General features: G+C 70.2%; 49 protein-coding genes (1 of these 49 running past the window's edge). 21 read left to right on the top strand and 28 right to left on the bottom strand.

Going from position 1 to position 56,486, the window contains the following annotated elements; genetic code table 11:
* The 4 genes from TsocGM_RS13860 to TsocGM_RS13840 all read right to left on the bottom strand — a co-directional run.
* On the bottom strand, positions 1–701 hold the 5' portion of the coding sequence (locus TsocGM_RS13860) for a multiheme c-type cytochrome (RefSeq protein WP_126726065.1). 685 nt of this gene lie to the left of the window's left edge; 701 of the gene's 1,386 nt are visible here — the first part of the coding sequence; the start codon lies at positions 699–701; its stop codon lies beyond the left edge, outside the window.
* Positions 702–952: 251 nt separating this feature from the next.
* Positions 953–2,545, bottom strand: coding sequence for a prenyltransferase/squalene oxidase repeat-containing protein (locus tag TsocGM_RS13855; protein ID WP_126726064.1), 1,593 nt, complete (start codon positions 2,543–2,545; stop codon positions 953–955).
* 206 nt (positions 2,546–2,751) lie between these two features.
* A complete protein-coding gene (locus TsocGM_RS27065) occupies positions 2,752–3,042 on the bottom strand; it encodes a tetratricopeptide repeat protein (RefSeq protein ID WP_261341644.1) in 291 nt (96 codons plus the stop codon).
* A gap of 584 nt (positions 3,043–3,626) precedes the next feature.
* Positions 3,627–6,308 carry a M16 family metallopeptidase gene (locus tag TsocGM_RS13840; protein ID WP_126726062.1) on the bottom strand — a complete coding sequence of 894 codons (2,682 nt, stop codon included), beginning with the start codon at positions 6,306–6,308 and terminating at the stop codon, positions 3,627–3,629.
* 360 nt (positions 6,309–6,668) lie between these two features.
* On the opposite strand from TsocGM_RS13840, the gene TsocGM_RS13835 reads away from it, so the two are divergent.
* The 3 genes from TsocGM_RS13835 to TsocGM_RS13825 all read left to right on the top strand — a co-directional run bounded on the left by TsocGM_RS13835 (position 6,669) and on the right by TsocGM_RS13825 (position 9,670).
* Complete coding sequence (locus tag TsocGM_RS13835; RefSeq protein ID WP_126726061.1) at positions 6,669–7,835, top strand: PP2C family protein-serine/threonine phosphatase; 1,167 nt, start codon at positions 6,669–6,671, stop codon at positions 7,833–7,835.
* 70 nt (positions 7,836–7,905) lie between these two features.
* A complete protein-coding gene (locus TsocGM_RS13830; RefSeq protein ID WP_126726060.1) occupies positions 7,906–9,087 on the top strand; it encodes a trans-sulfuration enzyme family protein in 1,182 nt (393 codons plus the stop codon).
* A gap of 76 nt (positions 9,088–9,163) precedes the next feature.
* On the top strand, positions 9,164–9,670 hold the full coding sequence (locus tag TsocGM_RS13825) for a hypothetical protein (protein ID WP_126726059.1): 507 nt from the start codon (positions 9,164–9,166) through the stop codon (positions 9,668–9,670).
* Between the two features lie 146 nt (positions 9,671–9,816).
* Here the strand turns inward: TsocGM_RS13825 and TsocGM_RS13820 are convergent, their stop codons facing one another.
* The 3 genes from TsocGM_RS13820 to TsocGM_RS13810 all read right to left on the bottom strand — a co-directional run bounded on the left by TsocGM_RS13820 (position 9,817) and on the right by TsocGM_RS13810 (position 12,957).
* The gene (locus TsocGM_RS13820) at positions 9,817–10,254 is read right to left on the bottom strand and encodes a CBS domain-containing protein (RefSeq protein WP_158633552.1); all 438 of its coding nucleotides are present in this window, start codon (positions 10,252–10,254) and stop codon (positions 9,817–9,819) included.
* Between the two features lie 433 nt (positions 10,255–10,687).
* Complete coding sequence (fhcD, locus tag TsocGM_RS13815) at positions 10,688–11,611, bottom strand: formylmethanofuran--tetrahydromethanopterin N-formyltransferase (protein ID WP_126726091.1); 924 nt, start codon at positions 11,609–11,611, stop codon at positions 10,688–10,690.
* Positions 11,612–11,649: 38 nt separating this feature from the next.
* Positions 11,650–12,957: a molybdopterin-binding domain-containing protein gene (locus TsocGM_RS13810; RefSeq protein WP_126726057.1), complete on the bottom strand. Its 1,308-nt coding sequence runs from the start codon at positions 12,955–12,957 to the stop codon at positions 11,650–11,652.
* Between the two features lie 263 nt (positions 12,958–13,220).
* Between TsocGM_RS13810 and TsocGM_RS13805 the strand changes: the two genes are divergently transcribed.
* The 4 genes from TsocGM_RS13805 to TsocGM_RS13790 are packed head-to-tail and all read left to right on the top strand — an operon-like array spanning position 13,221 to position 16,559.
* Positions 13,221–13,790 carry a glutathione peroxidase gene (locus TsocGM_RS13805; RefSeq protein WP_126726056.1) on the top strand — a complete coding sequence of 190 codons (570 nt, stop codon included), beginning with the start codon at positions 13,221–13,223 and terminating at the stop codon, positions 13,788–13,790.
* The gene (locus TsocGM_RS13800; RefSeq protein WP_126726055.1) at positions 13,756–14,460 is read left to right on the top strand and encodes a DNA-3-methyladenine glycosylase family protein; all 705 of its coding nucleotides are present in this window, start codon (positions 13,756–13,758) and stop codon (positions 14,458–14,460) included. The genes TsocGM_RS13805 and TsocGM_RS13800 overlap by 35 nt, the downstream gene beginning before the upstream one ends.
* A 43-nt stretch (positions 14,461–14,503) precedes the next feature.
* Positions 14,504–14,989, top strand: coding sequence for a hypothetical protein (locus tag TsocGM_RS13795; protein ID WP_126726054.1), 486 nt, complete (start codon positions 14,504–14,506; stop codon positions 14,987–14,989).
* 7 nt (positions 14,990–14,996) lie between these two features.
* Complete coding sequence (locus tag TsocGM_RS13790; RefSeq protein WP_126726053.1) at positions 14,997–16,559, top strand: N-acyl-D-amino-acid deacylase family protein; 1,563 nt, start codon at positions 14,997–14,999, stop codon at positions 16,557–16,559.
* Positions 16,560–16,757: 198 nt separating this feature from the next.
* Here TsocGM_RS13790 and TsocGM_RS13785 read toward each other — a convergent pair whose 3' ends face one another.
* Together TsocGM_RS13785 and TsocGM_RS13780 are read right to left on the bottom strand one after the other, a co-directional pair.
* Positions 16,758–17,612, bottom strand: a complete 855-nt coding sequence (locus TsocGM_RS13785) for an HAD-IIA family hydrolase (RefSeq protein ID WP_126726052.1) — start codon at positions 17,610–17,612, stop codon at positions 16,758–16,760.
* 408 nt (positions 17,613–18,020) lie between these two features.
* A complete protein-coding gene (locus TsocGM_RS13780) occupies positions 18,021–18,365 on the bottom strand; it encodes an AGE family epimerase/isomerase (RefSeq protein WP_158633551.1) in 345 nt (114 codons plus the stop codon).
* Between the two features lie 31 nt (positions 18,366–18,396).
* On the opposite strand from TsocGM_RS13780, the gene TsocGM_RS13775 reads away from it, so the two are divergent.
* Positions 18,397–18,774, top strand: coding sequence for an STAS domain-containing protein (locus tag TsocGM_RS13775; protein ID WP_158633550.1), 378 nt, complete (start codon positions 18,397–18,399; stop codon positions 18,772–18,774).
* Positions 18,775–19,060: 286 nt separating this feature from the next.
* Here TsocGM_RS13775 and TsocGM_RS13765 read toward each other — a convergent pair whose 3' ends face one another.
* Entirely contained in the window at positions 19,061–19,459 is a 399-nt protein-coding gene (locus TsocGM_RS13765; protein ID WP_126726049.1) for a GatB/YqeY domain-containing protein, read from the bottom strand.
* Positions 19,460–19,657: 198 nt separating this feature from the next.
* Between TsocGM_RS13765 and TsocGM_RS13760 the strand changes: the two genes are divergently transcribed.
* Entirely contained in the window at positions 19,658–20,161 is a 504-nt protein-coding gene (locus TsocGM_RS13760; protein WP_126726048.1) for a ribosome-recycling factor, read from the top strand.
* A 128-nt stretch (positions 20,162–20,289) separates the two neighbouring features.
* Positions 20,290–22,173, top strand: a complete 1,884-nt coding sequence (locus TsocGM_RS13755; protein WP_158633549.1) for a M61 family metallopeptidase — start codon at positions 20,290–20,292, stop codon at positions 22,171–22,173.
* Positions 22,174–22,475: 302 nt separating this feature from the next.
* Here the strand turns inward: TsocGM_RS13755 and TsocGM_RS13750 are convergent, their stop codons facing one another.
* From TsocGM_RS13750 to TsocGM_RS13725, 6 genes are all read right to left on the bottom strand, one after another.
* A complete protein-coding gene (locus TsocGM_RS13750) occupies positions 22,476–23,192 on the bottom strand; it encodes a 3-keto-disaccharide hydrolase (protein ID WP_126726090.1) in 717 nt (238 codons plus the stop codon).
* 433 nt (positions 23,193–23,625) lie between these two features.
* The gene (yidD, locus tag TsocGM_RS13745; RefSeq protein WP_126726046.1) at positions 23,626–23,868 is read right to left on the bottom strand and encodes a membrane protein insertion efficiency factor YidD; all 243 of its coding nucleotides are present in this window, start codon (positions 23,866–23,868) and stop codon (positions 23,626–23,628) included.
* Positions 23,865–24,275, bottom strand: a complete 411-nt coding sequence (rnpA, locus tag TsocGM_RS13740) for a ribonuclease P protein component (RefSeq protein WP_126726045.1) — start codon at positions 24,273–24,275, stop codon at positions 23,865–23,867. The genes yidD and rnpA overlap by 4 nt, the downstream gene beginning before the upstream one ends.
* A complete protein-coding gene (locus TsocGM_RS13735; RefSeq protein ID WP_126726044.1) occupies positions 24,272–24,517 on the bottom strand; it encodes a hypothetical protein in 246 nt (81 codons plus the stop codon). Before TsocGM_RS13735 ends, rnpA begins: the two co-directional genes overlap by 4 nt.
* On the bottom strand, positions 24,514–24,831 hold the full coding sequence (locus TsocGM_RS13730) for a MerR family transcriptional regulator (protein WP_158633548.1): 318 nt from the start codon (positions 24,829–24,831) through the stop codon (positions 24,514–24,516). The genes TsocGM_RS13735 and TsocGM_RS13730 overlap by 4 nt, the downstream gene beginning before the upstream one ends.
* Before the next feature lie 73 nt (positions 24,832–24,904).
* Positions 24,905–25,921, bottom strand: a complete 1,017-nt coding sequence (locus TsocGM_RS13725; RefSeq protein WP_126726042.1) for a DnaJ C-terminal domain-containing protein — start codon at positions 25,919–25,921, stop codon at positions 24,905–24,907.
* Positions 25,922–26,129: 208 nt separating this feature from the next.
* Between TsocGM_RS13725 and TsocGM_RS13720 the strand changes: the two genes are divergently transcribed.
* Both TsocGM_RS13720 and TsocGM_RS13715 read left to right on the top strand, forming a co-directional pair.
* Entirely contained in the window at positions 26,130–26,582 is a 453-nt protein-coding gene (locus tag TsocGM_RS13720) for a hypothetical protein (protein WP_126726041.1), read from the top strand.
* A gap of 86 nt (positions 26,583–26,668) precedes the next feature.
* Positions 26,669–27,763: an Mrp/NBP35 family ATP-binding protein gene (locus tag TsocGM_RS13715; RefSeq protein ID WP_126726040.1), complete on the top strand. Its 1,095-nt coding sequence runs from the start codon at positions 26,669–26,671 to the stop codon at positions 27,761–27,763.
* A gap of 93 nt (positions 27,764–27,856) precedes the next feature.
* On the opposite strand, the gene TsocGM_RS26515 is transcribed toward TsocGM_RS13715, so the two are convergent.
* From TsocGM_RS26515 to TsocGM_RS13700, 3 genes are all read right to left on the bottom strand, one after another.
* Positions 27,857–28,555, bottom strand: a complete 699-nt coding sequence (locus TsocGM_RS26515; protein ID WP_199756785.1) for a DUF433 domain-containing protein — start codon at positions 28,553–28,555, stop codon at positions 27,857–27,859.
* Positions 28,556–29,187: 632 nt separating this feature from the next.
* Positions 29,188–30,243, bottom strand: a complete 1,056-nt coding sequence (locus TsocGM_RS13705) for a DUF1559 domain-containing protein (RefSeq protein ID WP_126726039.1) — start codon at positions 30,241–30,243, stop codon at positions 29,188–29,190.
* A gap of 182 nt (positions 30,244–30,425) precedes the next feature.
* Entirely contained in the window at positions 30,426–30,605 is a 180-nt protein-coding gene (locus TsocGM_RS13700) for a hypothetical protein (RefSeq protein ID WP_126726038.1), read from the bottom strand.
* Between the two features lie 566 nt (positions 30,606–31,171).
* Here TsocGM_RS13700 and TsocGM_RS13695 point away from each other — a divergent pair.
* Complete coding sequence (locus tag TsocGM_RS13695; protein ID WP_126726037.1) at positions 31,172–32,512, top strand: 6-phosphofructokinase; 1,341 nt, start codon at positions 31,172–31,174, stop codon at positions 32,510–32,512.
* Between the two features lie 53 nt (positions 32,513–32,565).
* Here the strand turns inward: TsocGM_RS13695 and TsocGM_RS13690 are convergent, their stop codons facing one another.
* From TsocGM_RS13690 to TsocGM_RS13670, 5 genes are all read right to left on the bottom strand, one after another.
* Positions 32,566–33,558, bottom strand: coding sequence for a tetratricopeptide repeat protein (locus TsocGM_RS13690; protein ID WP_158633547.1), 993 nt, complete (start codon positions 33,556–33,558; stop codon positions 32,566–32,568).
* 277 nt (positions 33,559–33,835) lie between these two features.
* Positions 33,836–34,303, bottom strand: coding sequence for a hypothetical protein (locus tag TsocGM_RS13685; protein ID WP_126726035.1), 468 nt, complete (start codon positions 34,301–34,303; stop codon positions 33,836–33,838).
* Positions 34,304–34,752: 449 nt separating this feature from the next.
* Entirely contained in the window at positions 34,753–36,051 is a 1,299-nt protein-coding gene (gene hemA, locus TsocGM_RS13680) for a glutamyl-tRNA reductase (protein ID WP_126726034.1), read from the bottom strand.
* Positions 36,048–36,911 carry a cytochrome C assembly family protein gene (locus TsocGM_RS13675; RefSeq protein ID WP_126726033.1) on the bottom strand — a complete coding sequence of 288 codons (864 nt, stop codon included), beginning with the start codon at positions 36,909–36,911 and terminating at the stop codon, positions 36,048–36,050. The genes hemA and TsocGM_RS13675 overlap by 4 nt, the downstream gene beginning before the upstream one ends.
* Positions 36,912–37,130: 219 nt before the next feature.
* Positions 37,131–38,258: a WD40 repeat domain-containing protein gene (locus TsocGM_RS13670; protein WP_158633546.1), complete on the bottom strand. Its 1,128-nt coding sequence runs from the start codon at positions 38,256–38,258 to the stop codon at positions 37,131–37,133.
* Between the two features lie 469 nt (positions 38,259–38,727).
* On the opposite strand from TsocGM_RS13670, the gene TsocGM_RS13665 reads away from it, so the two are divergent.
* The 5 genes from TsocGM_RS13665 to TsocGM_RS13645 all read left to right on the top strand — a co-directional run bounded on the left by TsocGM_RS13665 (position 38,728) and on the right by TsocGM_RS13645 (position 43,871).
* Positions 38,728–39,171 (top strand): hypothetical protein, encoded by a 444-nt coding sequence (locus tag TsocGM_RS13665; protein ID WP_126726031.1) that lies wholly within the window; start codon positions 38,728–38,730, stop codon positions 39,169–39,171.
* A gap of 472 nt (positions 39,172–39,643) precedes the next feature.
* On the top strand, positions 39,644–40,609 hold the full coding sequence (locus tag TsocGM_RS13660) for a DUF1559 domain-containing protein (RefSeq protein ID WP_126726030.1): 966 nt from the start codon (positions 39,644–39,646) through the stop codon (positions 40,607–40,609).
* 16 nt (positions 40,610–40,625) lie between these two features.
* A complete protein-coding gene (locus tag TsocGM_RS13655) occupies positions 40,626–41,009 on the top strand; it encodes a hypothetical protein (protein ID WP_126726029.1) in 384 nt (127 codons plus the stop codon).
* Positions 41,010–41,047: 38 nt separating this feature from the next.
* Complete coding sequence (locus TsocGM_RS13650) at positions 41,048–42,385, top strand: carboxymuconolactone decarboxylase family protein (protein WP_126726028.1); 1,338 nt, start codon at positions 41,048–41,050, stop codon at positions 42,383–42,385.
* Positions 42,386–42,503: 118 nt separating this feature from the next.
* The gene (locus TsocGM_RS13645; RefSeq protein ID WP_158633545.1) at positions 42,504–43,871 is read left to right on the top strand and encodes a deiodinase family protein; all 1,368 of its coding nucleotides are present in this window, start codon (positions 42,504–42,506) and stop codon (positions 43,869–43,871) included.
* Positions 43,872–44,090: 219 nt separating this feature from the next.
* Here the strand turns inward: TsocGM_RS13645 and TsocGM_RS13640 are convergent, their stop codons facing one another.
* Positions 44,091–45,230, bottom strand: a complete 1,140-nt coding sequence (locus tag TsocGM_RS13640; RefSeq protein WP_126726024.1) for a hypothetical protein — start codon at positions 45,228–45,230, stop codon at positions 44,091–44,093.
* Positions 45,231–45,559: 329 nt separating this feature from the next.
* On the bottom strand, positions 45,560–50,422 hold the full coding sequence (locus TsocGM_RS13635) for a S8 family serine peptidase (RefSeq protein ID WP_199756784.1): 4,863 nt from the start codon (positions 50,420–50,422) through the stop codon (positions 45,560–45,562).
* A gap of 411 nt (positions 50,423–50,833) precedes the next feature.
* Between TsocGM_RS13635 and TsocGM_RS13630 the strand changes: the two genes are divergently transcribed.
* Positions 50,834–51,637: an inositol monophosphatase family protein gene (locus TsocGM_RS13630; RefSeq protein WP_126726020.1), complete on the top strand. Its 804-nt coding sequence runs from the start codon at positions 50,834–50,836 to the stop codon at positions 51,635–51,637.
* A gap of 74 nt (positions 51,638–51,711) precedes the next feature.
* On the opposite strand, the gene TsocGM_RS13625 is transcribed toward TsocGM_RS13630, so the two are convergent.
* A complete protein-coding gene (locus tag TsocGM_RS13625) occupies positions 51,712–52,971 on the bottom strand; it encodes a hypothetical protein (protein ID WP_126726018.1) in 1,260 nt (419 codons plus the stop codon).
* A gap of 437 nt (positions 52,972–53,408) precedes the next feature.
* Positions 53,409–54,308, bottom strand: coding sequence for a sigma-70 family RNA polymerase sigma factor (locus tag TsocGM_RS13620; protein ID WP_126726016.1), 900 nt, complete (start codon positions 54,306–54,308; stop codon positions 53,409–53,411).
* Positions 54,309–54,873: 565 nt separating this feature from the next.
* On the opposite strand from TsocGM_RS13620, the gene TsocGM_RS13615 reads away from it, so the two are divergent.
* Both TsocGM_RS13615 and TsocGM_RS13610 read left to right on the top strand, forming a co-directional pair.
* A complete protein-coding gene (locus tag TsocGM_RS13615; RefSeq protein ID WP_126726014.1) occupies positions 54,874–55,464 on the top strand; it encodes an RNA polymerase sigma factor in 591 nt (196 codons plus the stop codon).
* A partial coding sequence (locus TsocGM_RS13610; RefSeq protein WP_148114877.1) for a protein kinase domain-containing protein occupies positions 55,455–56,486 on the top strand: 1,032 nt, incomplete at its 3' end. The genes TsocGM_RS13615 and TsocGM_RS13610, both read left to right, overlap by 10 nt.

Here is a 56,486-nt window from a genome sequence, read left to right as displayed (position 1 = left end):
GTCAGGTCCCAACCGAGTCCTCCGACATAGTGCGAAAGCCGAAACTCGAGACGGCGGCCCTCGTCGTCGACCCCCACCGGCGTGATCGCGTGCTGGCCGGAACCGATGAGCCGGTCGACCACCGCTCGGAAGCGGGAGCCGGAGGCCGTCGCCTCGACGACCAGATTGTTCCCCTCCGTCCGGATCTGGTGGACGACGTCGGAGTGCTCGGGGTCGGCAATCGGGCCGTCGGGCAGCGGGACCGCCTGGGCGATCTCCCCGGCCAGGTAGGTCCGGGCATGGTGGCTCTGGCGCTGCTGGGCCGCGATCTCCCGGTGGCAGCCGGCACACCGGGAGGCTCCCACGAACGGGGCGGGCTCGACCCGCATCGGGTCGTCGTCGAACCCCAGGGCGATCGCCCGGTCCCGGAAGTCGAGGGCGGCCGGGGAGTCGCCGGCCTGGAGGGCCGCCCGGCTGAGCAGCCACCAGGACTCGGCGTCCTGCCGGCCGGCCGATTCGAGCACCGATCGGGCCCGATCCCCCTGGCCGGCTTCCAGCAGGGCTCGGGCCTCGGCGATCGGATCGGGGGCGGGGCTCGGCGGGGGGGCGTCTCGCAGGCTCATCCAGGCCCATCCCCCCAGGATCACCGCCAACAGCAGCACCACCCACAAGAACGGCCAGGGGCCTCGTCGCCCGGCCTCGTCGCCCGCGTGGAGCATCATCGTTCCCAGTCTCTGTTCGGTCTCGGGTGATTCGGAGAAGGGAGGAGGACCCCAGGGGCATCCTCCCCGACGGGGGGAGGGAATCGGGTCATCGGTGTTGGGAAGGGCCGGACGCCTGGGAGGGCGGAGAACAAGAATCGGGCACCGAGCCACCGATCGACCGTTCGACCATCTGTTCCCGGTTGTCGGGCCGGCATCCGGTCCCGGCGGCCGGGCCTGCCCGGCTCGAGGGAAACCGGGGAGCGACTGCCCTAGTCGTCGGAACCCGGAGCGTCGGTGCCCAGAGGGCTAGAGTCGCGCTCCTGGTAGAGCGGCAGGTAGCGGTAATAGACCTCCAGGGTCAGCAGCGAGAGGCAGGTCGTGTAGTGTCGGCCGGCGGAGCGTCCCCACTGGTCGGGCTGCGGGGCGTTCGGGTCCCAGCTTCCTCGGTCGCACCCGTCTCCCTTGACCTGGTTGGCGACCAGGCCGTCCCGGATCCGGGCGTTCCAGGTTTGCCAGGGCTTGCCGCCGAGGTTGTGGAGCATCTGGGTGGCGTAATACCAGTAATATACGTTTCGATCGCCGGAGGTCATCAGGTCGCGGTAAACCTGGGCGGCTCCCTCCCGCAACGGGCGGGAGCCGGGCTTCCAGCCAAGGTACTGTCGGCAGAGCAGCGCCTCGGCGGTCATCACCGGGCTGGCTTTGCGGCCGGGGCGGTAGGAGTAGGTCGCACCGATCGGGTCGGCCGAGGCGGCGTCAAGATACCCCCGGCAGCCTTCCACGACCGGATCGGGCACCGGGATGCCGGACAGGGCGGCGCTGCGCAGCGCGAGCATCTGCCAGCCGAAGACGGAGGTGTCCCCGGAGTCGCCGGGCTGGTAGCGCCAGCCGCCGTCGAGCTGGTTCTGGGCGAGGATGATGAAGCGGATCGCCCGCTCGGCCGGCTCGCGGAGCAAGGGATCCCGGGAGACGCCGTAAGCCTCGCAGAGGGCCATCGCGCCGATGGCGTGGCTGTACATCCGGGTGTTGTCGCCGCCTCCGACGAACAGCTCGCCGCTGGGTTGCTGGATCCCCTTCAGCCAGGTCAGACCGCGGTCGATGCTGGCCTGGTACCTGCCTGGCTCGGTATGGGAATGGCCGGCGCCGAGCATCGGCAACAGGGCCAGGCCAGTGGCTGCCGAGTCCGACCCGATCGTCTCGCCGCCGGGGCACAGCCCCTGGGTACAGTGCGGCCTCGGGTCGAGCGTCCAGTTGCCGGCCGGTCCCTGGTGCCGGACCAGCCAGTCGAGCCCGAGCTCGACGGCCTGCTCCGACTCGAGCGTCCCCCCCTCTCGCCGCAGCAGGGCCGCCTTCATCGCCGCGCTTCGGCCGGAGAACGGGGCGAGCCGGGACGCTCCCCCCAGCCGGGTCGCCGAGGTGGCCACCCCCGGGACGAAGTGGTCGGGACGCTCGATGGTCAGCTCGATCGGAGACCGGGACAGCTCCGGGGCGAACCGGGCGGCCAGCTCCGGAACGTTCACCAGGCTTGGGTCGGCGTCGATCGCCAGTGACGGGGTTTCCTGGTCGATCGCGGTGAAGGGATCGCCGGCACGGTCCAGGCGATCGAGGCTGGTCAGGTCGTCGACGAGCTGATCGGCCAGGGTCGCGGCGAAGGCCGATTCTCCCGAACGACCGTCGTCGGCCGGGGGGATCAGAACGGCGACCACGGCGATGAGAATCAAGAGGACGGCGTGAGCCAGCAGGCTCCCTGCCCAGGGCGTGACCTCGTCGACCCAAGCCGGCGGCCGGCGGTCGAACCGGATCAGGCCCCGCTTCAGGGCGATCCAGGCCCGACGCCACAGCTTCGGTCGCTTCGATCTCGGCATGGATGCGTTCGTTCGCGGCGGTGAGTCGGCCGGAAGGGGCCCGGATCGGGCGGATCGGAGTGGGAAGCGTCGCGGCGCTCGGTTCAGGAGGCCAAGAGCTTCCCGGCCCCTTATTCTAAGGAGTCGGGCCAGCCCGGACGACGGAGAAGGGCTGGCGATCGGCCGGCTCCCTCGACTTCTCGGCGTCGGCCGATGGCCGGATGTCCCTACGGACGCTCGGCACCGGGATCCGATTCGAGCAGGGCGGCCGCCTCGTCCCGGAATTGCTCGGTTTCCGGGTCCGCGTCCTCGAGCCCTTGGAGCTCGATCAGTTCCAGCCCGTGATTGAACTGGCGCTGGGCCTCCTCGGGTTTTCCCCTCTGGTGGAGGATCATGGCGAGTAGGAAGTGGTCGACGGGGAGCTCCCCCTGGTTCAGACGGATCGACTCCTCCACGGCTTCCTGGGAGCGGTCGAGGTCCCCTTGGCGGTAGTAGGCGACGGCCAGGGTGTTGACGATGGCCGCCTCGCCGGGAACGATCGCGTCGGCGCGTTTGGCCAGCCAGATGGCCTTGTCGAGTTGCTCAGGGGAGCGGTCGGGGGCGTTGAGCAGGGCCCAGGCCAGGTTGTTCAGGATCGTCGGGACGTCCGAGGTCAGCCGGAGGGCGACCCGAAGCAGTCGAACCCCTGGTGAACGCTCAGGAAGGGAAGGCCTCCTGGACGACCTGCTCCGGGTCCAGCTTCCCCCGCAACCGGTTTCCGATCCGCACCCGGGCCAGCAGCCTCAGGTCGGTCCTGTCCGATTCCAGGAGCCTCCCAACCCCCTTCCCGGCCGCCCGATCAGGCTTACTCCAGTCAGGGGGCGGGGCCGTCGCTGCCGCTCATCGGCGGTACTTGCAGAAGCAGAGACGTGATTCCGGGCCGGTCGGGCCCATTTTGGGGAGGAATTCCGCCAGGTTCTCTCGCGTTGCGCGGGAGGACGGCGGGCCCCGGGCCGGAGCGTCTGGAGACCCCGGTCTTTCTGTTGAGGAGGGGAGCGGTCGACGGTTGAACGGGGGCAGTCCGCATCGAAGAGGCGGGCGACCCGTTACTCAGCCTCTCGATTCACGGAGCCTCTTCGTCGTCCAGGACCTTCACGTCCCCCCATCCCAGCCCTTCGAGCGCCCCGAGCACCTGACCGGCGTCGGCGACCACGACGGCCACCAGCCCCTCCGGCCTCAGTCGGGAGGAGGCGGCCCGGCTGAGGGCGTCGAGGTCGATCGCCGCCAGCCGAGCTGGGAAGGTGGCGTGGTGGTCGGGGGGCAGGCCGTGCAGGAACAGGTCGGCGAACCGGGAGACGAGGTCGGAGGGAGTCTCGAAGTGGCGGGCCTGGCCTTCCAGGAGGCTGCGGCGGGCGTCGTTCAGCTCCCGGGAGGTGGGGGGATGGTCGCCGAGCAGGGCCTCGATCTCCCGGGCGATCTCGAGCACCGCCTCGGCGGCGCGATCGGTCTGCACGGCGGCGGCCACGGAGAACGGTCCGGCTCCCCGTCGAGCGTCGAACGAGGATCGGACGCCGTAGGTCATCCCCTTGCGCTCCCGGAGCGACTCGTTGAGCCGGGAGGAGAACTGGCCGCCGAGGATCTGGTTGAGCACCATTGCCGCAACGTAGTCCTCCTCGTTTCTCCTCAGGCCGACGTGCCCGACCCGGACGGATGCCTGAGGGGCGCCGGGCCGGTCGACCAGAAGGATGCGGCGTCGGTGGCCGATGGGCGGCGATGGGGGCTCGATCGGGAGCGGGGCCTTGCCTTCCCAGTCTCCGATCGCGGCGTCGAGCCGCTCGGCGATCTCGTCCGGGTCGAAATCGCCGGCGACGATCCAGGCCGAGCCGACCGGCCGGTAGAAGACGTCGTGGAACCTCCTCAGGTCTTCCCGATCCATCCGCTCGACCGTCGGGATCGTCCCGACGGCGGGGACGAGATACGGGTGGCCAGGCCCGAAGATCGCCTGGAGCAGGACCTGGGAGGCGACCGCCTCGGCCCGGTCCCGTCTCGATCGCAGGGCGGCGATCGATTGGCCCCGGATGCGGTCCCATTCCGCCTCGGGGAAGGTGGGGTGGCGGAGCACGTCGACGGCCAGCTCGAGGCTCTCGTCCCGATGGGCCGACAGGCAGCGGAAGCCGACGTAAGAGCCGTCCCACCCGGCGGTGGCCCAGAGGCTCGTCGCCATCGACTCGGCCTTCCGGGCGATCTCGGAGGCCGACCTCGTCCGGGTCCCCTCGTCGAGCATCGCCGCGGTCAGGCTCGCCAGCCCGGCGCGATCGGGCCCGTGCGCCCCGGCCCCGGCGGGGACGGCCAGGCTGGCGGTGATCACCGGCAGGTCTCGGCGAGGGACCGCCCAGAGCTCCGCGCCGCAGGCCAGCACCCGACGAGACGGCACCGGAGCCCGGAACGCGACCGGGGCGCTCGGTGTCGGGGGTCTCGAGCGGTCCAGGGTCGCTCCCCGATCGGTCCCTCCTCGCCTCCCGAGCACGACAAGCTCCACCCGGGGGGCCGGTTCCCCCCCCTGCCGCAGCAGGAGGCGGCGGACGGACTCGGCGACCTGATCGGTGGTCGCCCGCTCGAACCGATCGAAATCGGTGGTGATCCGGGCCGGGTCGCCGAGGAAGACGTTGAAGGCGTTCAGGCGATCGGCCACGCCGCCGAAGCCGCCGATCGACTCCAGCGCGTAGATCAACGCCCCGAGCCTCCCGGTTCGGGCCCGGGCCAGCTCCTCCGGGTCGACCTCGAGGGCCAGAGCCCGCAGCTCGGCATCGACGAGATCGCGGGCCCGCTCCCAAGGCTTGCCCGGCCGGAGCGTGACGATGACGCTGAAGGTGCCGGCCAGCTCCCGGCCCGCCTGGGAGGCCGAGACGTTCTGCGCAAGCTGCTCCTCCAGCACGAGCCGGCGGTATAGGCGGCTCGACCGTCCCCGGGCCAGCAGGTCGCCGGCCAGGGAGAGCGGGGCGTCGTCGGGGGAGAACTGCGGCACGGTCGGCCAGGACAGGTGCAGGCGGTCCAGCTCGACGCGGTCCCGCACCAGGATGGGCCGATCCGGCAGCGGGCCGAGGGCGGGGGGCTCCGGTCGTCGGGCGGGGGCGCCGCCGGGAATCGGGCCGAAGTAGCGTTCGGCCAGGGCGAAGGCAAGGTCCTCGTCCAGGTCTCCCACGAGGCAGAGGCTGGCGTTGGCCGGGACGTAGAAGCGACGGAAGAAGGCCTCGACGTGCGCCCGGGAGGCGGAGGAGACGTCCTCCATCGCGCCGATCGTCGGCCAGTGGTAGGGGTGGTCGGGAGGGTAGAGGGCCTCGGAGAGCAGCCGGGGGACCTGGCCGTAAGGGCGGTTGGCGTAGTTCTGGCGGTATTCGTTGGTGACGACGCCCTTCTGGATCTCCAGCTTCTCGTCGGTCAGGGCTGGCAGCAGATGGCCCATGCGGTCGGATTCCATCGCCAGGGCCAGTTCCAGGTGCGCCGTCGGCAGGTCGATGACGTAATTGGTCCGGTCGGAGGAGGTGGAGCCGTTGACCGAGGCCCCCAGCGGCTGGAGGGGGGAGAAGAAGTCGCCGGGGAAGTGCTGGGACCCCTCGAACATCAAGTGTTCGAACAGGTGGGCGTAGCCGCGCTGGCCGTGCCGTTCGTCCTTGGAGCCGACGTGATACCAGAGGTTGACCGCGGCCACGGGCAGGCGGGGATCCCGCCGGACGATCACGTCGAGCCCGTTGGGCAGGGCCTGCTTGGAGAAGCAGATCGTCGGGGGGCGGGTCGGGGCGTTCATGCCGGATCGGGGTCCTGCGGGCCCGAGGGCGGAGGGCGGGTCGGCGGTCACATCCCCACCTTAGCGGACGTACTCTCGCGTGCCTACCGCTGGGCACGTTACCCTGGAACCGAGGCCGAGCCGGCGAACTCCCGATCGGAGGCGCCCCCCGCAATTGGAACATCGCTCCCTATGGGACGGCCCGGCGCGGAGTTAGAATGGACTTCAAGGTCGCGGGCGGGCATGATCGCTTGGCTCCCCGGGGGGCCCGGGATGGTCGCCCCGGGCCCGACCGCTTCGAGGGCCGTCCGGATCGAACAGGCTCGCCCGCAAGCTCGACCGGACGGGGCGCGATCGCCGCAGCAGCGAGGGCCCGTCGTCGTGAACTGGCAAGACATCCTCATCGACGCCGCCGCGACGGACACCGGCATGCGGCGATCGAACAATCAGGACCGCTTCGCGATCGTCCGGGCCAAGACCCCCGAGGCCTGGAAGAAGCGCGGGCACGTCTTCATGGTCGCCGACGGGATGGGGGCGCACGCGGTCGGCGAACTGGCCAGCAAGCTCGCCTGCGACAACATCCCGCATAACTTCGCCAAGATGAAGGTCGAGAGCACGGCCGAGGCGCTGACCAAGGCCTACCGCGAAGTGGCCAACATCATTCACGCCAAGGCCAACGCCAACAAGGACTTCCAGGGCATGGGCACCACCTGCTCCACCCTGGTCCTCGGCCCCGACGGCGCCCTGATCGCCCACGTCGGCGACTCTCGCGTCTACCGCATCCGAGGCGGCACCATCGACCAGCTCACGTTCGACCACAGCCTCGTCTGGGAGCTGATCCGCCGCAACCACCTGCCCCCCGAGCACGCCCAGAAGGCCGTCCCCCGCAACGTCATCACCCGGTCGCTCGGCCCCGACCCGAACATCGAGGTCGACATCGAGGGGCCGCACCCGGTCGAGTCCGGGGACGTCTACCTGCTCTGCTCCGACGGCCTCTCTGGCCCAATCGAGGATCCCGAGCTGGGCGCCTTCGCCTCCCAGTTCCACCCCGACACCGCCAGCAAGTACCTGCTCCACCTGGCCAACCTCCGCGGGGGGCACGACAACATCACCGTGATGATCGTCCGAGTCGGTCCCTGGGACGACCCGGACGACCCGAACCTCTCGGTCCTCGAACCGGGGGCGAGCGTCGGGGCCTCCTCGGCCAAGGGGAAGGGCTTCTCGCTGGCCAGCCTCCGCAACGCCTTCCAGCGCAAGCCCCCCTCCGAGCCGGTCGAGGAGCACATCTACCGCACCGCCCCCTGCCCGATCGACGACGCCCTGCTCAACCGGCTCTCCGAGGATCTCCGCTCCGCCCAGGCCCTCGCCGTCGAGCAGGCCTGGCCGATCGACTGGGCCACCCTCACCGCCCTCCGGGAGGACGCCAAGGCCGCCCGGTCCGCTGGCGACCGCCGCAAGGCCCTCCGCATGATCGGTGAGATCATCCTCCGCCTCGGGGTCGCCGGCCGAGTCCACCGCAAGGAGCACGGGCCGATCGGCGCCCATTGACCCGGGGCCGGCCGGCCTTCCCCGCTCCCCCTGGCGACCGACCGCTCCCCTCCCCCCGCCGATCCCGACGATGGACAGCCCTCCTCCCCGACCCGAGACGACCTGCGCCCGAGCCGCTCCCCCGGTCCGGCCCTCGACCGCCCCGCTCGTCCCCCCGCCGCACCTGAGCGTCGTCTACCGCTTCGAGGGGATCGACCATGTCGACGACGTCTACGCCGGCCGGGACGACGGCTTCGTCTACGCCCGGGACGGCCACCCGAACGCGGCCGCCCTGGCCGACCGGATCGCCGCCCTGGAGGCGGCCGACGCCGCCGCCGTCTTCGCCTCGGGGATGGCGGCGACCGCCGCCGTCCTGCTGGCCGAGACCAACGCGGGGGACCACGTCGCATTCGCCGAGCAACTGTACGGCAAGACGATCTCCCTCATCGGCCGGGAGCTCTCCCGGTTCGGCGTCTCCTCCTCCGGGTTCGATGCCACCCGCCCCGAGTCGCTCGCCGACGCCCTTCGGAACGGGACTCGCCTGGTCTTCGTCGAGACCCTGTCGAATCCCCTGCTCCGCCTTCCCGATCTCCCTCGGCTGGCCGATCTCGCCCGACAGGCCGGCGCGAAGCTCGTCGTCGACCATACCTTCGCCCCCCTGCTCTGCCGGCCGATCGAGCTGGGGGCGTCCTACGTCGTCCATTCCGGCACGAAGTTGATCGGAGGCCACAGCGACCTCACGCTCGGCCTGGTCGCCGGCTCGAAGGGGGACATCGCCCGGCTCTCGAGCGTCTCCTCCACCTTTGGCCTCTCCGGCAACCCGTTCGAGAGCTGGCTCGCCACTCGAGGACTGGCCACCCTGCCCCTCCGATCGGCCCGGGCCGGGGAGACGGCTCGGGACCTGGCCGTTCGCCTCTCCCGATCCGGCCGAGTTCGGGCCGTGCACTACCCGGGTCTGCCCGAGCACCCCGATCACGATCGGGCCCGGTCGCTGCTCTCCGGCGGCTTCGGCGCGATGATCACGGTCGACCTCGGCGACCGGGCCCGAGCCGACGCCTTCATCCGGGGGCTCCGGCACGTTCCCTTCGCCCCGAGCCTGGGAGACGTGGCCACCACCCTGAGCCACCCGTCGTCGACGAGCCACCGAGGGCAGGACCCCGAGCTACTGGACCGGCTGGGGATCACCCCCGGCCTGGTTCGCCTCTCGATCGGCCTGGAAGACGCCGACGACCTCTGGGCCGACTTCGACCGGGCGCTCGCCTTCGTCGAGTGACGGGCCTCCTCCCGACGGGGACGGCCGGAGGTCTCCCCGAAATCGATCCTCCCGCTCCTCCTCCCCCGAGGCCGCCGTGTCCGACCCGTCCCCCGAGCCGATCACGCTCGATCCCCGTCGCCGCATCCCCGTCTCCCTCGCGATGCTCGGGGGAATGGGGATCGCCCTCGGGGCCTGGCTGGCCTGGCGGGGATCGACGGCCTCCGGGATCGCCCTGGCCGCTCCCTCCGCCGTTACGCTGCTCGGCGCCCTCGCCTGGCTCATCCCGAGCCGGTCGTACCTCCACCTGACCGACCGAGGCTTCATCTATAGCACCGCCTTCAACCCCAGGCGAGTCGACTGGGCCGACGTCTCCCGGTTCGGCGTGGTCCCAGCGGAGGGTGCCGACCGAGTCGCCTGGGATTTCGCCGAGCACGACCCCGCCGAGGTTGACGGCCGCCGGAGGTCGAAGGCGAGCACCGGCTTCGAGGCCGTTCTCCCCCCCTGCTGCGGAATGTCGGCCGGCCCCCTGGCGGAACTCCTCGAGCGTCGCCGTCGGCTCGGCTCCCGCTGCTCGGGAGGCGCCGGCATGAGCGATGGGTGATGGTCGGTCGGGGATGGGGAGTGCCGGACGGACGCTGCCGGAGGCGGGACCGAAGCGCCGCCAAGGGCCTGCAGGTGCGGACCGCTACCAGCGGATCTCCCCCTCGCTGCAGCCCTCCTCGATCGTCGACTGCCCGGCACCGCCCGTCAGACCCCCCCGTACACGTAGTTCATCAGGTTGTTCCGTTCCTCCTCGGCCGCCTGATGCAGCTCCCGGATGAGATCGCCGACCGAGACGATTCCGACGAGCGACCCGTCGTCGTCGAGGACGGTGAGCTGGCCGATTCCGTGGGCGCTCATGCGCCCCATCGCGTCGTGGACCGAGTCTCTGATGGAGCAGGAGACGACGCGGTCGGTCATCACCTCGCCGATCGGCTCGTGGCAGAACTCCTTGCCGCGGTCGTGCAGGCCGCGGAGGACATCTCGTTCGGTGAAGATGCCAACCAGCGCGCCGTGGCCGTCGACGACCGGCAGCGAGCCGATGTTGTGCCGGACCAACTCGGCCACGGCCTCGGCCACCGAGGCGCCGGTGCCGATGGTGATCACGGGACGGTCCTTGGCCGACAGGACGGTTCGGATCTGCATGGTTGAGTCCCCCTCGGCGGCGGCGCTTTCGAGATGGGAAGCCGGGCCAGGTTGGCCCGGGGGACGCGCCTGGGATGGGAGAGAAACGTGTGGAGACGGGACTAGCCTGTACATCTTGGGTCATAACGACGCTCGATGCAACAGGAATCCGGCCGAGATTGACGAGCCGCGCGTTTCTTGAGGAGGAGGGTCGCCCTGCGGAGCCCGGTGTGGGAGGTGGATCTCCGTCTCCCGGTCGCTGTCGCTCGGGAGGCGGAGCCGGGCCGTTCGGGTCGGATTGTCGTCGTCGTGGGGGGGCCTCCGCGATCCGGTGATCGCCGGATCACGGAGCCGCCGGGAGCCGAGGTCGCCGGGAGCGGCTCGCCCCCGGCGAACCTCCCTGGGGCTCGGCTCGGCGATTGGCACATGATCGCATTCTTCGCACCCGATCGCATTAATCGTCGGTCGGATCGCGTCCCTCGGCCCGGGCGATCACGTCCCGGAGGCGGATGTGGAACGGGCCGAGCTTGCCGCCGTAGTTGCCGGCGGTGATCGCCACGATTCCTGGCCTCGCTCCGGCCCGGAGGCCGGCGAGGGTGGCGCGCTCGACGGCCTCGAGCGTCAGGCCGTCGATGACGATTTCGTACGAGCAACGCACCTCGGGGGGCAACTGCGATTCGACCAGCCCCCGCAAGGTCGGCGAGAACGCGGTGTTCGAGCTGGCGATCAGCCCCTTGTACTTGCTGCCGACCTTCGAGCCCGACCGGGCGATCCCCCCCGGGAAGGGCAGGATCACTCCCGGGACGTGTCGCATCGCCTCGACGGCCGCCTCGGTTGCCTCCAGGGTGCTCCTCGGCTCGGTGCCGAGCAGGATGATGTTCCCGCCGGCCACGCCGACGGTCGTGCCGAACGACTCCTCACAGGTGAATTCGCCGTCCATCACCGGGACGCGCCAGAAGCGTCGGCCGCCGATCTTCTTGCTGATCTGCCAGCCGTCGCCGAAGTAGCGGAGCTTGCCGCCGACCACGATGGGCCCGGGGTCGGAGCCGATCGGCAGGCCGTTGTAGCAGGCCGAGGTGGGACAGGTCATCACGCACTGGCCGACGCGACGGATGAGGGCCTGCTCCAGCGCCTCCCGGCTGAAGGCGAACGCCAGCACGGCCACTCCTGGCCGGCCGTCGGGCGTCTCCTCGGGAGTGAGCGGGCGCTCGATGGCCGCCTCGGCGTCGCAGGCGATCACGCTCGAGGCGTATCCCGTCATCGTCCGGCCGGCGATCTCGGCCCATCGGGGGGAGTCGGCCGTGAGGATCAGCCGCGCCCCGGTCATCGGGAAGGCCTCGGCGAAGGTGTCGACGATGGCGACGCCGTCGAGCTGCATCGGGGGCTCCGGCGGGAAGGAGGGAGGGGGATCGGCGGTCATTCGGGGATCGAGTCTCGGCCGATCCGGTCCAGCAGTCGGCCGAGGACCTCGGCGGCCGACGGCCGGATCGGTTCCAGGGGGGGGCGGAGCGGGAGGGTGACCTCGTCGGACCTTACGATCGAGCCGCCCTCGTCGAGGGCGGGGGTGCCGGTGGCGATCGCCACGACCCCCGGCTCCGACCGGGAGGTCGCCGCCGGGCCGATCAGCACGAGCGGCACGCCGGGGGGGCGGTCGACCTCCAGCTCCTCGGTCGGCTCGCCGAGGACGAGCACGGCGTCGGCCTCTCCCCGGAGCAGGCGAAGCTCGGGCTCCGCGTCGCAGGGCAGGAACCGGGGGGCACCGGCCGAGAGGTCGACCGAGAGCGGGGCGCCCAGGCGGGCGGTGAGCACCGCCTCCGCCCCGGTCGGGTTGCCCGGGCCGGCCATCGGCAGGGCGACGCATCGGGTCGAGGCCTTCAGGTCGTCGAGCAGCCGCATCAGCGCCTCGATCGCCTCGGCCCCTTCGCGGGCCAGCTCCGAGCCGAACAGGATCGCCCCGTACCTTGCCGCCCTGAGCCGATCCGCCCACTCGAGCCACGATTCGAGAGGGGCACCCGAAGCCCGGACCAGCCGATCCGGGTCGCTCGGGATCCCGAGGACGGCCGCCCGCAGCGCCCGGAGGGCCTCGGCGTGGCTGCCCGGCCCGACGGCGATCGCGCCGTCGGCCCAGGAGCGGACGGTGGACGAGCCGGAGTCGACCACGAGCACGGTTCTGCCCGCCCTCGCTTCCGGGACGAACCGGCCGGGTCGGTCGATTAGGCGCTCTCGGAGGCGGGGGAGCCCCGGTTCCGGCTCGAGTCCCCAGAGCAGGATTAGGTCCGCCCGGTTGGCGACCTCGCCGAAGGACCCGAGGGCCGCTCCGGCCCGCTGGATCGCCGCCACTCTTGGCCAGGCCTCCTCGGCGTGGTCGGGGCCGATCGTCGCTCCCAGCCGGTCGGCCAGCCGGGCGGCGATCGCCTGCGCCTCGGTGGTCGCGGCCGAGAGCCCGGCGATCGTCGGCGCCCTTGACGCGATCAGGATGGCCGAGGCCCGGCCGATGGCCTCGTCCGTCGGGACCGGGACGCCGTCGACGGTCGCCTCCGGGAGTTCCTCCCGCCGATGATCGGCCAGAAACCAGGCCCGTCCTCGCTCGCAGGCCCGATCGGCCCGGATGACCCGGCCGTTGGCGACCGTCAGCACCAGGTCGTCGCAGAGCAGGCCGCAGGCCGGGCAGGTCGCGTCCTCGACGCGACGGGGATCGATCGGGGGGGAAGTTGCTGTGGTCATGGGAGGCTCGGTAGGGTCGTCGTCGCCCGGTCCCGGGCCGGACGCCCGCCATCCTACCAGGAGGTCGGCCCCCCGGCCACGAGACGGGGACGGGGGAGGAGCGGTCCTCGGCCTTGATTCCGCCGCTCGTCCCCATCATCATAAAACCCATCGACGTCCCGGGCTCGGCGGCGGACCCCGCCTGACGCCCGGCCAGTCGCCCGGGCTCGATCCCCGCCGGGATCGCCTCGGGATCAGGGAATGAACCGCCGGAGATCGCACCGATGATCCGAACCGTGCTCGCCGCGCTGCCGATCGCCCTGCTGCTCTCCGGGCCGTCGCGGGCCGGCGACGAGGCCCGCAGCGTGCTTGACTTCACCGTCGCCGACATCGAGGGGAACGAGGTCGACCTGTCCTCCTTCCAGGGAGAGGTGCTGCTGATCGTCAACACGGCCAGTTATTGCGGCTATACCCCGCAGTACGAGGGCCTGGAGGAGCTGTATCGCACCTACGGCGAGAAGGGCTTCAAGGTCCTCGCCTTCCCGGCCAACGAGTTCGGCCAACAGGAGCCCGGTACCAACGCCGAGATCCGATCCTTCTGCAAGTCGAACTACCAGGTTACGTTCCCGCTCTTCTCGAAGATCGTCGTGAAGGGCTCGGGCATCCACCCGCTGTATGCCTTCCTGACCGATCAGGAGCTGCACCCCCAGTTCGGCGGGCCGATCCGATGGAACTTCACCAAGTTCCTTGTCGACCGCGCGGGGAACGTGGTCGCCCGTTTCGAGCCCGGGGACGATCCCAAGTCGGACAAGGTCGTCGATGCCATCGAGAAGGCGCTCGCCGAGTCGAACTGAGCCGGGGGGACCAGAGGCAGGACTCCTCGTCGACCGCGTCGACCCCTGGGCCGACGCGGTCGCCCACCTCCGCGCCATCGACCCGCGCTGGCACCCCCTGATCGACCGGATCGGCCCCTGCCGGCTCCGACCTCGGCGCGATCGCTTCGGCATCCTCGTTCGAGCCATCATCGGCCAGCAGATCTCCACGAAGGCCGCCTCCTCCATCAACCGCCGCCTGCTGGACCTTCAGGGCTCCGACCGCCATCTCCCCGATTCCCTCCTGGCCCTGGGGATCGACGGCCTCCGGTCCTGCGGCCTCTCGGGGGTGAAGGCCGGCTACGTGCGGAACCTCAGCGAGGCGGTCGCCTCGGGGAGCGTCCCCCTTTCCCGGATCGGTCGGCTCCGGGACGCCGAGATCGTCTCCCTGCTGACCGGGATCAAGGGGATCGGCCCCTGGACGGCCGAGATGTTCCTGGTCTTCGCTCTGAACCGCCCCGACGTGCTCTCCGTCGGCGATCTCGGGGTGAGGGCCGGCATCCGCTCCCACTTCGGCCTCGACGCCCTGCCGACCCCCCGCCAGTGTCTCGACCTGGCCGAGCCGTGGCGGCCGTTCCGGTCGGTGGCCATGTGGTATCTCTGGCGAGGCCTCGACTCCCCGCCTCCTGCTCCGTCCGTCCAGGCTCCCTGACGACGAGTCGAGACGCCAGACCCGAACCGAACGGGACCGACCGATGCCGCCGTGTTCTCCCCTGCTGATCGCCCTGGTCCTGTTCGCTCCCCCCGACGGTTCTCCCGAGCCGTTCCGCCCCGAGGCCGACCGCAACGGCATTCTTGAACTGCCCGCCCGCCGCGCCGTTCTGCTGGGCGACCGGCTGCGCGTGGCCGGCGACCCCGAGTTCGTCGCCGACTGGACCGAGCCGACCGACCGCGTCCGCTGGGACTTCTCGCTCGACGCTCCCGGCCGCTTCGTTGTCCTGGTCGAATACGCCGCCCCGATCGGCCGGGGCGGGGCCGCCTTCCGGGTGATCGCGGCCGACCAGGTCCGCGAGGCCACCGTGCACGCCACCGGGTCCGATTCCCGGTTCCTCCCCCAGCCGATGAAGGGGGCGATCGACCTGCCGGGAGGCCGGTCCCGGCTGGAGGTCCGGGCGTTGGACGCGCCCGGGGGATTCGTCATGAACCTCCGCCGCGTCCGGCTCGTCCCCGCCGAGGAGTGACCGATCCATGCGGTTCGATGTGCTGATCAAGGGAGGCCAGGTCGTCGACGGCACCGGCGCCCCCCCGTTCCGGGCCGACGTCGGCCTGCTCGACACCACCATCGCCGACGTCGGTCGGCTTGACGGGGCCGAGGCCGCCCGGGTCGTCGACGCCGACGGCCTCTACGTCACCCCCGGCTTCATTGACACCCACGTCCACGGCGACCTGATGCTCCTGGCCGACCCGGTCCACCGGCCGGCCCTGAAGCAGGGCGTCACCACCTACGTCATCGGCCAGGACGGCGTCGCCTTCGCCCCCGCCTCTGCCCGGACGATGGACTACATGCGCCGCTACACCCACGGGTTCAGCGGCAACCCCGACTCGATCGAATACGACTGGTCCACCGTCGCCGAGTACCTCTCCCGGTTCGACCGCACCACCGCGCTGAATGTCGCCTTCCTCATCCCCAACGGCAACGTCCGCATGGAGGTCATGGGCCTGGAGACCCGTCCCGCGACCGACGATGAGCTAGCGGCCATGCGCCGGATCGTCCGGGAGGGGATGGAGGCCGGTGCCGTCGGCATCTCCAGCGGGATGGACTACATCCCCAGCCTCTATGCCGACATTCGAGAGATGGCCGCCCTTTGCGAGGAGATCGCTCCGCTCGACGGCGTCTACGTCTCCCACATTCGCGGCTACGGCCCGAAGGCCCCCCAGGGGGTCGCCGAGATGGCCGAGGTCGCCCGCCGCTCCGGCGCCGCCATCCACGTCTCGCACTACAACGGCCCGGCCGACATCCTCTTGCCGCTCGTCGACCGCACCCGGGCCGAGGGGATCGACCTGACCTTCGACAGCTATCCCTACCTCGTCGGCAGCACGATCCTCGGCATGGTCTCCCTCCCGTCCTGGGTTCAGGAGGGGGGGATCGAGCCGACCGTCTCCCGCCTGAGCGACCCGGCGATCCGAGCGAAGTTGCACGCCGAGTGGTTCTCCGGCGCGATTCCCTATCCGCTCGACTCGATCACCCTGACGATGATCGCCCACCCGGACGACCGCTGGGCCGAGGGCAAGAACCTCGTGGAGGCCGCCCGGCAGGCCGGCGTTTCTCCCGGCGACTTCGTCTGCGACCTGCTCGTCCGCTCCGGGATGGCCGTCGGCATCTTCGGCGCCCGGGCCGGCGACCGCACCGAGGCCGACATCCGAGCCATCCTCCGCCACCCCGCCCACATGGCCGGCTCCGACGGAATCTTCTGCGGCAGCCATCCCCATCCCCGAGGCTGGGGCGCCTTCGCCCGATACCTCGGGTATCACACCCGGGAACTTGGCGATTACGACTGGGGCAGCGCGATCGTCCACCTCGCCAGCCACGCCGCCCGACGCTACCGCCTGACCGATCGCGGCCTCGTCCGCCCCGGCTTCGCCGCCGACCTGGCGATCTTCGACCCCGCGACCATCGCCGACCGCTCGACCTACGCCTCCGGCCGCACCGAGGCCGAGGGGGTTCGTCACGTCTTCGTCAACGGCACCCTCGCCCTGTGCGACGGCGAGCCCACCGGCGCCACCCCGGGCCGGGCCCTCCGAAGGGGCTGAGCCGCGCTCCCCCCTCGGCCGGAGACGCTCGGACCCGGCGAGGGATCGGGAGCCGAACGCTTCCGGCCGAGCCGTTCGACCTCCGTTCCCGGCCCTCCGACCTCAAACGCACGGAGCCCGGCGTCCCCGAAGGGGGGCGCCGGGCTCCGGGAGCATCGGGCGGGAATCAACGCGGAGCCCCCGGCGCCAGGAGTCTCCTCACGCCGGGGTCGCCGACAGGGCGGAGGCCCTCCGAGGGCGATTGCCTCCTCGAACGGGGGCCGGCGGGGCCTTCCCCAGGAATTCCCGAGCGAGTTCGAGATGGGAGAGGTCGGCGATGGACTCGACAACCTTGTCCGGCCGGTAGGCGTAACGGCCCACGTCCTCCCGGCGGGTCCCGCCGCTGAGGACCAGGATCGTCTTGAAGCCGAGCTGGACCCCTCCCAGGATGTCCGTCTCCATCGTGTCGCCGATCACGACGGTCTGATCGGTCGTCAGCCCCAGTTCCTTCCGGGCGCCCCGCAACATCACCGGGCTCGGCTTCCCGACGCTGAAGGCTCGGGTGCCGCTGGCTGCCTCCAGCATGGCGACCGTCGCCCCGCACCCGGGCCTCAGGCCGCTCTCGGTCGGGCAGTTCGGGTCAAGGTTCGTGGCGATCAGCTTCGCCCCCCCCAGGATCATGCCCAGGGCGGCCTCGACCATCTCGAAGCTGATCGTGCGCCCTTCTCCCACGATGACGTAGTCCGGGTCCCGGTCCACGATCGCGTAGCCGTTCTCGTGCAGGGCGTTTAGCAGCCCCCCTTCCCCGATGACGAAGGCCGTCCCCCGGGGACGCTGCTGGGCGAGGAAGCGGGCGGTCGCCATGGCACAGGTGTAAATGTGCCGTTCATCCACATCGATTCCCAGGCGTTGCAGCCGGGTCGCCACGTCTCGCCGGGTTCGTTGACTGTTGTTGGTCAGGAAGCGAAAGGGGACATCGGCCTTCCGGAGTTCGGTGATGAAGCGATCGGCCCCGGGGATGAGCTGCCCTCCCCGGTAGATCACCCCGTCCATGTCGATCAGATATCCGAGCATCAGGAGATGTGTCTCCTCGACTTCGATCTCGACCTTGCCGTGAGCGGCGGCCAAGTGGGGCGGTCACGCACCTGGAGAGGGCGGCCCCGGCCCGTCGCTCGCGGCCCAGACCTCAGGGATAGCGAAGGGCATACCGGCGTCCCCCCCTCCGGTGCTCCTCCCGGCTCGATCCGGCTGAACTCACGCCGAAGACGGCACTTCGGGCCAGACCACTCCTTCCCGGCCGCCGCGCATCCGGGCGGGCCGCTGCTCGTCGATTAGGCACGGCGAGGCCCGGCGCGGGCATCGGGTTCGTTCTCGGGGTCCGGTGGCACCCGGAGGAGCGACCGCCCTTGCCGAGATCGAGCCCGGGGGACCGGAACCCCCGGAGACTCGGGGAACCCCGAAGCAATGCGAAGCCGGGAGGCCTCAGTCGGACGCACCCTCCTCCCGGAGCATGCGGACGACGTTCATCATCCCCCGGGCGGTGTGGTAATTCGCCTTCCACTGCGAGGCCTTCCGCCCATCCCCTTCGAGGTTCCCCTCGCGGTCCGTCGGGGAGAACCAGCCGCCGGACTCGGAGTCGATCAGGTGAGACTCGATGAACGACCACTGGTGGCGGAAGGCCTCGCCATCACGGTCGGTTTCCCGACCGAACCGGCGGTGCATCAGAGATAAGGGGTTGAGCCCCTCGGCCTGGGTCCACCAGACCTTGATGGCGTCGTGCACGGGACCGAAGACGTCTGCCTGGGCGCTGATTTTGCTCGCGAACACACCCTGGTTCAATGTTCCCGGGAAACGGACGATGCCGATCGATTATCGCGACGAAGGGGCGGTCACCATCGTGGGGAACGTCGCCGGAGTGCTCAGCGACGCCCGCCACTTCGACGCCGCCCGAGACCTCGACGCCCTGCTCGACCAGGGCCGACGCCGCTTCGTGATCGAACTCAGCGGCGTTGGTTCCCCCGGCCCGACGGCCCTCGGACTGCTGATGACCCTCGTCCGCCAGATCCGACGCCGAGGAGGCGAGGTCGCCTTCGCCCGGGTCGGGCGCTCGACGATGCAGGTCTTCGAGGAGATGCAAATGGACGCCCACGTCGACCTCTTCCGCACCGTCGCCGAGGCCGTCCAGTTCCTCCGCCCTCTCGGGGAGGAGCCCTCCGGGTGCGACGACCAGGCTTGACCGGAACACCCTGACTCCTGAGCGTCTCATGGACACTGAAGGACGGAGCGAAGCGCCCTCGAGGGCCGAGATCGACGCGATGCCCGGCCCCGTCCTCCTCGAATTTGGGCCCCGACTGGTGCGGCCACTGTCAAGCCCTCGCCTCGGTTCTTCTCCGGCTGCTGGTCGAATTCCCCGAGGTCCGGCACATCGCCATCGCTGATATTCCCGGCCTCCCCCTCGGCCGCTCCTTCCGAGTCCAAACGGTGTCTGTGTCCCCTGTGCCGCTTGCCGACCGCCTCGACGATCAGGCCCGCAACTCGGCCACGACCGCCTTCACGTCCTCGGATTCGACGTCCTTGCCGGCGAGCGTCTTCATGGCCAGTCCCATCGCCGGGCCGTCCTTGGGAGCGGCCTTGATCTGGTCCGAGACGGAGGCGAGCTCCCGGGCGATCTGCTCCCGCGAGAGGGTGGCGGGAACCCACTCCTCGATCAGTGTGATCTCCTCGGGACTGAAGGCGGTCTGGCCTCCCCGGGCTTCCTTCAAGATGCCTCGCATCTTCTTGATCGCCTGGTCGTCGGGCACCTCCTCGCCCGATCCGGTCGTGAGCTGGGCGATCCAGTAGCGCAGGAAGTTGGTGCGGACGGTGTCCCGGGCCTTCATCGCGTCCTTCAACTGGTCTCGCATCCGCTGGACGATGGCCATGATGATTCGTTCCTCCGAGAGGATCGACTGAGTTCGATTCCGAGAGCGATTCCGACCCTGATCTCGGACACGGCCGAGTCCGGGTCGGGTTCACCGCCCCTCCGATTGGTCCCGTTCCCTCTCGCCAGCCGGTAGGATGGACGGGGCCGTGATCGTGATGGAATCCCAGTGTAACCGACCGAGCCCCCCGGCAGCCCCATGAGCGACTGGAAGCCCCGGATGAACACGGCCGTCCGCCTGCTGGCCGAGCAGCTGGCCGGCATCCGGACGGGGACCGTCGACGCGGGGCTCGTCTCCAGCGTCCGGGCGTCGGTGAGGGGGAACTCGGTGCCGGTGGGCAGGATCGCCTCGGTGTCGGGCCGAGGGGATCGGCTGGTCGTCCGACCGTTCGACCCGGCCGATGTGCCGGCGATCGTCCGGGCCCTGGCCGAGGCGAAGCTCTCCGCCTACGCCCTGGATCCGAGCGCCATCGCCGTCAGCGTCCCTCCGATCAGCGGAGAGCAGAAGCGGGAGGTCGCCCGCCACGTCCGCAAGCTCGGCGAGGAGGCCAAGGTCGCCGTCCGCATGATTCGGCAGGACGCCCGCAAGCAGATCGCCGCCCGGGGACGCGGGTCCGAACGCGCCGTGCAGGAGGCGACCGATGCCGCCGTGGCCGAGATCGATCGGCTCGTGGCCGCGAAGGTCGCCGAGGTCGGAGCCTGATCGCGGGGCCCAGCCCTCGGCCTCGATCCCGGGCTCGATCCGAGGGCGGATTGCCCGGGAGATCGGCGGAGGCGATCATGGTCCGGGGCTCCTCTCCCCCCGGATCTCCCCCGGACCCTCCCCGAGCGATGAGTCGACCCGAGGATCCCGACGCCGTGACCATTCTGCCGCTTTCTCTCTTCGCCGCGCTGACTATGCCGAACCCAATTGCCGAGGCCGTCGACGTGACCCCGGTCCGCTACACCCTCCGCTTTCCGAACCCCGAGACGCACTACGTCGAGGTCGAAGCCGAGATCCCGACCGACGGCAAGGACGCCGTCGAGCTGTTCATGGCCACCTGGACCCCCGGCTCGTACCTCATCCGGGAGTTCTCCCGACACGTGGAGGGACTGCTCGCGAAGTCGCCGGGAGACGAACCGCTTCGGGTCGAGAAGGTCCGCAAGAACCGCTGGCGGATCGCCTCGGAGGGGCTCGATCGGGTGATCGTCTCCTATCGCGTTTACTGCCGGGAGATGGGGGTGCAGACCAACTGGGTCGACTCCTCCTTCGCCCTGATCAACGGCGCCCCCACCTTTCTCTCCCCGGCCGACTCGCCCCCCCGGCCTCACGAGGTCGCCGTCGAGCTGCCCTCGACCTGGACGCGGTCGATCACCGGCCTGCCCGACGCCCCCGGCGGCTCCCCCAACCGCTACGTCGCCGAGAACTACGACGTCCTGGTCGACTCTCCCCTCTACGCCGGGAACCCGAGCGTCTACGAATTCCAGGTTGACGGCATCCCCCACCTGCTCGTCAACGAGGGGGAGGCGGGCGTCTGGGACGGCCCGAAGTCCGCCCGCGATGCCGAGGCGATCGTTCGCGCCCAGCGCGACTTCTGGGGATCGCTGCCCTACGATCGCTACGTCTTCTTCAACCTGCTCACCGAGGCCGGCGGCGGCCTGGAGCACCGCAACTCGACCGTGCTGATGACGAGCAAGTGGGCCACCCGGTCCCGGCCGACCTACCTCTCCTGGCTCTTTCTCGTCAGTCACGAGTATTTTCACACGTGGAACGTCAAGCGTCTTCGTCCGGTCGAGCTCGGGCCGTTCGACTACGAGAACGAGGTCCATACCCGCAGCCTCTGGGTCGCCGAGGGGATCACCAGCTACTACGACCGCCTCTTCGTCCGCCGGGCCGGTCTCTGCTCCGTCGAGGAGTTCCTCGCCGGTGATCCCCCCCGGCCCGGCTCGGGCGACGACCGCGCCAAGAGCGACATTGAGCGCCTTCAGGAGACCCCCGGCCGGCTCGTCCAGCCGCTGGAAACCTCCTCGTTCGACGCCTGGATCAAGCTCTACCGCCGAGACGAGAACTCGGCGAACACCAGCATCAGCTACTACACCAAGGGGGCCGTGGTCGCCTTCCTGCTCGACGCCGAGATCCGACGCGCCTCGGGAGACTCGAAGTCGCTCGACGATGTCATGCGGCTGGCCTTCGAGCGCCACTCCGGAGCACGAGGCTTCACCCCCGATCAGTTCCGAGCCGTCGTCGCCGAGGTGGCCGGCATCGACCTCGATCCCTGGTTCGAGCGGGCGCTGCAATCGACCGAAGAGCTCGACTACGGTCCCGCCCTCGACTGGTTCGGCCTTCGCTTCTCCGAGCCGGACGACGCGGAAGACGGTCCCTCAGCGGACGATCACCCCGCCAAGGGCTGGCTCGGCCTCGACACCCGATCCGAGGGGGGCCGGCTGGTCGTCTCCGGCGTCAAGCGCGGCACCCCCGGCTTCGAGGCCGGCTTCAATGTCGGCGACGAGATTCTCGCCATCGGAGCGCTTCGCGTTCCCCCCGACGGCTTCGCTCGCCGCGTCGGCCTCTATCGCCCCGGCGAGACGGTTTCCGTTCTCATCGCCCGCCGAGAGCAGTTGATGCGCCTCGACGCCACCCTCGGCCAGGCCCCTCCCGACCGCTGGCGGTTGGAGCTCAACCCCGACGCGACCCCGGAGCAGGTCGCCCGGCGCTCGAGATGGCTCGGGGAGTGATCCCGAACGTCGAGCAAGGTCGACGATCGGATCGGTAACCGGCTGGCGCCGAGTCGCTCCTGGTTCTCGACCGGGGATCGACTCGGCGCCCGGCTCCCTGAGAGATCCGACTGCTCCTCGATCCGAGTCCTGCGGTCCGAGCATCGGCGGGGACGGATCCCAATCAGAAGTGCGAGGGTTGATGAGCGGATGACGAAGGCCGGGAGCCCCGGCTCCGGGGAATCGCGCTGGGAACGCGGAGCCTCCGGTCGTCCCCGCTTCGCCCGGTCCTCAGGCATCAACCGTCGGCCGATCCGTTCTCCTTACGGCAGCTCCCGGATCCTCAGCCCCTGGAACTCGATTGGCGATCCCTCCGACTCCAGGCAGAGGTACCCGCTCGACGGGTTGCACGCCTGGCCGCCAGAGACCTCCTTGCCGTTGACCCAGAGGCGGATCTCGCCGTTGATGGCTCGGATGTAATAGTGGTTCCACTCTCCGGTGTCGAGGCAGCGGTTCTCGGTCGGGAAGCTGCGGGAGCCGTCGGGGGAGGTCGGCTCGAAGGGGGACATGGTCGAGGTGCCCACGGGAAAAACGTCGCCGTGGGTGGTGAACCAGTCTCCCTTCTTGCCGGAGTGCTGCTCATAGTGTTGCGTGAAGGCATTATCGAGTACCTGGACCTCGATGCCTCCCCGGGGCAGCCGGCCGCGCTCGATCCCCTCAAGGGCCTCGGCGGGAGACCAGACGAAGATACCCGAGTTGCCGGCCGGCTTCAGGTGCCGCCAACGGACGACCAGCTCGAAGTTCGTGACGGGCTGCTTCGTGCGGGTCACGCCGACCGGCTGGCCGGTGCACCGGATCAGGTCCCCCTCGAAGGTCCAGGTGTCGGGGTCGGTGTTCACGTTCTCGAAGTCGTCGGCCCCTAGGGCTCGCCAGCCCGGTTCGGTGCCGTCGATGATGGCCTTCGGGGCCTCGGCCGGCTCGTCGGCCCAGGCGAAGGCCGGGGAGATCGCCAGCAGGCCGGCGATCCCGATGCAGGTCATCCGAGTCATCGCTGTGCTCCTCGATGCGTCGCGTTCGGAGGGAATCGGCGGTGTTCCGCCCCTCGGAAGCCTCCGGGGCCGGTTGGCCGATCGTCGTCGGGGAGGGTTCTCGGCACCCCGGGGAGACGGATCGCCGATCCGACCGGGAGCCGATCGCCGGTCGAGTGTGCCCGGTCGTCGCGGCCTTCGCAACCGTCCGCCGGCCCGCCGAGCCTTCCGGGGCCGCTCGATCGCCTGCTCGACGGAACGCTCTTCCTTGCCGATCGCCTTCCGAGGTCCTCGACCAGAGCCGATCGGGGCAATGGCCGCCCTTCCCTCCGGAAGCCTCCCCTCCGAGAACGGCCGGATCCTCCGGGACGACGGATGACCGAGGCTCCCGCGGCCGAGCGGAGCCCGACGGGCCTTCGGCCAGCGACTCGATCTCTCGCCCGGCTCAGGGAGGATCGTAGCCCCCGGGGTGCCACGGGTGGCAGCGGAGCAGTCGGCCGGTCCCCTTCCAGAGCCCTCGGAACAGGCCGTACTTGCGCAAGGCGCCGACCATGTACCGGCTGCAGCTGGGCTCAAACCGGCACACATTTCCCAGCAAGGGGGCGATCGCCAGCTGATAGCCCCGGATCAGCAGGCAGATCCCCTCCACCGCGATTCGGCCGGGCCATCGCCAGGGGCGGATCGTCATGGCGTCGCCCCGGCGGGTCGATCGCGGTCTCGGTCTCGAGGAGGGCGTCCCCGATCCCGGGCGAGGCGGCCGGCGACGGCCCGGGCCAGATGGGGAAGCGATCGGCTGACCTGGACGAAGGTCAGGGAGCCGTGCCGGGGGACGACGACCAGGTCCACCCCGGCCGGCAGCTCGGTCTTGTTCAGGCGGAAGGCCTCACGGATCAGACGCTTGACCCGGTTGCGGTCGGTGGCCTTGCGGATCCGCTTGCGGCCGACGGAGATGCCCAGCCGGGGATGGTCCTTGCCGTTCTCGGTGCCGTAGACGATCAGCGCGTCGTCGGAGGCTGACCGCCGACGGTCGAAGGCACGGCGGAAGTCCTCCGGGCGGTTGATGCGCTCGTGGGGGCGGAAGGTCGCCCGGTTCATTGCGGTCCCTCGGTCCGATCCCGGTCGTCGTCCTGCTCCGGCCATCGGACGGGGCGGGGGTTGCCGAGCCGATCCCGGATCAGCCGGCCTCTCCGGGAGAGGTGCCAGAGGAGCAAGCCGCCGATTCCCAGCACCGACGCCAGGATCACCGCCAGCAGCTCGGCATACGCCGTTCCGACCCGACGGCGGGCGTCCGGGTTCCTGGCGATCGCCCCGCGATCGGGGCCGGGGTGTCCGCTCATTGGTCCTCGTCCGGCGGCGGATCGGCAGCCAGCTCGGCGTCGATCGCCTCGGCCAGCGCGTGCAGCCGACGACAGAGGGAGTCCATCTGCTCCCGGAGCCGGAGGATCGCCTCGATCCCCGCCAGGTTGATGCCGGCGTCCCGGTGGAGGGTAACTACGGTCCAGAGCCGTCGGATCTCCGACGGCGGATACCCTTCGAGCTCCCCCTCCCGGACCGGGCGCACGAGCCCTCGGCGCTCGTAGGCCCGGAGCATCCGGGAAGAGACGGCCAGGCGTTGTGCCACCTGATCTCTCGGGAGGATCGTCGGATTCATCGCTCGGTGTCCCGGCTGGATGGGGAGGCCCGGCAAGGGGGAGGTGGTCGATCCGATCCGGGCGGGCCTCACCTCACCAGAGCCCTCGGCGCGGGTCGGAGGGGTTCCGCCGGGCGAACTCCTCGATGAGCCTCCGGCTCTCATCGTCGACCGCCTTGGGGACCACCACCTTGAGTACCGCGTACAGGTCGCCCGCGGGCTGGTCCCCCCGGCCGGGCACCCCTTGCCCTTTCAGCCGGAGTTTCTGGCCGGAGGAACTGCCCGGGGGGATCGTCAGCGTCTTCAGGCCGGCGAGGGTCGGGCAGTCGACCCGGGCGCCGAGCACCGCCTCGCTGAGGGTGATCGGCAGGTCGACCAGGAGATCCTTCCCCTCCCGGCGGAAATAAGGGTGCGGATCGACGTGGACGGTGATCACCAGGGCCCCGGGCGGTCCCCCCAGCGGGCCGGGGTTCCCCTTCCCTTTGAGTCGGATCTTCGCCCCCTCGGTGATGCCGGGAGGAATTTTCACGGTCAGGGTTTCGGAGGTCCCGTCGGGCCGGGCCACGACGATCGACTGCTCGCCGCCGGTGACGGCCGTCAGGAAGGGAATGCGCAGCGACGACTCGACGTCGCTGCCGGCGCCGACGCCCCCGCGGTGGGCTCCGCCAGCCCGATGGCCCCGGCGTCCTCCCCGGACGCGGCCGAGGATCTCCTCGAAGATGCCGCCGCCGAGGTCGAATCCCTCGGTCGGGCCGGCCGCCCCTCCCATGCCGCCAGCGGCGCCGGGGCCGAAGAACTGTGAGAAGTCGATGGTCTCGAACCCTGGAGCCTGCCGGGCCGACCACTCCGCTCCGCTGGTCCGGGGGCCGGCCGCGGCGGCGCCGTGGAACGCGGCGTGCCCGTAGAGGTCGTAGAGCTTCCGCTTCTCGGGGTCGCTGAGGATGTCGTAGGCCTCCTGGACCTCCTTGAAGCGCCGCTCGGCGGCCTTCTTGTCGTCGGGGTTGAGATCGGGGTGGTGCTTTCGGGCGAGGGCGCGGTAGGCGCGCTTGATCTCCTCGGCGGAGGCTCCCCGCTCGACGCCCAGTACTTCGTAGAAGTCGCGTTCCGGCATCGCGTTGGTGGCCCGGAGGGCTCGATCCGGGAGGCAGGGGGAGGACAACCCGCGTCGCGGCGGACCAAACCATGATAGGCTCCCCCGTCGCTCCGATTCAAGGACGACGGCCCGGGGCCGGCAGGCACGACCCTCGCCGCCGGCGGTCTGATCGCTTAGAATGCAGGTCGGATCGGGGATCGGCTCGAGACTGGGGAACGCCCGCCTCATGGACCGCCCGCTCGTCGTCATCCACGAACGCCGGGGGTACTGGGCCGGCCAGCTCCGGGCCCGGCTCCACGATCGGCCCGCCCGGTGGCGGGAGACCCGGGGCACGGCCGACCTGCTGCTGGCGGCCTCTTCCTCCCCCGTGCCGATCGTCATCCTCGACCTGGGGGACCGGCCTGCCGAGGTGCTCGAGCGGCTCGTCCGCCTGTCCGTCTCCTCGCCGTCGTCCCTGGTGCTGGCCCTCGATCCGGGAGATCGGCCTGAGCTCCGCCAGCCCGCTCGGGAGTTCGGGGCCTCGGCCTTCTGGCCCGGCTTCGCACCGCCGCCGAGGGTGGCCGCCCTGGTCGACCGCTGGCTGGCCCTGGCCCGCCAGCGCCTCTCCCGGGTCGGCCGAGCCGCCTTGCCCGAGGCCGAACCCGACCCGGCCGACCCGATGACCCTGCTGGCGACCTGATCCAACTGGTCCACCCCCAACCGACCCTCGTCCTTCTCCCCCCCCGATCGAACTCGCCGCGGCCCGATGCCCGAGAGGAATCCCCGATGCCCGCTGCCCATCCCTCCGGCCTGACTGAGCAGGAGGTGCTCTCCGCGTTGAAGGGGGTCCAGGACCCGGATCTCCGGCGCGATCTCGTCGACCTGGGCATGATCAAGGACATCCGGATCGGCGACCGCACCCTGGAGCTGACCGTCAACCTGACCACCCCCGCCTGCCCGCTCAAGGGGAAAATCGAGGCCGACGTCCGAGAGGCCCTCACCCGACACCTCGGCACCGATCGCGAGCTTCGGATCACCATGGCCTCCGACGTCCGAGGCAAGGGGGTCCTCGAGAAGGGGGACATCCCCGGCGTCCGCAACGTGATCGCCGTCGGCTCCGGCAAGGGGGGGGTCGGCAAGTCGACCCTGGCCGCGGCCCTCGCCTTCGGTCTTCGGCAGTACGGCTCCCGGGTCGGCCTGATGGACGCCGACGTCTACGGCCCTTCGGTGCCGCACTTGGTCGGCGCCTCGGGCCGGCCGATGGCCAAGGGGGAGCGGATCCAGCCGATCGAGGCCAACGGCCTGAAGCTCATGTCGATCGGCTTCCTCGTGAAGCCCGAGCAGGCCGTCATCATGCGAGGGCCAATGCTCCACGGCATCGTCAACCAGTTCCTGCACCAGGTCGATTGGGGAGAGCTGGACTACCTCGTCATCGACCTGCCCCCCGGCACCGGAGACGTGCCGCTGACCCTCTCGCAGAGCCTCCCGCTGACCGGAGCCGTGGTCGTCTGCACCCCTCAGGAGGTCGCCCTGCTCGACGCCACCCGGGCGGTCTCCATGTTCCGGCAACTCAAGGTGCCGCTGCTGGGCATGGTCGAGAACATGAGCTTCCTCGACATCCCCGGCGGTGAGCGAATGTATCCCTTCGGCCACGGCGGAGTCCGGCGACGGGCCGAGGAACTGGAGGTCCCCTTCCTCGGTGAGGTCCCGCTCGTGCTCAACATCCGGGAGCTCGGCGACGTGGGCAAGCTCCACGAGGTGCTTGACGAGGGCTCCCCCTCCCGCCCCGACCTGCTCAGCGTCGTCGAGGCCCTGGCCCAGCAGATCAGCATCCGCAACCTCAAGACGCCCCGGATGCCGAAACTGGAGATCCTCGGCTAGTCCGGGGAGATCGATCGGCCCCGGAACGCGATCGGGCCGGCCCGCGAATCGAGCCGGCCCGATCGGGGGCGGTCGGTGATGAAGGGAAGCGGCTCAGAGCGCGATCGGCCCGTCCGTCTCCGCCGTGTAAGCGAGGCAGGCCCGGATGTCTCGCTCGGTCAGCTCGGGATAGTGGCGGAGAACATCGTCCCAGCTCCAGCCGTCAACCAGCAGCGAGACGATCTGGCCGGCCGTCACCCAGGTCCCTCGGACCACCGGGGACTCGTCGGAAACCTGATCGTCGAAGGCGAGCCGGTCACGCCAGTAGCCGTCGTCGGGATTGGCCTCGGCCCGGCCGGAGTCAGGCTCTGGGGCCGGCTCGGCCGCCGGCATCGCTTCGGGGCCGCCGGGCAGCGGGGGCAACTCGTCGACGTCTCCCAGCCGGGAATCGACGCTCGCTGCCCGGCCCCATCCCGTCCTCCTCGAAGCCTTCGAGGCGTTCAGGGCCGCGATCGCGCGGTCCATCGACTGCTCGGCCTGCGCGATCCGATCGCCCATCGCCTCGGGGTCGAGCCCCTCCTCCCCCAGGATCGCCCGCAGGCGGCAGGCGGCCAGCACCACCCGGTCGGCCAGCAGGCCCTCCACCAGCCCGACCGGAGCCAGCTCGGCCCTCAGCCCGTCCAGCGTGCCCAGAAACTCCCCGGCCGAGCCGCCGAGCACCCCCAGCGGGGCGCCGACCCGTTCCGTCTCGGTCGGGGCCGGGTTCGCGATCGCGTTCGTGTTCGTGTTGAAGTTCGCCAGAGTCGTGTCCATGAAGATCCTCGTCGACGTCAATCCAAGAGGCTGCGTTTCGTCCGAGATGGTCGCCAGGAAGGGGATGCGGCTGCGGATCGAATCGTTCGAGATCGGGGACATAAGCGGGGGCTCCATCGCGAGGTCTGTCTTCGACCGTTCGCCTCGGGGCGATCACCTTCGATCGCTGTCTGCGTGCCTGACGTCGAGATGATCGATTTTTTTGGCAATGCCGGTCACAAAAGGAGGGCAATTTGTCGCAATTTTAGGCGTTCTTGTGGTGTAAGTTCTGGAAGTGAAACGGGATAGAATCTTGTCCGGATTTCGTCGTCCTGCGCAACTGAGGCCCGTAGGCCCTGGAGGGATCGCGGAGCGCTCCGGATCGGGGCTCGAGGGGGAGTCTGCGGTGGGCTGGTTGATCGGTTTGGCGCCATTGGATCGGCGTTCGCCCGCGGGGGGCTCGTCGAGGGGAGCCTCCCGGAGTTGGGCCGCCGGGGGAGCCGACTTGGACCCCGTCCCGGGCCGGCATGACTTGTCTGGTCGCTCGATCCCGAATCAAAAACTCCCCGCGCCGGCCTCGGGACCGGAGCGGGGAGTCGAGTCCAGCTCGATTGGGCGGTCGGAAGGGATCGCATGGTCCCGACCGAGCCGGATCAGTACTGGTCGGCGCTGATGACCTCTCCGCCGCGACGGGTACCGAGGGCCCACCAGGTCTGCAGGTTCACCGTGTCCTTGATGAACTTGACCGAGCCATCGGCCATGCACACGTTCACGCCGCCCGGGTGGTTGCTGCTCGGTGCCGCGGCGCCCAGCACGTCGTGGCCCCAGCTGTTCATGTAGCGGTTGCCGCAGCTCAGGCCGTTGGGCGGCATGTAATGGTTGTAAACGGCGTAGTTGATGTACGCCGGGTAGGCGCGGAACCAGAAGGCGCCTCGGATGCCGCTGACGGCCGTCTGGGTCGGCGGGAGGCTTCGGCAGGCCTGCACCAGCGACTGGGCCACGTCGAGGCCTTGGTTGACGTTGTTGACTTCGGTGCGGAAGAAGACACGCTTGGCGTCCTCTCCCGAGCCTGGCACGATGGAACCGGCGTTGGGGTGGCCGGTGAGCCGCTCGCTCCAGAGGGCGGTGTTGCTGGTGCCGTCCCGGATGTCGGAGATCTTCACAGCGCCGGGGGTGGTGCGCATCGACGAGGGGACCGGCCAGGTCCCTTGGCTGGGGATCAGCGTGCCGGTATAGCCACCCAAGGCGAAGGGGCCGCCGACATTGCCGAAGTAGCTGCAGAGGGAGGTCTGGCGGATCGGAGCGTCGGAGGGGCAGAGGAAGGAAGAGACCTGGGTGTTGAAGACCGTGGCGTTGGTGGCGTAGAGATCGCTGCCGGCGGCATTGGGATGGACGGCGCCGACGTTGTAGGCGTTCCACATGTTGCCCTGCTCGAAATATTGCAGGACGCTCAGCTGCATCGACGGTCCCCATCCCCAACTGTCCTTGGCGGAGGGGTACATCACGCTGGGGATGAAGCTGCCGTAGGTACTCTCATAATTGTGGATGGCCAGGCCCAGTTGCTTCAGGTTGTTGGTGCACTGGGCGCGTCGGGCGGCCTCTCGGGCCGACTGCACGGCCGGCAACAGCAGGGCGATCAGCACGCCGATGATCGCGATGACCACCAGCAGCTCGATCAGGGTGAACCCGCTGCGTTTCTTCTGAGGCATGGGGATGCTCCTCGGGTGCCGATGATCGGAAAGAATTGATGCCACCGCTCCGACTGACGGCCGAGGCCCTACGGACGGGAGCGGGAATGCGGCGCGGCAGGCCGCCGGTCGGCGAGATGCCGGCCGGCTCGATCGATCGTCCGGAGCTCGGCCGAGGGCCGAGGAGCCCCGGAGTGGGCGGTTCACATCTCTCCCGGAGGGGGCTCCGGCGCGGCCGCACCGCCGCCGGATTCGGTGTTCTCCGGGGTATAGGGCTCCGGCGCGGGCCCCGACTCCCGACCGCCGCAGCCGGCCACGGTCCAGAGGGACAGCGACAGCAGGGCGATGCCGAGGGTCGACCGCGGGTGACGCCAGGTTTCCATGGTGCTTCCTTCGTCGAGGAACGCGGCTGAAGTCCTAGAACTGGGAATCGATACCGAGGTGAATGGCGGAACGGGCTTCCCGAGTTCGGGATGCAAGGCGCAGCGGGATCGGGTCCGAAGAATTCGGGAAGACGTACCGGCTGAACTCGATCCAGACTGAAGGTCGGATCGCGGTCGAACAATCGCCAGGCCTGTCGAGGGTCGTCCGCCCGCGCGTGCTCATCGAACCCGCCGAGACTCGAGACTCCCGATTCATGGAGAGGAAAGTCAGATCGGGGACGGAGCCATCGAGTCTTTGGGAGAAAATCCCTGATTGGGAATGGTGTGTCAAGCGTCTTCCGCTCAAAAAGGTCGATCCAATGAATGAACCCGGCCGGATGGAGGCCCCTAGCGAAGGGGAGCGGGGCCGGTCGACGCGGCGATCGATCCGCTCAGCCGACTTCCCCGACCGAAGGGGACCGGGAGGAGCGATCCCTCGGTCGGCCGTTGCCGTATCCGAGCGGGGGGCGATTTCGCTAAGATTCTGGGCGGACGATGGCCGGACCACATTCCTACCTGGAGTTCCCATGACCGCGCAGACCTCGGGCCGCGACGTTCCCTCTCTCTCGCCCATCCGCCGGGTGGCCATCCTCTTCGCCGGCGGTCCCGCCCCGGCGGCCAACGCCGTGATCTCCACGGCCGCCGCCTCCTTCCTCCGCAAGGGGATCTCCGTCGTCGGCATCCTCAACGGCTATTCCCACCTCGTCGAGTTCGGGCCGGACCACCCGATGATCGAGGGAAAGCACTACATCACCATCGACTCCCGGAGGCTTCGGCGCACCCGAAACAGCCGGGGCATCATGATCGGCACCGCCCGCACCAACCCGGGCAAGCACGTCAACAGCCCCGCCGAGCTGGCCGACCCGGAAAAGAACGCCCCGCTGCGCACGGCGCTGGCGGCCTTGGCCTCGCTGGAGGTCGACGCCCTGGTCTCCATCGGCGGCGACGACACGCTGAAGACCGCCAACAAGCTGAAGTCGGTCCAGGCCCACCTGCCCGAGGGCTCCCGGCGCATCCGGGTCGTCCACGTCCCGAAGACGATCGACAACGACTACCTCGGCATCGACTTCACCTTCGGCTACTTCACCGCCGTCGAGACCCTGGCCGGCGAGATTCGCAACCTCCTGGCCGACGCCGAGGCGACCCGGGCCTACTACCTGGCCGAAACCATGGGACGATCGGCCGGCTGGCTCGCTTACGGAGCCGCCATGGCTGGAGAGGCGAGCCTGGTGCTCAGTGTCGAGGACATCGAGGGACGCTTCGCCGCTCAGGAGCCGGTCCTTGACCCGAAGACCGGAGAGCCGGTCGTCGATCCGAGCACCGGCCAGCCGAAGACTCGGAAGGTGATGAACCTCGACGAGGTCGTCCGCTACATCGTGGCCGCCATGCGCGCCCGGGAGCGCGACGGCAAGGAATTCGGCGTCATCGTCCTGGCCGAGGGGCTGGCCGAGTTCCTGCCGTCGGACTATCTCAAGGGGGTCCCCCGAGACGACCACGGCCACATCTCGATCGCCCAGGTCGACCTCGGCCGCACCTTCGCCCGGCTGGTTTCCGAACGCTTCAAGCAGGAGACGGGCAAGTCGCGCAAGGTTACCGGCCTGCAGCTCGGCTACGAGTCCCGATGTGCCGCTCCTCACGCCTTCGACGTGATGCTCGGCAGCCAGTTGGGCGTCGGCGCCTACCGGGCCCTGATCGAAGAGGGGCACGATGGCGTGATGATCTCCGCCGCCGGCCAGCTCGACCTGAACTACGTCCCCTTTGAGAACCTGGTCGACCCGAACACCCTGGTGACGGTCGTCCGCTACATCAAGCGGAACTCCGACTTCCACCGCCTCGCCCGCTTCCTCGAGACCGAGGTGGGCGAGTAAGCCAGCCCTCGGCGCCGGATCGGCCAGCCACCGACCCTTCCCGCCCTTCGGGTTCAAGGGGAGGGTCGCGACGATCCGGCTCGGTCCGGGACGATCGATCCCCGGGCCGCCCGGCGGCGGGCCTCGGCCCTCCAGCTCAGGGCGAGCTCCGGGAGCAAGGCCGATCGGCAGATCTCCGCCAGGTCGGCCAGGGCTGCCGGGTCGTCGGTCCTCCCCAGGTCGTCGGCGAGCCGGGGCCCAAGCCGCTCGGGGTCGAGGCGTTCTCGGAGCCGATCGACCCACGCCGCCTCCTCGGCCGCCCGGTCCGGGTCGCCGGCCATCGCCAGCGCCCGGGCGAGCCGGGCCCGGAGTCTCCAGTCGTGCGGGGCCTCGGCCAGCACGAGCCGGAGCTCCTGGGCGGCCCGGGCGGGGAGGCCGTCGTGATCCAGGTCGAAGCGGGCTCGGAGCCGGAGGAACGTCGGATCCCGCTCGCGATCGGGGCCGCCGGGCCAGCCGTCGAGAACGGCCCGGGCCTCGTCGACCCGGCCGGCGTCGAGCAGGGCCTCCACGAGCACCTCCCGGGCCCCCCGATGCCCGGGGGATCGCTCCAGGAGCCTTCGCAACTCCGAGATCGCGTCCGGGCCCGGGGCCGCTCGATGCCCGACCCGGGGACGGTCGGCCGGCGCCGGGGCATCGTCCCGCAGGAGGCGACGGATCCGGGCCACCCGGGCATCCAGGTCCTCCGGATCCCCCTCGATCCGAGCGGAGAGCGCCCGGCTCGCCTGATCCTCGGGCACGTCGGCGAGGAAGGCGAGGGTGATGGCCGGCAGCACCTCGGCGAGGTCTGCGGGGGGGAGGGCCCGGGAGGCCGCCCGGAAGGCGCTCATGACCTCCAGGTCCCGCTCCTCCACGCGGAGCCGGTCGACTCGTCGGATCCAGTAGCCAGGATCCGTCCACGATCCCGGCTCGTCGAGCGTTTCGATCCCCTCGGGGGAGGAGCCTTCGGAGCGAGGAGGAGCGACCTGGCCTCCGTCCCGATCCCTCCGGATCGAGGGCCCGAGGGCCATCGCCAGGAGCCCGAGGGCGCCGAGGACCGCGCCGACGGCCAGCGCCGGCCAGCTCGCCCGGGGCCGGTTCGGGAGCCGGACGGCTCCTCGGCCGCCGGTCGGGCGTCGCTGGCCTCGGGGGCGGCCTCGGCTCGGAGGTCGTCTCGACATGGGAGGCAGGCAAGGAGGGTCAGGGGCGTCTGGCGAGGGACAGGACGATCGTGGCGGTCCGGGCCGGATCGGATCGGATCGGATCGGATCGGATCAGACGGCCTCGGGCGGTCTCCGGGAGGGCCGGTCAGTCGAACTCGTCGAGGTCGATCGCGTCGGGGGCCTCGGCGAGGCAGCGGTCGATGAAGCGGGGGAGGAACCGATTCACGAAGGCCGAGACGGCGATCTGGGTGTTCGGGTTGTCCATCCCCCAGATGCTGGCCTTCAGCTCGTTGAGGTCCGGGTCCATCTGGATGAAGTACTGGCCCTCGACCGCCAGGGAGAGCGGGAGTTCCTCCAGCCACCGATGGGCCAGCAGGTTCACGCCGGGTCCGCCGACGGAGATCGTTGGCAGTTCCTGGAACGTCTCGTCGTGTAACCAGCGCAGGTCCGAAACTACCCGCACCCGGAACCCGAGCCGGTCCCCCTCCCGGCCGAGGAGGTGCTCCTCCACCTGCTTGCGGAGGTAGTAGGCCAGCGGCCGATCGACCTCCTCGGCCCGAAGGGCGCTGCCGGTGACGATCAGGAGCAGTCGGGCGGAGGAGGAATCGGCCATGATGGTCCCGGGGCGGATCGTGACGGGCTCGGCTCGGGGCGAGGCGGAGGCTCGCGCCCCGAGACGATCGATCGGGAGGTCGGCCGTCGCTCGGAGACGTGTCGGGCCCGGTGGCCCCGGTCCCATGCTACGGAGGCGCTCCCCTGGCGACAAGGCATCCTCGCTTCTCCCAGGGCGGTCAGCCCGACTCGTATCGGCCTGCCCCCGGAGCGGCTGATCGCGGAGGCCGGGACGAGCCGGCCGGACGGTTCGCTTCATTAACGCGGTCCACCCGCCCCGCTGAGTAAATGGAGCCAGAGCTTAGGTCGGAAGTCGTTCCAGGGATTGGGCTTCCGATTTTCGTTTTCTGTCCTCGCCCGCGTTGATGCGTGCTCCTGCCATCACTCTTGGACCGCCCGATTCCGCCCTTCGCGATCCGCCGGCTGCTGGCCTCCGGTCGGGAGGAGTCTTCAGCGGTCGTCGCGGGCTTCCGATTGCCCCAGCCCAAACAGGTGGCGAACGGCGTCTACCAGAGACCTCCCGTGGCCGTCGGCGGCTCCGGTGGCCGATCGCAGGGCGGATCGGGGATGGTGCAGCAACTGGTTCTGGAAGCGGTGCAGGGTCTGGGCGATCGCCTTGCGGTCGTCCTCGCTGAGGTGCGGCCGGGAGGCGAAGAGGCGGTCGAGCTCCCGGGAGCGGACGGCGTCGGAATAGTCGCCGAGCTGGCGGAGAATCGAGCCGGCGAGGTGGCGGTGTCGGATCGCGTCGGCGCAGGAGGCCGTCTCCTCCTGGACGATCGCCGAGGCGGCCTCGACGGCTCGGAGCCGCTCGCTGCGGTTGGCGTCGGCCTGGGCCTGCAGGTCGTCGACGCTGTAGAGGGTGACCGTCTCCAGGTCGTTGATCCTCGGGTCGAAGTCCCTGGGGACGGCGATGTCCAGGATCAGCGAGTGGCGGTACCGTCGGGCCTTCAACACCCGGGAGTAGGTCGCGAAGCTGACGATCGGCTCGGCCGAAGCGGTGGTGCTGACGACCACGTCGGCCTCCACCAGCGCCGATTCCAGTTCCTCGAACGGCAAGGCCCGGCCCCCCCAGGCCCTGGCGGCCTCCTGGGCGCGCTCGGGGCTGCGGTTGGTCACCAGGATCCGGCCGGGGCGGAGCGGAGCCAGGTGCCGGAGCGTCAGCTCGGCCATCTTGCCGGCGCCGATGACGAGCACCGCCTTGTCGTCGAACCGGTCGAAGACCCGGCGGGCCACGTCGACCGCCACGCTGGCGATCGAGAGCCGGCCGCGGTCCATTCCCGTCGCCTCCCGAACGCGCTTGCCGACTCGGGCCGACTGCTGGAAGACCTCGTGCAGGATCGGCCCGACCGCCTCGGCCTCCCGGGCGGCCTCGTAGGCCTCCCGAACCTGTCCCTGGATCTGCCCCTCGCCGATCACCAGGCTCTCGATGCTGCTGGCGACCCGGAACAGGTGCTCGATCGCCTCCTCGTCGTGGTAGTCGACCAGATGCGTGGCGAACACGCCGAGGTCGACGCCGTGGAACTCCGCCAGGAACTGGGTCAGATCCCCGACTTGGGGGATCGTGCTCGGATCCCCGGCGGCATACACCTCGACCCGGTTGCAGGTCGACAGGATGGCGAACTCCACTCCGGGAAAGCGCCCCTTGAGGGCCTCCAGCCCCTCTCGGCGTCTCGAGCCGTCGAAGGCGATCGCCTCTCGAACCGGCTGAGGAGCGCTATGGTGGTCGACGCCCAGCGCGAGCAGCTTCACGGCGTCACCTCCAGTCCCCGGGCGATCCCATGGGAGGTGGGCAGCAGGAGGTCGACGCCCAGCAGCGTGAACAGCAGGAAGGCGAAGGCCAGGGCGGTGAGCAGCATCACCGCCTTGCCCCGCCACTCGGGCCGATACCTCACGTGCAGCAGCACGGCGAACACCACCCAGAGCAGCGCGGCGCTGATGACCTTGGGATCCCACCAGTCGAGCACCGCCGCCCCCTCCCTCCGGCTGGTCGCATTCAGGATGACGCCGATCGCCAGACCGGCTGTCAGCAGGGGGAACGCCAAGGTGATCGCCGCCCGGTTCCAGCGCTCCGACTGTTCCAGGCTCGGCAGCGCGATCCCCACCCGCAACGGCCGCTTTCGCTTCAGGCGGTTGGCCTGGGCCAGGTACATCAGGCCCGAGGCGAAGGCCACGCAGGTGCTCACCGCCCCGAGCAAGAGCAAGACGCCGTGGGCGGTCCCCCAGACCGTTTCCCAGCCGCCGAGCCGAGTCCAGTCGGCTCGGGCCTCCGGGGGCATCGCCACGGCCGCCCCGAGCAGGGCCAGTACCATCGGCAGCACGAAGGCCCCCACCGTCGCCGGCTTCGGGGCGCTGACGGAGAGGTACAGATCAATCGCCACCAGGATCCAGGCCAGCACGAGCAGCGAGTGAAACGCCGAGGTGATCGGCAACTGGCCTTCCCTCCAGGCCAGGTTTCCGAGGAAGACCGAGTGCACCAACCACCCCAGGAGCGTCAGACCCAGCGTCAGGTGCCAGCGGATCGGCGCCCGGGCGACGAGCCGGGCTAGTTCGGCGGCCAGGGCCAGGCCGTAGGTCCCGGCGAAGCAAAGCACGCTGAGTCGGTCGAGCATGGCGGCGGGTGTCGTGGGTGCTCGAAGCGGCGGGGACCGGGGCGGCGGCCGACGACGGCCCCTCGACCGAGAGCCATCCCCTCCCCGGTATGCCTCTAGTGTATCCCACCGCTCCCCCGGATCCCAGCGGCGATCCGCTCCCCAGCCTCCTTGGCCGAGTTCGACCCGCCTCCGGCGCCCCCGACGCTCGCAAGAAACCGCGAGCCGAGTCCTCGGTCCTCACTCCTTGCCGGCCGCCGACGCTCCTGCCCTCCCCGTCTTTTGGAGCAAGGGGACATCCCAGAGTGCGACCTGGCGGTCCAGCGCTGCCGACAGGAGGGTGCGGCCGTCGGGAGAGAAGGCCAGCAGGACCGCCGCCCCCCGGTGATAGCTTGGGCCCTGGAGCATCGCTCCGGAACCGAGTTCGAGCAGCCGGATGGCCCCGTCGTGGGCCCCCATCGCCAGCAAGGAACCGTCGGGCGAGAAGGCCAGGCTCGACACCTCGACGGAGGGAGTGTCGACCGGCTCCCTCGCCGCTCCGGTCGCCGCGTCGAACCGAAGCACGGTCCACTCCCCCCCCGGGCGTTGGCAGGCGACGGCCAGCGTCGTTCCGTCGGGGGAGAAGGCCAGGTCGTTGATCCTGCCGATCCCCGAGCCGGGCCGGGCCACCTCCTCCTTCGAGGACGAGTCGAACAGGACCAGTTCGCCCTGGTCGGAGTAGTTGACCGTCCTCCAGGACGAGGCGGCCACCCGATCCCCCGCCGGAGCGACGGCGAGCCGGGAGACGGTCGTCTTGAGGGTCGCTCCCAAGACCTCCAGCTCCCCAGACTCGACATCGAGGAAGGCGACCCGGCCGGCGTCCTCCTCGTCCTCGGTGCCGAGCACCAGGGTCGAGCCATCGGGCGAGAACCGCATCGTCGCGATCTGATCGGGAGACTTCAGCACCACTCGTCCCGTCCCAAGCGCCCCCGTGTCCCACCGCATCAGGACCGCGGCGAACTCGGGGGAAGACTCGTAACCGACCGTCGCCAGGGTTCTGCCGGACGGGTCGAAGGCGACGGCTGAGACGAGGGCGGGCTGTCCTTGCAGGGTCGCCCGGTGGGCCGGGGGCTCGAGGTCCCACAGCGCGACCCCCCGCTTGTCGCCGACGGCCAGGAGCCGCCCGTCGGCGGAGACGGCCAGGGACGAGGGCTGGGGGGCCGTCGGCAAGACGGCCCGGATCTCGGGGACCGATTCCGCAATCAGCGCCGTTGGGCGATCCGTCGCGAGCACCGCCTCCTCGCCGGCCGCCGCCGCGTCGATCGCGGCAACCGGATCGATCGGCTCGACTGGCCTGCCGCACCCGGCCAGCGATCCGATCAGTGCCACCGCGGTCACGCCCTCCAGCCCGGATCGTCGAAGATCCCCCGGGCTCCTGCGCTTCAATCCGATCATGGACGACGACCCCCCTGGACGAGGATTCTGGGCAACGGCGATCGGCCCGGGGCCGTGTTCGGCTCCCGGGGCACGCATCGCGTTGCATCGCCTCGGCCGGTCTCCCCCTCGCTCGGCGACGGCCGCCGGCTTTGGGCCGGAGCCGGCGATTCTACGAAGGGAGGCCTCGCCGACGACAGGGGCCGGTCTGCCTCCCGGTCCCCGGCCGCCCCTCCCAATCGAGGTCGAGGAGCGACACCGGCAGGGGCCCTCGCCTCCCGATCGGGAAAAAGAGCAGCTCGGGGCTTGCGATTGGTTTCATCATGGGGTATTCAAGATACGTTCGCGTTCTTCGGGCGGGACCTGTTCCACTCTCAGCCCCCCCCGCCACAATCAAGCCGATTCGGATGGGGTTCCCCACGTCATGAGGCCCGAGCCGCGTCTCGAGGCAGGTCCGATCCGGTCGCTCGCGGCCCGGCCGCTGGCGGCGGCGATCGTCCTCTGCACGGGGGGCTGGCTCACGACCCCGGCCCTCGGGCAGCACTGCGGCTCCTACGTCTCCCGGCCGGGGGACCACGTCCTGAAGGTGGTGCTCGGGCTCTCGGCCGTCACCGATGAGGAGGCCACCCCGACTCCCTCCTCAACGAGCCCGGACCAGCCGTGTTCCGGACCGTTCTGCTCCCGGGCCCCGGAGACCCCGAGCCCGGCTCCCGTCCCCCCGGCCCCCTCCTCCGTCGAACACTGGGCCGTCCTCCCCCGTGATCGAGGGGCCGAGGTCCCCAGTGCCTCCCCCTGGCCTTCCTCCGAGCCCTCCTGCCGGCCCGATCGACCGATCGGCGGCGTCTTCCATCCTCCGAGATCGCGCTGACCTCGGCTCTCCTCGCCGAGTCGACAGCCGTCCCGCCGCGAAGGCCGGTCCACGAACCGGCCACTGCCCTCGTCCGACCGAGGCGTTCCGGCTCGCTTCCGCAGTGGCGTCCTCCTGTAGGGTCGCCGGCGGGCGATCGCCCGAGACACTCCTCGCCGCGGCGGAGCACGACCGTCGTCTCCCGAGAGTGATCTTCCGATCGCAGCACGCCCGAGCGGAGGCACCGGATCCCGGATCGGCCTGATTCCAGGCCCCCTTCCGGAGCCGTTCCCCTCCGATCGGGACGGTCCGAATCGGTCGAGACAGGACCGCCTTCCCTCTCCCGGTTTCGGCCGGCTCGGGACGGCGATCCGGTCGCCGTCCGTCGGGGCGTGCCCATCGGCCGCGATGCGATCAGCATGTGTCAGCGTCAGGTTACGTGGATCGAAGCCCCACCATCGAGATCGTACCGAACAGACGGGAGGATCGGACGATGCATCGTCATCGCGCCGCGTTCACGCTCATCGAATTGCTCGTCGTCATCGCCATGATCGGCGTCCTGATCGCGCTCCTGCTGCCGGCGGTCCAGTCGGCCCGAGAGGCGGCCCGACGCGCTCAGTGCACCAACAACCTGAAGCAACTGGGGATCGCCCTGCACGCCTACCACGACGCCGTCGGGGCGTTCCCGCTCGGCCGGACGATTCCCTCCAATGCCTCGTTCTCGCCCATGGCCCGCATCCTGCCCTTCGTCGAGCAGGCGACGGTGGCCTCGGCGCTGAACTTCGATCTGCCGTGGACGACCACCGCGAACCAGACGGCCACCTCGACCTCGCTGGCCCTGTTGCTCTGCCCGTCGGATCCGACCGCCGTGCCGGACGGCTGGGGGGGAACCAACTATCGGTCGAACGAGGGGACGAGCGTCGTCATGTGGTACGGCACGAACGACACCGCGGGGGTCAACGCCGGCATGCCCGCCCCCAACGGCCTCTTCTTCTCGAACGCGCGCTACACGGCCGCCGACGTCCGAGACGGTCTGAGCAACACGGCCGCCTTCAGCGAGCACGTCCTCGGCGACTTCGACAACACCCGGGCCACCCGAGAGGCCGACACCTTCTGGCCCCAGACCTACCCGGCCAATGCCGACCAGGCCGTGCAACTCTGCCGACAGATGGACTGGCGAGACCTGTCGTACCAGCGCGTCAGCGACGTCGGCGCTCCCTGGATCTACGGCTATCACTCGACGACCAGCTACTGGCACTCCGGGCCGCCCAATTCCCTCTCCTGCATGTTTCCCCCCTCCCGGATCATGACCGTCGCCAACAGCCGGCACCCCGGAGGGGTGAACGTCGGACTGGCAGACGGCTCGGTTCGGTTCGTCAAGGAGACGGTCGCGCTGCCCGCCTGGCGAGCCCTCGGCACCCGGAATGGCGGCGAGGTCATCTCTGCCGACGCCTTCTGACGGGGGAATCGCTCCGATGAACCTTCTCCGAGCCGTCCTGGCGGCTGCCCTGCTCTCCCTCTGCGCGCCGGGCTGCGGCCCGGCCGCCCCCAAGGAGCGGTCGCTCGACGAGGCGGCCGCCCGCCTCGCGCTGGCCGAGGCCCTCGACTCCTGGAAGGCCGGCCGTCCGCACTCCGACCCCTCCGAGGAGGAGCCGGCCCTCCGGGTCGCCGACGAGGACTGGCTGGCCGGCGCCCGGCTCCTCGACTACCGCATTCTCTCCGGCGATCACGTCGTCGGGGCCACGCTCGCCTGCCCGGTCGCCCTGGTGCTGGCCGGCCCGGACGGGCGCCGGGTCGAGCGGCAGGTCACCTACGCCGTCGCCACCGACCCGGCCCCCAGCGTGATCCGGCAAGATTGATCGGAACTCTCCAAGAGCGATAATCTGAGGATTTGACCATGAATTCGATCGATCGGACCCGATCCCTCCTGCTCTTCCTCGCCGCCTCCCTGGCCCCGGCGATCACGATCGCCCAGGACGATTCCCCTCCCCCCGGGACCAGGCCGGTTCCCGTCACCCGGGAGGACCTGAAGCAGGCGCTCGAGCAGTCCAAGCGGAGCACTCCGCGCCTTCCCTTGCCCCCGATCTCCGACGAGGAACGCCAACGGGCCGAGGGCGGATCCTTGGGAGTGGTCAACAACGGCCGGATGCGACGCGACTACCTCCCCCCCGGCTTCGTCGCCGGTGGCTTCCCCTCGAGGGAGGAGCCGGGGATGACGCTCGGCTATCCGTTCCAGACCACGCTCTTCTGGATTGTCTCTCGCGCCAATAACTGCACCTATTGCCTTGGCCACCAGGAGAGCAAGCTCGCCGCCGCCGGTGTTCCCGAGGACCGCGTTGCCGCTCTCGACGGAGACTGGTCCGGCTTCTCCCCCGCCGAGCGCGCCGCCTTTGCCTTCACCCGGGCCCTGACGACGACCCCCCACGAGATTGGCGACGACGATCTCGAGGCCCTCCGCGCCCACTACGACGACGACCAGATCACCGAGATCATCTACGTCGTCTCCAGCTTCAACGCCATGAACCGATGGACCGGCGCCCTGAACATTCCCCAGGAGGAGCATCGCGAGTATCTGACGCCCACCGCCCCCGAGTTCCGCTCGCTCGTCACCCGTGTCGCGCCGATCGGCCCGGCTCGTCCGGGTCCGGGCACTCGGCCCGCCTCACCCTGGCATCGGCCGGCGCTGGAGTCTCGGTCGGAGGTCGAGGAGCGGATCGAGTCGGCCCGATCGCGATCCCCCCGGGTCAGCCTGCTCGACGCCGAGACGACCCGAGCCCGGGTCCAGGAACTTGGCGAGGGCGAGCCGCCGAACTGGATCCGACTGCTCGCCCGGTTCCCCAAGGTCGGCGTCGATCGTATCGCCATCCTCCGGGCCGTCGAGCGGGAAGGGACCCTCGACCCCCTGCTCCGCTCCCAGGTCGCCTGGACCGCCGCCCGGCTCGACCGCTCCTGGTACGCCCTGGCGATCGCTCGAGAACGGCTCCGAGCGGCCGGCCAGTCCGACTCGGAGATCTTCGCCCTCGACGGCGACCTCTCCGAGCTGTCCGAGGCCGACCGCCTGGCCCTTCGGTTCGCCCAGAGGCTGACCGTCGACCCGGCGCTGGTCTCCGACGGCGATGTCGCCCGCTTGCGCGAACACTTCAGCGATCACCAGGTTGCCGAACTGGTCGCCGTCGTCGCCGAGGCCGCCTTCTTCGACCGGCTGACCGAGGCGGCCGGCTTGCCGGTCGAATGATCCGAGCCCGGCCCTTCCCCCTGTCGCTTCGGGGAAGGGCCGGGTATGGATGGGATCTCGGATCGGGCCCTCCTCGATCGGGGCCCGGACCACCGCGTTCGAGTCGAGGAGCCCTCCGATGAGCCGACGACCCGGTCCCGCCCCCACCTCCTCCCTGGTGGTGGCCGCGGCCCTCGCGATCGCGACGTCCTTCCCTCCCGCGGTTTCGGTCGCGGGAGAGGACGTCGAGCGTCCCCGTCCCGAACTGGCTCCCGAGGCCCAGGCCCTCTGGGACTCTCCCCTGGCTGATCGGGCCGGCGCCTGGCTCTCCGATCGACTCGAGGCGCTCTCCCCGGAGGATCGTCCCGAGTGGCTCCTCATGTTCGCCGACATCCTCCTCGGGAAGCAGCTTGGCAGCCAGGACGGCTGGTTCAGCCGTCCCACCGGGGGCTCTCGCTTCGGCTGGGAAGAGGTCCGGGCCGAACTCGACGCCGACGGTGATGGGCTCATCGCCCGTCGCGAGTGGCCCGGATCCGACAACGACTTCCAGGCCGTCGACGCCAACGCCGACCGCCTTATCACCGCCGCCGACTTCGACTGGTCCGAACACGCCCTGGCCGGTGGCCCCGGCGTGGCGCTCTACTACCTGGCCGACGGGGACGCCAACGGCAAGGTCACCCGGGCCGAGCTGCTCGCCCTCTTCGACCGCCTCGACGAGGGCCAGCTCGGCTTCCTGACCCGGGACGAGCTGAAGGGGCTCTTCGAGCCGGGCACGATGAGCCGAGTGATGATGGCCGGCGGCATCAAGGGCCAGGGGCCTCCCCCCGACCCGAACGGCCCGAGCCGCTCGACCCTGGTCCGAGGGCTGTTCACCCAGGAGATCGGAGCCCTCTGGCCCGGCCCCGACGTCGGCGACCCCGCCCCCGACTTCACGCTCCCGGCCATCGACGGCGACCGCGACGTCACCCTCTCGTCCTATCGCGAGCGGCTGGGCAAGCCGATCGTCCTGATTTTCGGCAACTTCACCTGCGGCCCGTTCCGCAGCCAGGCCGGCAACGTCGAGAAACTCTACCGCCGCTATCGCGACCGGGCCGGGTTCCTCCTCGTCTACGTCCGGGAGGCCCACCCGACCGACGGTTGGCACATGCTCGACAACCACCGCCAGGGCTACACCCTGGACCAGCCGACCACCTTCGGCGAACGCCTCAAGGTCGCCCAGCAGTGCCGAGCGACCCTCGACCTCGGCCTGCCGATGGTTGTCGACGCGGTCGACGATCCGGCCGGCACGCTCTACAGCGGCATGCCTGCCCGGCTCTACCTGATCGACCAGGACGGCCGGGTCGCCTTCAAGAGCGGCCGGGGCCCCTTCGGCTTCAAGCCCCGAGAGCTGGAGCAGGCCCTCGCCCTGCTGCTGGCGACCGATCGACCCGAATCGTCCGACCCAGGAGAGTCCACCTCCCCCCCCGCCGAGGAGGCCGGCTCGTTGGCCGAGGACGGGGACCAATGATCCCGGATCGTACCGATCGCGGATCCGTCGAGCCCCGCGAAGCGCCGGGGAGGGTCGGCCCTGGCCTCGCTTCCTCAGGCGTTGGTCATCGAAGAAAACCGGTATGATGTTGAGTTCCCGGGGAGGACCGGCCCCCGGACCGGGCCTCGGCTCGCCGAGGCGGCCTCCTGGGCCGGGATGGCAGGCCCGCCGAGGATGACGGCGGCGGGCCGTCCCGGGTCAGGGATCCTCCCCCGGCCGGTCCACCGGTTCCAGGCTGACGTCGTCGACCCAGAGCGCGGCGGGCCCGTCCCCCTCGCAGTCGAGGATGAACTTCAACTGCATCGTGGTGGCCCTCGGGTCGGACCGGAAGCGATGCTCGACGAGCGTCCAGCTCCCCAGCCGCACCAGCTCATCCACACGCTTGGACTCGGTCAGCATGCGATAGGCGTTGGGGACGTCCTGGTACTGCTTCAGCTCGACCCGGGCCCCGCCGGTCGAGTCGAGTGACCGGAAGTAGCGGAACCGGAGCCTCATGTCGGCGTCCCGGGGGACCTTCAGGTCTCGGAACTGGAAGGACCGGAACCCGGCGAGGGCGGCGTCGAGATAGAGGCTGTTGGGTGGAGAGAAGTAGACCCGGGGGTCCAGGCGCTCGGCAGGGATCGGACCGAGCCGGTCGATCGGACCGTCGGGGCCGGCGGGCCGTTCCAGGAGGACGGCGTCGCGGAAAGACGCCGGGCCGATCCGGAGCGAGATCTCGCGCTCTCCGAGCAGCGGCTCGACCGGACCGTGCAGGTGGTGGCGATGCTCCAGGCTCAGCCGGGCGCGGAGGACGTCTCCGGGAGGGACGAGCATCGGCCCCTCCGGTAGCGAGCAGTCAGCCCCGGGGACCGGCTCCGGCGGGGCCGGCTCGTGATCGGGCCAGACCTGAAGCGTGGCCCGCTCCTCGCAGCAGTCGGTTGGCTCGTCGCCATCGAGCAGCATGGCGACCGATTCGAATCCGTCGCCGGCGCTCAGCGCGTGGTCGGCGCGTCGGGGGAGCCCATGCCCCTCGGCCCGGGAGTTGGAGGCCCAACCCTCGACGGTGCAGAAGACCGTCCCGGGTTCCACGACCAGCGGGGCCCGGCCGGCGTTGACCAGGCGATACTCGACCCGCCAGGTGAGCCAGCGTCGGCGATGGTCCCCCTCCTCTCCGCGCCCGGGGCGGGAGAGGGAGAGCGAGCGATCGACCCGTTCCAGAGTCGGGGAGGCGACGGCATCGCCGGTCTGCCGGGCATCGGCCGTCGTCGCGATCAGGGAGAGCAGCAACAGGGGGCCGCCAAGCGGCCCGGCGGCGCGGGAGAGAGTCGGGCCGCGCGGCCTCGGGCGGTCGATCACCATGGAGCTCCTCCGCGTCCGTGGAGGGCGCCCCGCCCGGCCGCTTGCGCGCGGCCGGCCGCCGGGGCGTCGCGATGCGTCGCGCTCTCCCGGGACGCGGGAGGGGAAATCGCCCCGGGCCAGCGCGGACCTTACGAAGTATTCCCGAATCGATCAATCCGAATCTCGCGAGGGGCCCAGACTAACACCACCGGCCTTCTCCTGGGCGACCGGACCTCATCGTCCGATCCAATCGTCATGGCAGAATCGGCGGCCATTGGGAAGGAGACCCTCTTGATTTCCCGGCGCCCGGGGCGACGTCGCTCCGGGCGCGGGCTCTCCGGTGGACCTCGTCAGCGTCTCCTCCGGAAGTCGCCGTTGGCCGGGTCGATCCAGCCTGGGTCCGCGATCAGACTGTTGGGGTCCCAGCCCAGCCGTTGCCACTCGGCCAGAGTCTTGTATTGATTAGACACATCGTCATAAAAAATTCTCTGTTTTGGAACAGATGACCAGTATTGATTGCGGTCGATGACCCGAGAGTCCGACTTGGTGAAATTCACCGAGATCGCCTCCTCGTCGGCCCCCGACGGCTCGTCGTAGAAAAACACGTTGTCCAGGATCTCGACTTCGCCGAGATTAGCCCGCAGGGTCAGTCCCCGGGTGACCGAATCTCCCTGGGGAATGTAGACGTCATTGCGATAGAATCCAAATCGCGATCCGTTGGATCGGGGTGTGACGTCCGCGACCCGGCCCCCGTTGTCCCAGTACTTCGAGTCCCGGATCACCACATTCGCAATCTGGTCGAGCCAGCTTCCGAATGCCTGGAAATTGTTCCTTGGCCCCACGTGGAAGGCGGAGTTCTGGATCACCGTGGTTCCGACGGGGGTGGAGGTCCCCTGTCTCGTCTGGTTGTACCCCGGCCCGTTGGAGGGGCCCGCGAAGTCGACCCCGTCAATCAACGAATGCGACTCCGACTGGCCCGGAGTCACGTCGGTCTGGAGAAACTTGATGGCGAAGTTCAGCGACGTCTCCGGCACTTCCTCGAACCGGAGCCAGCGGAAGAGCATTGTGTCGTAGACGATCAGGTACGCTTGCTGGGCCAGCAGCGGAGAGGCGTCCGGACCGTTGCCTCCTCCCGAGATCGAGCCCCCCACAACGCTCAGGGACCGCGCCGCCTGGACGAACAGACCGACGTCCCGGTCCAGCGAACCGACCAGCCGAGGGCGGTCGAACGTGGTGTTCCAGAAGACGAATCCCTCCCCCTGCTTGCCGTTCCCGGGGGAGAAGTTCGATGCGTTGATGATCACCGACGCGGAGGAGTTGTCGGTGTTGCCCGTCGTGGTCAGTGTTGAATTGAGGATGTGGACGTTCGCGATGTACGAGGAGAGTCCGCTGTCGTTCTTCGCCGCGAAGACGTAGTAGGAGACATCCGTTGCCCGGATGTCCAGGCCGTCGAAGACGACGTCCTTCGTCGAGTAGCCCTCCTCCGCCGAGACGTAGAGCGTCGAGTTGGAGGAGTAGAGAACCGGCAAGGGAAGAGTCGGATCCCCGTAGGACGCGACCCGGATCGGACTCGAGCCAGTGTTTCGAAGCCAAATCCTCCCGGTGTCGAAGTGGGACCCGCGCTTGATCCACACGCGGTCGTCGCCGGCCTGCTGGATCGCCGATTTCAGCTCCGCTCCGCTGGTGAAGGGCGCCTCGATCGAGCCGTCGGGCGGACCATGAGAGATTCCGTCATAGTTCGAATCGAAATAGATGTCGCCGCCGGCCCATGCCATCACGGACACGGAGTCTTCCGAGCTTCCGGCGATTCGGTCGCCGATAAGCACCTTCGGCGGCGCCGAGCCTCCCCCGATCAGCCCCCCGTCCTGGGCGGTCAGCGAGAGCCGATGGCCGAGCAGGTCCCCGCTCGCCTCGATCCAGTGGTGAGGACTCGTATGGACGTTCCCCTGACCAATGTTCGGCAGGGCGGCCAGAGCCGAGACGATCTCATCCGTGCTTGCGTTGTACCGGATCGGTTCGGTGATCATGCCGGGGCCGCCATCGACCGACGCGATCAGTTGGAAGGTTCCTCCCGCCGCGTTGACGACCTTCACCTCTTGCAGCGACGGCCGCAGCAGCGAGTGGGTCGAGGCGGTGATGATCCGGCCTTGATCATCCTTGCCCCGGACTGTCAGGGTGATCGTATACGTTCCTGGAGATCGGTAAACGTAGGAGGCCTCGGGGCCGGTCTGGTCGGAGTTGGCGTTGACCAGGGCCCCGGTCACGGGATTGACGAGCTCCTCTCGGCCGAAGGGGTCGCCGAAGTCCCAGGAGTACTCCAGGTCGGTGTAGGCATCCCCCGCGTCGGTCGTGGTCAGGGCGGCGGAAACCTGGACGATCAGCGGCTCGAACCCCTCGGTTCTCGTGATGGTGATTCTCGGCGTGATCTCGGTCAGGCCGGGGACCGCCGGCCTCCCGCCGAACGCCGAGACTCCCGATGCCTGGCCGAGGACGACGTAGGACACCGCCTCGCCAGCGACCGATCGTTCGCGGTCGGCCCATCGGTCCTCCAGCGCCGCCAGTTGGAGGCTGTCCGGCCGCACGGGGTCCGACCCCGAGAGCACCGCCCAGGAGCCGTCGAGGCCGTTCATCGTCGCACCGGAAACCACCGCCGCCGACGCCGAGGACAGACCCGACAGCGGAGCGATGAATCCCGGGGAGTCGTCCAGGCCCCGCACCGTCGGGCCGGTCCGGCCGGCGATCACGTCAATTCCGCCCAGGTGATGGGCTCCCGACTCGAAGACGAAGTACCCGAGCGTCTCGTCCGATCGGACCTGAGTGGGATCCTCGCCGACGTGCATCCCGACGTACAGATCCGTCGTTGTCGGGGCCTCCACCCGGGAGGCTCCCCGGGACCAGAACATCGAAGGCCTCGGGTCGTTGGCGGTCATCACCTGACCCACAACGACGGGAGCCCGGTATTGCTGCTCGTAGTCGACGCGACGGCCGACGAACGAGGCGTTGGCCCCCCCGTGGTCGGCCTCGGTCGCGATGATCTTGTGCGCCTCCATCGCCACGCCGTCGGCCTCGGAGGTATACGTTCCCTCTTCGGCCACCAGGTAGTAGACGGGCACGGTCGCCGAGAGCGGGGGCTTGCTGGAAACCCGATCGAGGACGATGTCGTCGATGAAGGAGGTGCTGGCGCCGCCGGAGGAATTGATTCCGACGAAGGAGAGGGTGTGGGCCCCGGCCGGGAGGGTCAGCGCCAGGCTTCGTGCTTCGTAGGAGGTGCCGGCCGGTTGGACGCGGGCCAGTTCGACGCCGTCGAGGAGCACGGCGAAGTCGTGGGCGCCGGCCTGGTAGTTGCCGCGCTGGGCGGCTCGGAAGCGGAGGCGGTAAGAGCCGGCGGCGTTGGCGGGGATGGAGAGCGTCTGGGAGACGGAGCCGGTCTTCTGGAGGAAGGCGACCTGGTCCCCCTCGGGAGCGTTGGGGTTGCCGGCGGTGAAGGCGGTGCCGTTGGCGGTGACGCCGGCGGTGCCGGCGAAGGACCAGGCGGAGCCAGCGGGGCGATAGAGGTAGGAGCCGCTCGAGCCGTTGGGGCCGGCCTCTGGCACCTCGAACCCTCCGTCCAGGAGTGTCGCGGAGGAATCCTGGGACGAGGCGAGGAAGGTGGCCGAGAACGCGTCGTTCGGCTGCATGCCGAGGCCGTCACCGTCCTGGTCCATGAAGTTGCCGGCCGGATCCAGGATGGCCGGGCCGACCACCAGCGTGTAGCTCCCCGCTTCGACCGATCCGAATCGGATTTCCACCTCCCTGTCCCCCGAGCCGGCCACGACCGACACGTCGGCCACCGCCACGGGGCCCGAGGGGCCGACGAGCGAGGAGACGTCCTGGGAGGAGAGGCTCGAGGGCAGGATCGGCTCGCTGAAGGTCAGCCGGATGACACCGACGGGGTCCCCCGGCTTGGATTCGAGCGCGGCGGATTCGACTCGGGGGCCGTCCGTCTCGCTGGTGATCGCCCGGCCGAGGTCGAGCCGGCCGCCGGTCGCGACCTTGCCAGCCACGCTGGAAACCGGGTCGACCGTCGCGAGCAGCTTGGCGATCACCTGCTGGTAGGACCAGTCCGGGTGCAGGCCCCAGAGCATCGCGGCCGCCCCGGCAACGTGGGGGGAGGCCATCGATGTGCCGCTGAGGTTGCCGTAGCGATTGCCCGGCAACGTGCTCAGGATCGACACGCCGGGCGCCGCCAGGTCAACGCGCTGCAGACCGTAATTGGACCAGCTCGCCAGTTGGTCGAGGCGATCGGTGGCCGCCACGGAGATGACGTTGTCCTGCGCGTACGCGGCCGGGTAGCTCGGGTTGGTGTCGACATTGACGCCGCTGTTGCCCGCGGCGGCCACGAAGATGTGGCCGGCCTCCCGGGCCCGGTCGATCGCCAGGGAGAAGAACGTTTCGAAGCCGCTGCCGCCGTAGCTGTTGTTCGAGACCTGCGCCCCCATCGCCACGGCGTAGTCCAGCGCCCGGATCGCGTCGGAGGTCGAGCCGCTTCCGGAGGCGTTGAGGAACTTCAGCGCCATCAGCTTCACGGTCCAGTTGACCCCGACCACCCCGATGCCGTTGTTCCCGACGGCGCCGATGGTGCCGGCCACGTGCGTGCCGTGGCCGTGGTCGTCGGCGACGTTCGGACTATTGGCGACGAAGTTCCAGCCGTGCGAGTCGTCGACGTAACCGTTGCCATCGTCGTCGATTCCGTTGCCGGCGATCTCGCCCGGATTGGTCCAGATGTTGGCGGCCAGGTCGGGGTGAGTGACGTCGATCCCGGTGTCGATCACGGCGACGATCGAGTCGGCGCTGCCGGTGGTCACGTTCCAGGCCGACTCGGCGTCGATGTCCGCCTCGGGGAGGGACGAGTTCCGCAGCCCCCAGAGCGCGCCGCTTGTGAAGCCGGGGTCGTTCGGCGAGGCTTGCAGCGACAGGACGTAGTCTGGCGAGGCCTCCAGCACCCGGGGGTCGGTCCGCAGGGACGCGATCGCCTGGGGAACGGTCGTGCCGGCCGGCAGGTGCAGGACCCGAAGCTCGGGCAGGAGATTCGGAGCCGGGCGGTCCTCCCCCCCTCCCTCGAACCCGGCGGCCTCGGGCCAGTAGCGGACCAGCAGGCGATCGGGCTCGTACGAATCAACCTCCATCCGCAAGGCGTCGAGGGACGGGAAGGCCGGCACGTCGAGGCTCAACATCGTCCGGGACTCGAGGACGACGAGCCGCGGCGCCTGGCGCGTGGAGCGTCTCTGGCTGCGGAGCATGGTTGCCTGACCGTCGTGATGTCGGGGAACGGGAGACGGACGCGGGCGAAGGGGACGTGGAGCGATCGCCTCTCGGCTCGGATCGGCCGAGAGGAGAGGCCCATCGGGGCCCGGGATCCCACCACATCCGGGAACCATACCGGAACCGGCACCTCCGTGTCATCGCCCTTCCGGCTGGATTTCCACCATGGTTCGAAAAGGCAACAGGCCGGGGGAGCCCGGGCACCCTCCCTGGCCCCTGCCCGTCGACCCCGGCTTCAGCCCCGGCCCCGGGGAGGTCATAATGGCGGTCGACTTCCGGGAGGTTCCCTCCGCCGCCTTGAGCCCGAGAGACCGAAACCGATCATGAGCCGTACCGAACTGGTCGTGGCCGAGCGGGCCGCCCGGGCCGCCGGGGAGGTGCTGGGCCGGTGGTTCCGCGAGGGCGTCTCCCACCGTTCGAAGGAGGTCGCCAACCTCGTCACCGACGCCGACCTCGAGGCCGAGCGCGCCATCGTCGAGGTGCTCTCGGCCGAGGTCCCCGGCCACTCGATCCTCGGCGAGGAGGAGGCCCGGGTCGGCTCCCCCGAGGCCGAGCACCTCTGGGTCGTCGACCCCCTCGACGGCACGAACAACTTCGCCCACGCGATCCCGCACTTCGCCGTCTCGATCGCCTACTACCGGAACGGGATTCCCGAGGTCGGGGTCGTCCTCAGCCCGATCCGGGGAGAGTTCTTCACCGCCACCCGGGGAGGCGGAGCGTTCGTCGACGGCCTCCCGGCCCGAGTCGCCCGGCACGAGAGGCTTGACCAGGCGCTGGTCGGCGTCGGCTTCTACTACGACCGAGGCGCCATGATGGAGGCCACGCTCCGGTCCATCGGCGACCTGTTCCGCCGCAACATCCACGGTATCCGACGCTTCGGCACGGCGGCCCTCGACCTGTGCATGGTCGGCTGCGGCCAGCTCGGCGCCTTCTTCGAGTACCAGCTCTCCCCCTGGGACTTCGCCGCCGGCCGACTCTTCGTCGAGGAGGCGGGGGGTCGAGTCACCAACTGCCTCGGCCGACCGCTCCCCCTGACCGTCTCCAGCGTGCTCGCCTCCAACGGGCCGCTCCACGAGGAGACGCTGGCCGTTGTCCAACGTCACCTGCCCGAGGACCACAGGGGATAGGCCCCCCCTCCCCTGCCCTGCCCCGCTCGGCCCGGCTCCCCCTGCCCTGCCCTGGGACGGGACGGGCGGGGTAATCAATCGCGGCCCAGAACACCTCGGGGGAATCGGTTGCCTCCCTGCACCGTCTCCCAGCTCGATCGCCGGTACTCGACGGTCGGGACCCGGGGGGCCGAGGGCAGGTCGACGGCCACCCTGCCGGAGGTGCTCGGCTCGGAAGCCGGGCGGACGGCCCGATCGGAGGAGGCCGCTCGATCATCGGCCCGGGCCAGGGCGTTGTCGGCCCGAGGAAGGATCAGGGAGCCCGGGGCCGTCACGGGGCCCGGGATCGACGGCGGAGGCGGCAGCGCCGACGAGGAGGAGGCGCCCGAGTCGGCCAGCAGCTCGTCCCCGGGACGGCCGGAGAGGTCGAACAGGGGGATCTGCTCGTATCCCAGAGACTCTTTATCGGGGCGGACGAAGGACGCGAGCCAGGCGGGGTCGGGCTCCGGGTTCGGCCGGATGTTGGAAAGCCTCATCTCCAGTTCGGCGACGTCGGGGATCGTCAGTCGGACGACCGACGGGATCTCGACCCGGGCCGGCGGCTCCGAGCCCCCCGTCGGGCCGACCGAGACGGCGACCGGCTGTTCGACCCTGGCGCTGGCCACCAGCCGGGACCGGTCCCCCGTGTAGAGCCGATGCTCCACGATCCGCTGCTTCGAGACGCTCAGGACCGACTCCTTGATCGTCGTTCCTCCGCCGGGGAGAGCCCTCGTCTCCACGAGCGTCAGGACCTCGGGGGAGGAGCCCCGCTCGATCTCCACGTCGGCCGGCAGCGACTCAAGGCCGAGGATCTCGAAGATCCAGTCCGCCCGCATCGAGGTCAGCAGCGGGTCGTTCAAGCCACCGAGATGCGAGTGGCTCGCGACGACGATCTCCCGGGACTGGTCGTTGGCGAACCAGAACTCCTCGTCGTTGGAGCCGATGTCGGCGATCGGCATGGAGAGGGTCTTGTTCAGGATCACCCGGAGGTTCCGGGGCCGTTCCACCCGCAGGTATCCCTCGGCCGTGCCGCCGAGCACCCCTCCCAGCGGGACGCGGCGGTCGCGGCCCTGGTCGTCGGTGAAGGTCTTGACGTTGACGTTCAGTTCCGACTTGAGCGCCTGGACCAGCTCGGCCCGGCGCTCGTGCTCCAGGGAGACGAGACGGACCACCTCTCGAGGGTCGGGCTGCTCGGGGCGGGGAGCAGCCTGGGCCACATCCCTCCGGAGCAGGTTGTCCTGGAAGGATCGGCACCCGGGGCTGGCCGGAACGGCCAGCCCGAGCGCGAGCAGGAGCGCGGCGTTTGATCGGGACATGGGGCCCTGCCGTCGGTTCGAGGACCGAGTCGGGATCGCTCGCTTCTCCTCGGTCATGAAGGCCCCGAGGCGCCGCCGGTTGGGAGGGGAGACCTCGCTGGATGGGAATCGAGGGGGGGCGGACCGTCGGGACGCGATCGCAAGGGGAAACGGACGGATCACACCAGATTCTTCCCCGACAGGCAACCCGAACCAAGCCCGACGCCTCCCGATCGGCGCCCGGACCTGCGGCGATCGCGGTCTGTGACGGTCGCCCGGCCGGCGACCGACGGGCCTTCCTGGCAATGGGGGAGACCAGGTCCGGGATCCGACGGGGCCGACCCCCTCCCGGACGGGAGGGGGCCGGCCACTGTCCCGAGGGCCCGCCCGCCGCGATGTCGGCTCTCCTTCGAGCTCAACGGCCGTCGCGGGGGGCTGCCTGGCCGCTCGGGATGGCTTCAGGCCGACTGGAGGGCCGGCCTCCGAGACCGCCGGGCAGCACTGGCCCTCGGCCGCCGGCCCCCCACCGAGGCCGGCGGGCTCCAGTCGTCGTCGAGCTTGCGGACCGCCCGGACCTCGATCTTGCGCACCCACTCCCGGGTGACGCCGAGCCGGCGGCCAATTTCCTTGAGCGTCATCGGCTCCCGGTCGCCAAGGCCGAAGCGGAGCGTGAGAATGGTGCGCTCCCGGTCGTCGAGCCGGGCGAGCCGTCGCATCAGGTCGCGGCGGTCGTCATCGGCCTCCATCGGCGCCTCGGGGGCCTCACGAGGGTCGGCGGCCTCGTCCAAGGCCCCCCCCTCGTCAGACTCTCCCCCGCCGGGCAGGAGCCGGCAGGCGAGCAACGCCTGCTCAACCATCCGCCGCTTGGCCTCCGACAGGCCAAGCGAAACAGCCAGGTGCTCGAAGGTGGGCGCATGGCCAAACTCGCGGAGGTAGGCGCGCTCGGCCCGTCGCCACTTGGTCAGCAAGCCGACCATGTGGGCCGGCAGCCGGATGGTGGCCGTGGTCGTGATCAACGCGTGCCGGATCGCCTGCTTGATCCAGTGGCTGGCGTAGGTGCTGAACCGGGTGCCGAAGCGGGGGTCGAACTCCTTGGCGGCCCGGATCAGCCCAAGGTTCCCCTCGCCGACCAGGTCCTCCAGCGCCAGGCCGCGCCCCTCGAAGTCTCGGGCGACCTTGACGACCAGCCGCAGGTTGGCCCGGATCAGCCGAGCCCGAGCGGCCTCGTCCCCCTCCCGAACCGCTCGGGCCAGCGCGACTTCCTCGTCGGCGGTGAGCAGGTCATGGTCGCGGATCTCGCGCAGATAGTCGCCCAGCGGGCTACTCGCGGCCCGTTCCCTGGTGCAGCTGCGTCCCATCGGTGGCTGCTCCTCACTGATGATCGGCCCGATCCCAGTCGATCGTGCCGGACTTCCGCGCCCCCCCAGGCCATCGACCCACCCGCCCTCGATTCCCTCTCGCGGGTCGAATCGGCCGGGTCGGATCACGCGATCGAGTCGAACATGGCTGCGGCTTGCATCCCTGGACCAGGCTTAACTAAGGGCGATCGTCTCGCGCCGAGGCTGCCGGATACGGCGGCGTCGCGCGTGACCGTCGATGCTCTAGTGGCAATCTCTCGGGGCGACCGGACAGGAATCTCCGCCGATTCCTCGGGGAATAACGCTTCAAATAGCCAGCGTGACGCCTAATCCCTGGAACGAGGTATTTGTCCCTCGTACCGGAAAAAAGGTGCTATTTTGGGGTGTCTTGCCGGCCTCGTCGGCGTAATCTTAGAAAGAAGGGGCCCCGCACCCCGGCGGGACAGCCCCGCCGGGCGAGCCCGCCGAGGAGCTGACCCCGATCGGATCGGGGCGACGCCGTGGTCGCCCAGGGGGTGAGGCGGGCGGGCCGGAGGACGGGCGGGATCCCAGGGCGAGTGGCACGATGAACGAGACCACCTTCGCCGAGCTGGTCCGGCGGGCCAAGGCCGGTGACGAGCAGGCCCTCAATGCCCTGCTCTCCGAGTTCGAGGACGACGTCCGCCTGGCGGTCCGCCGGCAGCTCCCCCGCGTGCTCCGCACGCAGTTCGACTCGATGGACTTCGTCCAGCTCGTCTGGGCCAGCGTCTTCGCCGGGGAGGCCGTCGACCCCACCCGGTTCGACAACCCCCAGCACCTGCGCGCCTTTCTCACCGGCGTCGCCTGGAACAAGGTGCGCGAGGAGTACCGCCGCCGCACCCGCACCCGGAAGTACGACATCGGCCGGGAAGAGCCCCTCTACGTCCGCCGAGGAGACCGCGAGGAGCCGAGGGAGGTCCCCTCTCCCGAGCCGACCCCCAGCCAGAACCTCCAGGAAATCGACCGCATGGAGCAGCTCACCGCCGGCCGATCCGGGCCGGAGGCGGAGGCCCTTCGCCTGCGAAGCCTGGGGCTGACCCTCGAGGAGGTCGCCGCTCGGGTCGGCCTCAGCGAGCGGACCGTCCGACGACTCATCGAAGACTCCCGACGCCGGATGGAGCAGCGGCAATGGCGATGATGCCCGGCCCCGGCCTCCCCCCCAGGCAACCCGTCTCCCCCCCTCCCGATCGGGACCGGCTCCGCCTCTGGACCGATTCGCGTCCTCGGTCAGAGTCGGCCGCGCCCCCCGAGGCCTCGACGACCGCCTTCGCCCTGGAGGCGGCCATCGAGGAGTTCACCCGGCGCTGGGACAACGGCGAGGGGCCGACCGCCGAGCAGTACCTCGACCGCCTGCCCCCCGGCGACCCGGACGGGGCGCTGGAGCTCATCTATCACGAGTACTGCCTCCGGGCCTCCTCGGGCCGCCGCCCCTCCCCCGAGGAGTTCTCCCGCCGCTTCCCCGAGCACGCCGACCGCCTGCTCCGGCTGATCGCGCTGCACGACGCCCTGCCCTCGATCGGCCCCGCCGACGTGCCCTCCCCCGCCTCCCCGTTCGAGCCCGGCGACGAGATCGGCCCCTACCGGCTGATCCGAGAGCTGGGCCGGGGAGGCTTCGCCCGCGTCTTCCTCGCCGCCGACGCCGAGCTGGAGGACCGCCTGCTCGTCCTCAAGGTGGCCAACCGCCCCTCGGCCGAACACCGCTACCTCGCCCGGGCCCCGCACCCCCACATCGTCCCGATCCTCCGCGAGCGGACGACCGAGGACGGCCTGCAATTGATCTTCATGCCGTTCGTCGGCGGCTGCACCCTGGCCGACGTCCTGGCCGAGGGACGGCTTCGCTCCCGGCGCCCCGAGCGCGGGACCGACCTGCTGACCGACCTCGACCTCCGCTCCGCCCCCGAGTACGCCCCCGCCACCGCCGCCCGGCCCTCCCGCGAGATGCTGGCCCAGATGAGCTACGCCCAGGCCGTCTCCTGGATCGTCGCCCGACTGGCCGAGGCACTCGACCACGCCTACCGCCGAGGCGTGACCCACGGCGACCTGAAGCCCTCGAACATCCTGATCGGCGCCGACGGCCAGCCGATGCTGCTGGACTTCAACCTCTCGACCGACTGGAGCCCCGGCCCCGCCTCCCCCGCCGGCCCCTCCTCGCGCGACCCC

This window comes from Tautonia sociabilis (assembly GCF_003977685.1).
In the GTDB taxonomy this organism is placed as follows: Bacteria; Planctomycetota; Planctomycetia; order Isosphaerales; family Isosphaeraceae; genus Tautonia; species Tautonia sociabilis.
The sequence above is the reverse complement of the archived record's forward strand: the minus strand, read 5'-3'. Positions and strand labels throughout refer to the sequence as shown.

Excerpts from the sequence above, each read along its gene's own strand:
- TsocGM_RS13800 (WP_126726055.1), top strand. The coding sequence starts at position 13,756 with ATGCCATCGAGAAGGCGCTCGCCGAGTCGAACTGAGCCGGGGGGACCA.
- TsocGM_RS13685 (WP_126726035.1), bottom strand. The coding sequence starts at position 34,303 with ATGGCCGATTCCTCCTCCGCCCGACTGCTCCTGATCGTCACCGGCAGC.
- TsocGM_RS13790 (WP_126726053.1), top strand. The coding sequence starts at position 14,997 with ATGCGGTTCGATGTGCTGATCAAGGGAGGCCAGGTCGTCGACGGCACC.
- fhcD (WP_126726091.1), bottom strand. The coding sequence starts at position 11,611 with ATGCAGCTCGACGGCGTCGCCATCGTCGACACCTTCGCCGAGGCCTTC.
- TsocGM_RS13750 (WP_126726090.1), bottom strand. The coding sequence starts at position 23,192 with ATGACCTGCATCGGGATCGCCGGCCTGCTGGCGATCTCCCCGGCCTTC.
- TsocGM_RS13645 (WP_158633545.1), top strand. The coding sequence starts at position 42,504 with ATGAGCCGACGACCCGGTCCCGCCCCCACCTCCTCCCTGGTGGTGGCC.
- TsocGM_RS13690 (WP_158633547.1), bottom strand. The coding sequence starts at position 33,558 with ATGGCCCTCGGGCCCTCGATCCGGAGGGATCGGGACGGAGGCCAGGTC.
- TsocGM_RS13735 (WP_126726044.1), bottom strand. The coding sequence starts at position 24,517 with ATGAGCGGACACCCCGGCCCCGATCGCGGGGCGATCGCCAGGAACCCG.
- TsocGM_RS13660 (WP_126726030.1), top strand. The coding sequence starts at position 39,644 with ATGCATCGTCATCGCGCCGCGTTCACGCTCATCGAATTGCTCGTCGTC.
- TsocGM_RS13830 (WP_126726060.1), top strand. The coding sequence starts at position 7,906 with ATGGACAGCCCTCCTCCCCGACCCGAGACGACCTGCGCCCGAGCCGCT.
- TsocGM_RS13720 (WP_126726041.1), top strand. The coding sequence starts at position 26,130 with ATGGACCGCCCGCTCGTCGTCATCCACGAACGCCGGGGGTACTGGGCC.
- rnpA (WP_126726045.1), bottom strand. The coding sequence starts at position 24,275 with ATGAACCGGGCGACCTTCCGCCCCCACGAGCGCATCAACCGCCCGGAG.
- TsocGM_RS13785 (WP_126726052.1), bottom strand. The coding sequence starts at position 17,612 with ATGCTCGGATATCTGATCGACATGGACGGGGTGATCTACCGGGGAGGG.
- TsocGM_RS13805 (WP_126726056.1), top strand. The coding sequence starts at position 13,221 with ATGATCCGAACCGTGCTCGCCGCGCTGCCGATCGCCCTGCTGCTCTCC.
- TsocGM_RS13640 (WP_126726024.1), bottom strand. The coding sequence starts at position 45,230 with ATGGTGATCGACCGCCCGAGGCCGCGCGGCCCGACTCTCTCCCGCGCC.
- TsocGM_RS13775 (WP_158633550.1), top strand. The coding sequence starts at position 18,397 with ATGCCGATCGATTATCGCGACGAAGGGGCGGTCACCATCGTGGGGAAC.
- TsocGM_RS13650 (WP_126726028.1), top strand. The coding sequence starts at position 41,048 with ATGAATTCGATCGATCGGACCCGATCCCTCCTGCTCTTCCTCGCCGCC.
- TsocGM_RS13655 (WP_126726029.1), top strand. The coding sequence starts at position 40,626 with ATGAACCTTCTCCGAGCCGTCCTGGCGGCTGCCCTGCTCTCCCTCTGC.
- TsocGM_RS13725 (WP_126726042.1), bottom strand. The coding sequence starts at position 25,921 with ATGCCGGAACGCGACTTCTACGAAGTACTGGGCGTCGAGCGGGGAGCC.
- TsocGM_RS13635 (WP_199756784.1), bottom strand. The coding sequence starts at position 50,422 with ATGTTGAGCCTCGACGTGCCGGCCTTCCCGTCCCTCGACGCCTTGCGG.
- TsocGM_RS13765 (WP_126726049.1), bottom strand. The coding sequence starts at position 19,459 with ATGGCCATCGTCCAGCGGATGCGAGACCAGTTGAAGGACGCGATGAAG.
- TsocGM_RS13705 (WP_126726039.1), bottom strand. The coding sequence starts at position 30,243 with ATGCCTCAGAAGAAACGCAGCGGGTTCACCCTGATCGAGCTGCTGGTG.
- TsocGM_RS13630 (WP_126726020.1), top strand. The coding sequence starts at position 50,834 with ATGAGCCGTACCGAACTGGTCGTGGCCGAGCGGGCCGCCCGGGCCGCC.
- TsocGM_RS13840 (WP_126726062.1), bottom strand. The coding sequence starts at position 6,308 with ATGAACGCCCCGACCCGCCCCCCGACGATCTGCTTCTCCAAGCAGGCC.
- TsocGM_RS13620 (WP_126726016.1), bottom strand. The coding sequence starts at position 54,308 with ATGGGACGCAGCTGCACCAGGGAACGGGCCGCGAGTAGCCCGCTGGGC.
- yidD (WP_126726046.1), bottom strand. The coding sequence starts at position 23,868 with ATGACGATCCGCCCCTGGCGATGGCCCGGCCGAATCGCGGTGGAGGGG.
- TsocGM_RS13810 (WP_126726057.1), bottom strand. The coding sequence starts at position 12,957 with ATGACCACAGCAACTTCCCCCCCGATCGATCCCCGTCGCGTCGAGGAC.
- TsocGM_RS13855 (WP_126726064.1), bottom strand. The coding sequence starts at position 2,545 with ATGCCGAGATCGAAGCGACCGAAGCTGTGGCGTCGGGCCTGGATCGCC.
- TsocGM_RS13675 (WP_126726033.1), bottom strand. The coding sequence starts at position 36,911 with ATGCTCGACCGACTCAGCGTGCTTTGCTTCGCCGGGACCTACGGCCTG.
- TsocGM_RS26515 (WP_199756785.1), bottom strand. The coding sequence starts at position 28,555 with ATGGACACGACTCTGGCGAACTTCAACACGAACACGAACGCGATCGCG.
- TsocGM_RS13615 (WP_126726014.1), top strand. The coding sequence starts at position 54,874 with ATGAACGAGACCACCTTCGCCGAGCTGGTCCGGCGGGCCAAGGCCGGT.
- TsocGM_RS13625 (WP_126726018.1), bottom strand. The coding sequence starts at position 52,971 with ATGTCCCGATCAAACGCCGCGCTCCTGCTCGCGCTCGGGCTGGCCGTT.
- TsocGM_RS13820 (WP_158633552.1), bottom strand. The coding sequence starts at position 10,254 with ATGCAGATCCGAACCGTCCTGTCGGCCAAGGACCGTCCCGTGATCACC.
- TsocGM_RS13795 (WP_126726054.1), top strand. The coding sequence starts at position 14,504 with ATGCCGCCGTGTTCTCCCCTGCTGATCGCCCTGGTCCTGTTCGCTCCC.
- TsocGM_RS13755 (WP_158633549.1), top strand. The coding sequence starts at position 20,290 with ATGAGTCGACCCGAGGATCCCGACGCCGTGACCATTCTGCCGCTTTCT.
- TsocGM_RS13700 (WP_126726038.1), bottom strand. The coding sequence starts at position 30,605 with ATGGAAACCTGGCGTCACCCGCGGTCGACCCTCGGCATCGCCCTGCTG.
- TsocGM_RS13665 (WP_126726031.1), top strand. The coding sequence starts at position 38,728 with ATGAGGCCCGAGCCGCGTCTCGAGGCAGGTCCGATCCGGTCGCTCGCG.
- TsocGM_RS13760 (WP_126726048.1), top strand. The coding sequence starts at position 19,658 with ATGAGCGACTGGAAGCCCCGGATGAACACGGCCGTCCGCCTGCTGGCC.
- TsocGM_RS13695 (WP_126726037.1), top strand. The coding sequence starts at position 31,172 with ATGACCGCGCAGACCTCGGGCCGCGACGTTCCCTCTCTCTCGCCCATC.
- TsocGM_RS13730 (WP_158633548.1), bottom strand. The coding sequence starts at position 24,831 with ATGAATCCGACGATCCTCCCGAGAGATCAGGTGGCACAACGCCTGGCC.
- TsocGM_RS13715 (WP_126726040.1), top strand. The coding sequence starts at position 26,669 with ATGCCCGCTGCCCATCCCTCCGGCCTGACTGAGCAGGAGGTGCTCTCC.